This window comes from Streptomyces sp. ID05-26A (genome assembly GCF_033794685.1).
Taxonomy (GTDB): domain Bacteria; phylum Actinomycetota; class Actinomycetes; order Mycobacteriales; family Pseudonocardiaceae; genus Lentzea.
Window position 1 is genome coordinate 1 of the sequence record NZ_JARAYZ010000004.1, and the last position, 57671, is coordinate 57671.

Genomic DNA, 57671 nt, shown 5'->3' on the forward strand with positions numbered 1-57671 from the left:
CCCCTGATCAGATTGCCGGGGGTCTGGGGGCAGCGCCCCCAGGGGAAGCACGCAACAGCAACCCGCCACTCGCAAGGCGACCACCCGCAAGGTCGCGGAACGCAAGGCGACCACCCGCCAGGCCACGGAACACAACGCGACCACCAACCAAGATCACGACAAAGCAAAAGACCCCCAGCCAAAGCCAGGGGCCTCCGCAAAACCACCCTACTTCGAGTCATCCTCCGAAGCAGGCAACTCAACATCCTCAACAGCCTTCCCACCCTTGGCAGGAGCAGGCATGAGCGAATCCAATGCACCCCCGGCAATCCGCCGGAACGCCCGACGAGGCCGAGCCCTCTCCAACACAGCAACCTCCAACTTCGCAGCCGGAAGCAACTCAGCCGACCCAGCCCCCGTGGACAGTGACCCAGCAGACAAAGCCTTCACCGCAAGAGGAACAGCCTCAGCCAACGAAAGCCCGTCAGCAAAAGCCTCCTTCAACGCGGTGTTGGCAGCATCAACGGTGCCACCCATCACGATGAACTGGGGCTCGTCCACGATGGACCCGTCATAGGTCAACCGGTACAACGTGTCAGACCCAGCGACATCCCCGACCTCAGCCACCGCGATCTCCACCTCAAACGGCTTGATCTGCTCGGTGAAGTAGGTGCCCAACGTGGTCGCGTAAACGTTCGCCAACGACCGCGAGGTCACGTCCCGGGGATCGTTCTGATACCCCCGGACGTCAGCGAACCGGATCCCGGCCTGCCGAAGGTTCTCGAACTCGCTGTACCGCCCCACGGCGGCGAACCCGATGCGGTCGTAGATCTCCGAGACCTTGTGCAGCGTGCTGGACGGGTTCTCCGCGACGAACAGAATCCCGTCGGCGTACTTCAGCACGATGACGCTGCGACCCCTGGCGATGCCCTTGCGGGCGTACTCCGAGCGGTCGCGCATCACCTGCTCTGCCGATGCGTACAGCGGCATCGTCATGGGTGGTGCTCCTGACGTCGAACGTGTGGGGGACTCAGCCTGCGGGCCGGGCTCGGCGGCCTTCGACGACCGCGTCGGCGATCGTGGCGACCTGCGATTCCGGTACCTCGACGGCGCCGTCGACGCCGTTGATCGTGACCACGATCGGGTAGAGGCGGCGGACCGGGTCCGGGCCACCTGTCGCCGAGTCGTCGTCGGCCGCGTCGTACAGGGCCTCCACCACGGAGCGGATGGCGGCCTCGACGTCGGCGTCCGGGTCGTAGAGCTTCTTGAGGGCCGACTTCGCGAAGAGCGAGCCCGAGCCGACGGCCTGGTAGCCCTGCGACTCCTCGTAGCGGCCGCCGGTGACGTCGTAGGACACGATGCGGCCGGCGCGGTCCGAGTCGGTGGCCGAGGTGTCGTACCCGGCGAACAGGGGCACCACGGCGAGGCCGGCCATGGCCGCGTCGAGGTTGCCCCTGATCATCGCCGAGAGGCGGTTCGCCTTGCCGTCGAGAGACAGCGGCACGCCCTCGATCTTCTCGTAGTGGCGCAGCTCCACCGTGTACAGGCGCACGATCTCGATCGCGATGCCCGCGGTGCCCGCGATGCCGACGGCCGAGTGGTCGTCGGTGACGAAGACCTTCTTCATGTCGCGCTGCGCGATGACGTTGCCCATCGTCGCGCGCCGGTCGCCGGCGATCACGACACCACCCTTGTAGGTGGCCGCGACGATCGTCGTCCCGTGCGGGGCCTGGATGGTCCCCTCCGGGAGCTTCCGGCCACTAGGCAGCATGTCGGGTGCCTGTGCCCGCAGGAAGTCCGTGAACGACGACGAGCCCGGCGTGAGGTACGCCGAGGGCAACGCCGCGGCCGGGTAACGCCCGGTCGAGCTGTGGTCCATGTGTTGGTTGTTCTCCCGTCCCCGGAGTGGTCGGCAGGCCCCCGAAGGCCTACTGACCGCCCTTCTGCACGTATGCGCGGACGAAGTCCTCCGCGTTCTCCTCGAGCACGTCGTCGATCTCGTCGAGGATCGCGTCCACGTCCTCGCCGAGCTTCTCGCGGCGTTCCTGACCTGCTCCGGCAGCGTCGTCCGCGCCGTCGTCGCCGTCGCCACCACCCTGGCGCTGCTTCTGTTCCTGGGACATCTCGGCCTCCCACTGACTCGCCTGACAAGAACACTACCCAGCGGCACCGACAAAAACCCTGAGCCACTCGGGTAGACGATCACCCGCGAGTCAGCGCGTCCACCAGTTGCTCGGCGGTGTCCGAAGCCTCCAAAAGGGCTCCGACGTGCGCTTTCGTCCCGCGAAGCGGTTCGAGCGTCGGAATTCGCACGAGGGATTCTCGACCGAGATCAAAGATCACCGAGTCCCACGAGGCGGCCGCGACCGAGGTCGGGTAGCGCTCCAGGCACCGGCCGCGGAAGTACGCACGCGTGTCCTCGGGCGGCGTGGTGATGGCCGCGCGGACCTCTTCCTCGCTCACGAGGCGCTTCATCGAGCCGCGCGCGACGAGGCGGTTGTAGAGGCCCTTGTCCAGGCGGACGTCGGAGTACTGCAGGTCGACCAGGTTGAGCCGGGCCGCACCCCACTCCAGGCCGTCGCGCTGCCGGTAGCCCTCGAGCAGCCGCAGCTTCGCGACCCAGTCGAGCCGGTCGGCGCACTCCGCCGGGTCACGGGCGAGCGCCTCGAGCACCTCGCCCCAGATCCGCAGGACCTCGCGGTCGCCGACGCCCTCCTTCTCGACGAACGCCAGTGCGCGCTCGTGGTAGGCGAACTGCACGTCGAGGCCGGTGAACTTGCGCCCGCCGGTCATCTCGACCTTGGTCTTGAGCGTCGGGTCGTGGCTGATCTGGTGCACCGCGCGCACCGGGTCGACCATCCGCAGGTCGTCGAACCGCTGCCCGGCCTCGATCATGTCGAGGACCAGGGACGCGGTGCCGACCTTGAGGAACGTGGAGTACTCGGCCAGGTTCGCGTCGCCGATGATGACGTGCAGGCGGCGGTACTTGTCCGCGTCCGCGTGCGGCTCGTCGCGCGTGTTGATGATCCCGCGCTTGAGCGTCGTCTCGAGGCCGACCTCGACCTCGATGTAGTCGGAGCGCTGCGAGAGCTGGAAGCCGGCCTCCTCGCCGGACTGCCCGATGCCCACGCGGCCGGACCCCGTGATGACCTGGCGCGACGCGAAGAACGGCGTGAGGCCCGCGATGACGGCCGTGAACGGCGTCGACCGCTGCATCAGGTAGTTCTCGTGCGTGCCGTACGACGCGCCCTTGCCGTCGACGTTGTTCTTGTACAGCTGCAGGCGGGGCTGGCCGGGCACGGAGGCGGCCTTGATCGCGGCCTCCTCCATGATCCGCTCCCCGGCCTTGTCCCAGATCACCGCGTCGCGCGCGTTGGTGACCTCGGGTGCCGAGTACTCGGGGTGCGCGTGGTCGACGTAGAGCCGCGCGCCGTTGGTGAGGATGACGTTCGCCGCGCCCAGGTCCTCGACGTCGGAGTCGGCGGGGTGCCCACCGGGCGAGCCCAGGTCGAACCCGCGCGCGTCGCGCAGTGGTGACTCCACCTCGTAGTCCCAGCGCGCCCGCCGGGCGCGCGGTATGTCCGCCGCCGCCGCGTACGCAAGAACCACCTGTGTCGAAGTGAGCACCGGGTTCGCGGTCGCGTCGCCCGGCACTGAGATGCCGTACTCGACCTCGGTTCCCATGATCCGCCGCATACGCAACACCTTATGACCTGACCCCGACTGAAGCGTGAGGGGAGCTTCGCGGTGAAGCTCCCCTCACCCTATTCACCCGGATGCCAGTCCGGCTGCAGGCCGGATCCTCGAAGCGCCGCGAGAAGGCCCGAAAGCGGCGGCCACGGCGAGCACGACCACGATCGCCGCGCCTGTGACCAGCGGCAACACGACCTTGAGGCCGGGAAGGGTCAGCGGGACGCCGATCGAGAGAAACGCGACCTCCGCGTAGGCGAACCCGAGCGCGCCTCCACCGATGACGCCGACCAGGGCCAACATGACCGCTTCGGCGATGACCCCGCCCTGCAGCCCGCCCTGGGTGACGCCCAGGGCGCGCCGGAGCGCGAGCTCCTTGCGGCGTTCCTGCACGGAGATGGTCAGCGCGGTGCCGATACCGGTCACGGCGACCGCCACGGACAGTCCGAGGAGCACCATCATCAGCACGGTGCCCAGGTGCATGTACCGAGCGGCCTCGGCCCGTTCGTCCGCGTCGGTCCGCACGATCACGGTCGGGTTGTTCGGCAGCGCGGACTGCAGCTCGGAGCGGAACTGGGCGGGGTCGACGCCGGGCTTCAGCGCGACCAGCACCTTGTCCGCCGGTCCGGACGTGGCGCCGGCGATGATCGGCGTGTAGCCCGTGATGCTGCCCGGAACCGTGCCGACCACCTTGTACTGCTTGCCGTCGGCCTCGACGAACGGCCGGTCCTCCCAGTGCGGCGGCACGATCGCGGTGCCGGCGACGAGCTGCTCGGCGCCGGACACGTTCTGCGCCTTGAGCCAGGTCCGGAACTGGTCGGGGTCCACGCTCGCGGCGCCGTCCCCGGTCTTGTGCAGCACGACGCTCGCGGCCACGCCCGCCTGGGCCGGGATCTCCGGCAGCGGCCGGTCGCCCGCGTCCACCACGGTCGCGTCGGGGCGCTCCTCGTTGGCGTACTGGAACGTCAGCTCCTCCGCCCCGCCGAGCACGACCAGGAAGAAGGTGACCATCGAGCTGGCCAGCAGCAGCGGCAGTGCCACCGAGGCCGACCGCTGGGGCATCCGGCGCACCTCGGCACCGGCGAGCTTCCATTGGGTACCGCCGATCCGGCCGAACAGCCGCGCGATGAGCGGGACCGTAACCGGGCCGAGGATCCAGAACAGGCCGGTCACCGCGGCGATGGCGGAGAACGTGACGGCGAGCGGGGCGGCGGAGGTGCCCTTGGCGGCGATGGCCGCCATCGCGAGCAACGCGGCGCCACCAGTGAACAGAACGCCGAACACCAGCCGAAGGCGACGCACGGACCGAGGGGGAACCTCGTTCTCCGCGTCACGCAGGGCGGCCAACGGCGAGACGCGCGCGGCGTTGATCGCGGGACGGACAGCCGCCATGACGCTCAGGACCGCGGCGACGACGACTCCGAGGATCACGTACCCGAGCGACGGCAGCAGGTCGGGGCTGAGCTCCACCGCGCCGAACAACACCGAGATGCCGGTGACGTCGAACGTCCTGGCCAGCAGCCACGCCATCGGCCCGCCGAGCAACGCACCGGCGACCCCTGCCAGCGCACCCGTCACGAGAGCCTCGAACAGACTCCTGCGCACCAACGGCCCGCGCTGGGCGCCGATGCAGCGCAGCAGCGCCGTCTGCCGCTGCCGCTGCGCGTAGACCGCGCGGAACGTGGCGGCCGCGACGAACACCGCGGTGGCCAGTGCGAGCACGCTGAAAGGCAGCAGGATGAACGTCAGTTCGTTGCCGATGCTGTCGGCGTCCGGCGCCGGGTCCCACACGACGTAGGACGCGCCCGCGGCGGCCTTGACGGCGTCCCGCGCACCGCCGATCACCCAGATCTCCTTGGTGAACGGCTCCGGGTCGAGCTTCTTCGCGAGATCGGGACCGGCGACCAGGACCGGCCGCGCGTCGAGCCCGCCCTTCTTCATGACCCCGCTGACGGTCACCTCGACGGGCTTGCCGTCCGCGGCGGCGAGCTTGATCCGGTCGCCGGGCTTCAGGCCGCGCTCGTAAGCGGTGATCTTGTCGACGGCGACCTCTCCGTCGGAGGCCGGCGCCTTCCCCTCGGCCAGCGGCCAGCGCACCAGGTCCGGTTGCTGGACGTGCACCTCGGCCCGGTGCTCCCCCGCACGGCCGTTGGCGTCCAGCAGGTCCGCCTGCGCCAGCTGCACGGGCACGGCCCTGCCGACGCCGGAGAGCTTGGCCAGCAACGCGCCGTCCAGCTTGGCGCGGTCCGTCTCGGGTGTGCCGTACTCGGCCGGTTTGGTGTCCACCACGTGGCTCACCGACGACGGTGTGAGGGGCGCGCCCTCGTCGACCGACTTGGTGAGCGCGTCGCTCAGCACCAGGGCGGCCAGCAGGCAGGCCACGCCGACGACGAGCGCGACGCCGGGCAGCAGCGCGCGGCCCGGCCGGGCGCGGAACTCGGCGACGCCGAGCCGCAGGGAAGTGGACACGAATCCTCCTCGGTGACGTCTGACGTTCACGAAGGTAGGAAGGAAGGCGATCAGCGGGCGTCGGACTGGGGTAGCAAGCTCGCGTACGACCACAGGAGGACACGGGGATGATCAACCTCTACGACGAGGCCGCGAACGTCATCGGCGAGGTGACCCGCGAGCGGATGCGGGCCGAGAACCTCTGGCACGGCTGTGTCCTGACCGTGGTGTTCTCCACCGACGGCGAGCGGGTCTACGTGCACCGCCGCACCGACACCAAGGACATCTTCCCCGGCCTGTACGACTTCTCGGCGGGCGGCGTGATCGACGCGGGCGAGACCCCGGACGTGGCGGCGGTTCGCGAACTGCGCGAGGAACTCGGCGTCGAGACCCCGCTGACACCGCTCTTCCGGACCACCTACGTCGACGAGCAGACGCGCTACCACGCGTGGATCTACGAGACGCGCAGCGACGGCCCGTTCACCCACCAGCCCGAGGAGGTCGCCTGGGGCGGGTGGATGGACGCGACGGAGCTGCGCGGCAGGATCGAGGACCCGGGCTGGCCGCTCGTGCCGGACGGCCGCGCGATCGGCCGGGAGTGGCTCGCTAGGAACGCGTGAACCCGTGGCTGCGCTCCACCTTCGCGATGTGCAGGGTGTAGCTCTCGTACCAGTGGTCCCGGCCGCGTTTCTGCGCGACCTGGTGCTCGGCGTCGGTCCGCCACCGCGTGAGGGCCTCGGCGTCGCGGAAGTAGCCGACGGTGATGCCGAGCCCGCCGGGGTTCTGCGCGTGATCCATCCCGAGGTAGCCGGGGATGTCGCGCACCAGCTCCTCCATGCGCGCGTTGGTCTCGGCGTAGCCGTGCTGGTCCTGGGTCCGCACGGTCGTGAAGATCGCCGCGTAGTAGGGAGGGTCGAAAGCCGGGAGGGGTGCGTCGCTCACGGCGTCACGGTAACTAGTGGTGTGGCCCGGAACGTTGCCGGGGGAATTCGCGGTCAGACGGGCGCATCGTGGTGTCGCCCCCACGTCCTCGTACTGGTTGCACGTGGGCGTGGGGGCGGCGCCGCGAGGCGCCCTGCTGAGCGTGGATCACCTCGCCGACGTTCTGGGTCGCACCACTAGTTCCAGGTGAGGCCGGAACGGATTTTCCAGTACTGCTCGGCGGGCTCGGCCAGGTCGGGCAGGTCGACGTCGATCCGCAGCGCGTCCACATTGGATCGCAGCTGCTCCGGGCTCGCCGCACCGGACAGCACCACGTCCACGAACGGCTGCCGCAGGATCGCCGCCAGCGCGACCGCGTCCGGCCCGGTGCCCAGTGCCTTCGCCTGTGCCGCAACCGCTTGCGGCGGCTCGACGACGAGCCGTCCGTTCGCCACGCCCTCCTTGACGATCACCCGGAGCCCGGCGTCGTGCGCCTCCCGCAGGGCCTCCCCCGCCGAGGTCTCGAGCAGGTTCCAAGTGGACTGGACGGACTGGAAGATGCCGAGGTCGAGCGCCTTGCGGATGGCGTCGGTCTGGCGCGGCCCGGACGTCGAGAAGCCGAGCGGCACCCCGATCCCGGCCATCGCGTCCCGCAGCGCGCGGTCGGCGAAGAGCGGGCTGTCGGCCGTCAGCGAGTGCACCTGGTAGAGGTCGACGCGCGGCAGCAGCGCCGTGGTCTCCTGCCACTGCCGCGTGAACCGGGCGAGCGAGTGCTCCTTGACCTCGTGCACCTTTGCGTCGGGCCGCCAGTCCGCGGTGTAGGCGTAGCCCCACTTGCTGGAGATCGTCACGTCGTCGTGGCCGGGCAGCCACGACGACAGGAAGTCCTCCGACAGCCCGTACGACCGAGCCGCGTCGACCCACCGGATGCCCAGTTCGTACGCGGTGTCGAGCACGAGGTGGCACTGCGCGCGCATGGACTCCACGTCGCGCACCGCCGGCAACGCGCCCTCACGGCCGAGGTTGATGTAAGCCGGACGACCGAGGGACGCGAGACCGAGAGCGAGTTGAGCCATGCCGACAAAGGTAGGTCACCACTGGTCGGGCGCGCGCACGATGTCACGCATCCAGACTCCCGCCGGCTTCAGCTTGCTCGTGCCGCTGAACGACGTCCCCGAGCACGTGCCCTGCTTGAACACCGCGCCGGACCGCTTGTCGTCGGAGAAGTTCCAGTTCGCCCAGGAGATCTTCTTGCGGGCCATCAGGTCGACGTACTTCTGCGACATGGTGAAGTCGTTCGGGCCGTCACCGGACGCCTCCTGCGTGCCGAACTCCGTGACGAAGACGGGCACCTTGCTCGACACCTGGTCCAGGACGGCGAGGTGCGAGTCCCGGTGCTCGTTGGCGTAGAAGTGGAACGAGTACATGAAGTTCGTCGCGTTGACCTTGTTGTTCAGCACGACCGCCGGGTCCTGCTTCTCGGAGTGCCCGAACGTCGACCAGCTGTTCGTGCCGGAGATGATCAGGCTGTCCGGGTCCTCCGCGCGGATGACCGGGACCATCTGCTCCGCATAGGACTTGATCCTCGCCCACGACACGTTGTTCGGCTCGTTGGCGATGTCGTAGATGATGTTCGTCTTGTCCTTGTGCCGCTGCGCGATCTCCTTGAAGAACGTCTTCGCCTTGGCCGTGTAGACGTTCGGGTCGCCGGGGTCGAGTTGGTGCCAGTCGACCAGCACGTAGAGGCCGCGCCTGGTCGCCTCCTCGATGTAGCTGTGCATCAGGTCCGTGAACTTGCGCGGGTTCGTCTCGTACCCGCCCTCCTCCGCGGCGACGTACATCGCGACGCGGACGAAGTCGGCCTTCCAGTCGTTCTGCAGCGCGTCCCACCACTGGGACTTGTTGCAGCCGTTGAACCACTGGATGCCGTGCGTGCTCATGCCACGCAACTGGATGGCCTTGCCACTGCTGTTGCACAGCTGGACGCCGCAGACCTTGAGCTGACCGTTGACCGCCGCGGGCGAACCAGGCGGCAACGCGGCCGCGGCGGTGCTCGCCGCGAGACCGCTCAACGGGAGCACGACCGCCGCGGCGAGTGCCAGGACAGACTTCTGCCAAACCATTCGCGCATCTCCTCTAGACCATCGCGGCGGCGGTACACGCAAGTTCCCGCACGACAGGGAGATGGTCAACGAACGAAGCCCGAACTGCACCAAAGGGCAAGCGGCACAACGAAGAGCGGCGGCCCCGAAGGACCGCCGCTCGTCTGACCCGCCGGGGTCGGTCGCTCGGGGAGATCAGAAGTCGTCAGCCGTGCGGATGTGGTTGCGCACCCACTTGCCGGACTCCTTCAGCACACCCTCACCGGCGAAGTTGCTGCCGGAGCAGGTGCCGCCGTTGAACACCGCACCCGTGCGGTGGTCGTCGGAGAAGTTCCAGTTCGTCCAGGAGATCTTCGCCTCCTTCATGAACGAGATGAACTTGTTCGCCATGGTGAAGTCGTTCGGACCGTCACCGGAGGCCTCCTGCGAACCGAACTCGGTGACGAAGACCGGCACCTGGCTCGAGACCGTGCGCAACGCGTTGAGGTACGAGTCGCGGTGGTCCTTCGCGTAGAAGTGGAACGTGTACATCAGGTTCGAGGCGTTGACCTTGTTCTGGCTGACCTCGTTGATGTTGCGGCCGTCGGACAGGCCGAACGTCGACCAGCCGTGCGTGCCGACGAGCACGAGGCTGTCCGGGTCCTCCGCGCGGATCGTCGGGATGACGGCCTCCGCGTAGGTCTTGACCCGCGCCCACGTCACGCCGTTCGGCTCGTTGGCGATGTCGTAGATGATGTTCGTCTTGTCCTTGTGCCGCTGCGCGATCTCCTTGAAGAAGGTCTTGGCGCGCGCGGTGTTGTGGTTCGGGTCGCCCGGCGAGAGCTGGTGCCAGTCGACGAGCGCGTACAGACCGCGCTTCGTGGCCTCCTCGATGTAGCCGTGCACCATGTCGGTGAACTTACGAGGGTTCGACTCGTAGCCACCTTCCTGGATGTACATCGAGATGCGGAGGACGTCGGCCTTCCAGTCGTTCGCGAGCGCGTCCAGGGACGCGGTCTTCACGCACTGGGAGTACCACTGGATGCCGTGCGTGCTCATGCCGCGCAACTGGATCTGCTTGCCGTTCTTGTTGCACAGCTTGACGCCGCACACCTTGAGCTGACCGTTGACCGCCGCGGGCGAACCCGGCGGCAGCGCGGCGGCGGCGAAGGTGCCCCGGGGAGCGTCGGCGACCGAACTGCCCGCCATCACACCGGTCAACGGGAGCACGAGTGCCGCGGCGAGCGCCACCACAGACTTCTGCCAGGACATACAGCGTCTCCTCTCGGACTGCCGGCGGCGGATTTGTTAGGTAAGTTTCCTTACCGATTAAAGGTATAGATGACCATAGGTCGGCCCCCAGAGCGAGTCAAGCGTCTCGTCGCAGAAGAGTCACAGTTCCGGTACCCAGCGTCACCAGTACGTAAAGCCCCAAAACTGCAACGGCGGCCGATGGACTCAGCGGCGGGTCGTTGACAACACCCGCGACCTCCCACACCAGGTACGGCACCATCACCGCGGAAGCGTCCGTGTTCCAGGGCTCCGGCAGCATCGGCGTGACGGCGGGCAATCCCCACAGCAGGACGCCCATGATCACGACCGTGACCGCGGTCGACCGGACCGCCAGCCCGAGGCCGAGGCCGAACAGGCCCGTCACCAGGATCGACAGCACCGCCGCGCCCGCCCACGGCAGCGCGTCGCCGAGGCCCTCCCAGGGTGCGATCGGCGCGGGCCGGTCCCCCATGATCAGCCGGCTGATGCCGACGCTCAGCGCGAGCGTCACGCCGCCGACCACCACGGCCACGACGGCGGCGAGCGCGGTCTTGGCCGCCAGCAGGCGTTTGCGGTCCGGCACGGCGGTCAGCGCGGTGAGCCTCGGGTCGGAGGTCGCGATCAACGCGCCGAGCGCGGCGACGAGGAACTGGACGACCGGCGTGATCACCACGCTGAAGTCGGCCGAGGCGAACCTGGCCTGCTCGGCGGCCGGCGACGTGTCGTAGTCCCGCACCATCAGGAACGAGATCATCGCGCCGAACACGATCATCAGGCCGACGGCGGCGAGCAGCCCGTACGGCGCCCGGACGGTCCGGAGCTTCAGCCACTCCGCGGCCAGCGCGTTCTTCACAGTCCCCTCCCGGAGGTGAGTTCGAGGTAGGCGTCCTCCAGCGAACCGTTGCGGGTCAACGCCTCCATCGGCGTCTCCTTGACCAGCTGTCCTCTTGCGACGATCACGACGTGGTCGGCGGTCAGCGCCATCTCGCTCATCAGGTGGCTGGAGACGAAGACCGTCCGCCCCTCCTTCGCGAGCCCGCGCATGAGATCCCGGATCCACCGCACGCCCTCGGGGTCGAGCCCGTTGACCGGCTCGTCGAACATCAGCACCCGCGGGTCCCCCAGCAACGCCGCCGCGACGCCCAGCCGTTGCTTCATGCCGAGCGACAACGCCCTGATCCGCTTGTGCCGCACACCTCCCAGCCCGACCTGCTCCAGCAGCTCGACCGCACGTTCGTGGCTGATGCCGTTGCTGGCGGCGATCCAGCGCAGGTGGTCAAGCGCCCTGCGGCCCCGGTGCACGGCTGCGGGGTCGAGCAACGCGCCGACGTGTCGCAACGGCTGGTCCAGGTCCTGGTAGCGCTTGCCGTCGATCAGCGCCTCGCCGCTGGTGGGCCGGTCCAGGCCGAGGATCATCCGCATCGTCGTGGACTTGCCGGCCCCGTTCGGGCCGAGGAAGCCCGTCACCAGTCCGGGGTGGACGGTGAACGACAGGTCCTCGACCGCTGTCGTGTCCCCGTATCTCTTCGTCAGGTTCCGCACCTCGATCATGCCGAAGACGTTCGCGCGTCCGGGCTCGCGGCGGATCGGCCGCAGGTCCGAGTTCCGGAATCGGACCCAGGTCCGAGGCAGCCGGGCACCGCACTCGTTACCGTCGACGCCGTGATCGCGAGACTGCACCTCTACCTGGTCGACCTGGCCGCCGCCGTGGTGATCGGCATCCTCGTCGGCTACGCCATGGTGGAGAACCAGGACAAGCCGTGGTGGCTGGTGCTGCCGGGCGCCGCACTGGTCGCGCTGCCCGTCGCGGTGCGCCGCCTGTGGCCGGTGACCACGCTGGTGATCACCACGCTCGCGACGGTGGCCGTGGTGATCGGCCAGTTGCTCCCGGTCCAGGCGCTCGGTGCCCCGGTCGGCGCGATCTGCTTCGCGCTCTACACCGTGTCGGTGGAACGCCCCCAAGCGTGGTCACTCGCCGGCCTGGTCGCCTCCGTCATCGCCACCTCCGGCGTCTCCGGAGGCGAACCGGAGACCCTGCTGGTCGGTTTCGCGGTGCTCGGCGCGGTGTGGGTGATCGGCTACACCACCCGGCTGCGCCGGTCGATGCTCGAGCGGGAGACGACCCAGCAGGCCGAGCAGGCGCTGGCCGACGAACGCCTGCGCATCGCCCGTGAACTGCACGACGTGGTGGCGCACAACCTGTCGTTGATCGCCGTGCAGGCAGGCAACGCCGCACACGTGCGGTCACCCGAGCACGCCTACGAGGCGTTGCAGGTCATCTCGGAAACGAGCCGTGCGGCACTCACGGAGATGCGCGGCCTTCTGGGCGTGCTGCGCGCCGACGCCGACCTCCGTCCCTCCCCCGGCCTCGACGGGCTGCCCGAACTGGCCGACCGAGCCTCGCTGGCGGGCGTGCGCGTGACCCTGGAGGTGCGCGGCGACACCGCCGTACCGGAGGGCATCGGACTCTCGGCGTACCGGATCGTGCAGGAGGCGCTGACGAACGTCGTGAAGCACGCAGCCCCCGCGTCGTGCACCGTCCTGGTAGACGTGACACCGGAAGCCGTCCGCGTCGACGTGGCGGACGACGGGCCTGGGGTGAGGGAGCTCGGAGTGGGACACGGCTTGATCGGCATGCGCGAACGCGTGGCCGTCTACGGCGGCACGTTCACCGCGGGCCCCGGTCCCGACGGTGGTTTCCGGGTCGTCGCGGAACTGCCGCACCGATGACCCGCGTGCTGATCGCCGACGACCAGGCGTTGCTGCGCGCCAGCTTCCGGTTGCTGGTCGACAACGAACCGGACCTCACCGTGGTGGGCGAGGCGGGCACCGGCGCCGAGGCGGTCGCGCTGGCCGCCTCCCTGGAGCCCGACGTCGTGCTGATGGACATCCGCATGCCCGAGATGGACGGCATCGAGGCCACCAGGCTGCTGGACGGCCCGCGTGTGCTGGTGCTGACGACGTTCGACCTCGACGAGTACGTCTTCGGGGCGTTGCGGGCCGGTGCGTCGGGTTTCCTGCTGAAGGACACGCCGCCCGCCGAGTTGCTGGCAGCGATCCGCGTGGTGGCGTCGGGTGAGTCGCTGCTGTCGCCGACCGTCACACGGCGGCTGATCTCGGAGTTCGTCCGGCAGCCTGCCGCGCCGGTGGTGCGCGGGCTGGAACGGGTGACGGAGCGGGAGAGGGAGGTCCTGCTGCTGATCGCGCGGGGGCTGTCCAATGCCGAGATCATGGCCGAGCTGCACGTCAGTCCCGGCACGGTGAAGACGCACATCGGGAACCTGCTGGCGAAGCTGCACGCCCGCGACCGGGCGCAGCTGGTGATCGCGGCCTACGAGTCCGGCCTGGTGCGCTGATGCCCGGCCCGACGCTGGTGGTCGAACTGGCGGAACCCCTGTCCGAGACCGCGCTGCGCGAGTTGGAGGCGTTCGTGCGCCGGCACACCACGCGCTTCGAGCGGCCGCGCGCCTGGTTCTTCGACGTCAGCATCTCCCTGGGGCACGACGAAGCGCGCCCGTTCCTGATCCACCTCCTTCGGCAGGGCGACGACGTCTTCGAGGCGGAGCACGCCGACGAGCACGAGGTCGAGGAGGTGCTCGGCTTCAAGCCGGTCCAGGCCGTGAACATCAGCGCGGGCTGCAACGCCCACTCCGACCACATCGCCGCAGCGCTGCTCACCGCAGCGATCATGGACGTCGTCGGCGGCGTGGCCAGCGCAGAACTCCTGGCTGGGCAGGTGGTCACCGGGTTGCCGGGCGTTCTCGGTGTCACTGCGGGCACGTACCCGACGGCGCTCGGGACGGCGGAGTTCCTCAGGGCGTGGGTCGCGCAGCCCGGCTTCCGGCTGCTCAAGTAGCCGGGAACGCGAACCGCCCCGGCCGCGAGAAGCGACCGGGGCGGTTCGGTGAAACAGCCTTACAGGTACGTGCCGGTGTTCGTGGCCGTGTCGATCGCGCGGCCGGCGTCCTGGTTCTTCCCGGTGACGAGCGTGCGGATGTAGACGATCCGCTCGCCCTTCTTGCCCGAGATGCGAGCCCAGTCGTCCGGGTTCGTCGTGTTCGGCAGGTCCTCGTTCTCGGCGAACTCGTCGAGGATGGCGGCCTGCAGGTGCCGGACGGAGAGTCCGGGCTGCTTGGTGTCCAGCAGCGACTTGATCGCTGCCTTCTTCGCCCTGTCGACGATGTTCTGGATCATGGCGCCGGAGTTGAAGTCCCGGAAGTACAGGACCTCCTTGTCACCGTTCGCGTAGGTGACCTCCAGGAACCGGTTGTCCTCGGACTCCTCGTACATGCGCTCCACGGTGTGCTGCACCATGCCCTCGATGCAGGCCTTCGGGTCCCCGCCGAACTCGGCGAGGTCGTCGGCGTGCAGCGGGAGGTTGGGCGTCAGGTACTTGTTGAAGATGTCCTTCGCGCCCTCGGCGTCGGGCCGCTCGATCTTGATCTTCACGTCGAGCCGGCCCGGGCGGAGGATCGCCGGGTCGATCATGTCCTCGCGGTTGGAGGCGCCGATGACGATGACGTTCTCCAGGCCCTCGACGCCGTCGATCTCGGCGAGGAGCTGGGGCACGATCGTCGTCTCGACGTCGGACGACACACCCGAACCACGGGTGCGGAAGATCGAGTCCATCTCGTCGAAGAACACGATCACGGGGGTGCCGTCGGACGCCTTCTCACGAGCCCGCTGGAAGATCAGGCGGATGTGCCGCTCGGTCTCACCGACGAACTTGTTGAGGAGCTCGGGGCCCTTGATGTTGAGGAAGTAGGACTTGGCCTGCTTGTCGGTCTCGCCGCGGATCTCCCGCACCTTCTTGGCCAGGGAGTTCGCCACCGCCTTGGCGATGAGCGTCTTGCCGCAACCGGGAGGGCCGTAGAGCAGCACGCCCTTGGGCGGGCGCAGCTCGTACTCGCGGAACAGGTCGGCGTGCAGGAACGGCAGCTCCACGGCGTCGCGGATCTGCTCGATCTGCCGGGAGAGGCCACCGATGTCGCTGTAGTCGATGTCCGGGACCTCCTCGAGCACGAGGTCCTCGACCTCGGCCTTGGGGACCCGTTCGTAGGCGAAACCCGCCTTCGAGTCGACCAGCAGCGAGTCGCCGGGCTTCAGCGGCGAGTCGAGCAGCGGCTGGGCGAGCCAAACCACCCTCTCCTCGTCCGCGTGGCCGACGACCAGCGCACGCGAGATGGTGTCCAGACCGTCGTCGTCGGTCAGCACCTCCCGCAGAGAGCAGACCTCACCGGAACGCTCGAACCCGCCGGCCTCGACGACCGTGAGCGCCTCGTTCAGACGGACGGACTGGCCGTAGGCGATCTTCTCCGGCTCGACCGCGGGGGACACGGCTACGCGCATCCTGCGGCCGGACGTGAAGACGTCGACGGTTCCGTCGTCGAAACGTGCCATGAAGACGCCGTACCCGCTGGGCGGTTGCGCCAGCCGGTCGACTTCCTCACGTAGCGCGAGCAGCTGGCTTCGTGCTTCGCGGAGGGTGTCTATGAGCTTCGTGTTTCGCTCGGTCAGCTGGCTGACGCGCTCTGTCGCCTCAGCCAAGCGCTGCTCGAGCAACCGCGTGTGCCGCGGGGACTCGGTCAGCTTGCGACGCAACGACGCGATCTCGTCCTCGAGGAACCTGATCTGCGCAGTCAGCTCAGCAGAATTGTTGCCCTGGTTCAGCTCGCCACCCTCATCGGGTTGGCTGCCGGGATGACCGTGCTGCATGTCGGCACCCTCCTCCCGTGTTCGTACCGATTACGGTACCGGCGATCACCGACAAAATGGGGTACTCACAACATCATCTTCGCTCGTGTGGTGCAACGGTGAACCCTCCAACAGAGGTCAACTGCTCCATCTCGGTGTCCGGTCCGGCCGCCCACCCGCTACGGTGCGTCTCAGAAACCACGACCGGCGAGTCGCGTCGCGACACGCCAAGCGACCTGCGAGAAGTCCGAGGAGAGGGCCATGGGAGCACCTGTGCGGGCACCCGGCCCCCACGCTCCGCGACCACCCTCGGGCGACGGTGGACACGCCTGGTACGGCTCACGGCCCGGCGACGGGCGGCGATCCGCCGTCGTCCCACCAGGTGGACCAGCGCTTGGTCCGTTCGGCGGTCACGCACCGCAACCCACCCCGTTCGTGTCCGTCGGAGGGTCTGCGCGAGCAGGCCTCCGGGCCGACCGGACGGCGTGCGGCCAACCGGGTGGTTCCGCCGACGCGACCGGCGCACCACCCCGACAGCGCAGAGCATCGCACTCGATTTCCGGTCGAGTTGCCACAATCGTTATCAGACACGGCCTTCGCGCGACCGGAACGCAACTCCAGCGCGACTTCAGACCGTGTGCATAACCACTCGTGCGTGTCGATAGACATCATTCGCCCGCGAGTCGCCAGGCGAAGCACCACAATGTCCAGAGAAAGATCACCTAGTCCGAATCGGGGAGTTTCGATGACCTACCCGCCGCAGCAGCCCGGGCCCTACGGGCAGCAGCCGCAGCCCGGTGGACCGTACGGGCAGCAGCCGCCGCAGCAGCCGGGTCACGGCCAGCAGCCCCAGCCCGGCTACGGCCAGCAGCCGCCTCCCAGCTACGGCCAGCAGCCCGGCCAGTACGGCCAGCCGCAGCAGGACCCGTTCGGCCAGCAGGGACCGCAGAGCGGCGGCTTCCAGCAGCAGGGCCAGTACGGCCAGCCCGGCCCCTACGGCCAGCCGCAGGGCCAGCCCGGTCAGTACGGTCAGCAGCCGTTCGGCCAGCCCGGCGGGTTCGGCGGTCCCCCGCCCAAGAAGAGCAACACCGGCCTCATCGTCGGTGTCCTCGTCGGCGTCCTGGTGCTCGTCGGCGGTGGCGCGACTGCTGTGTTCCTGACCTCGGGTGACAGCTCGAACAGCTCCAGCAGCTCGTCGTCGGACTCCGGCGCCGGCGGTGGCGACGCCGCCGAGGTCAAGAACGTCGCGAAGGAGTACTTCGCGATCAACAACGACATCGACAAGGCCTCGAAGCTCGCCTGCAAGGAGGTCATCGACGAGGCCAAGGCGATGCAGGAGAAGTTCAAGGACCTCCCCGCCGAGCAGCGCAAGGCGGCCGAGGAGCTGGCCAAGTCGCTCAAGCCCAAGGTGACGGTCGGCGACGCGACCGTGTCCGGTGACCAGGCGACCGTGAAGGTCAAGATCGAGATGTCCTTCGGCGGCGAGAGCAAGACCACGGACACCGAGGTCAAGTTCAAGAAGATCTCCGGCGACTGGAAGTACTGCACGCTCGCCGCGGAGGCAGGCCAGGTCCAGCCGCCCAAGTGACCTGCAGCCGGATTCGCACACCTTCTTCGGGGGAACTTCGATGACCTACCCGCCACAGCAACCGGGGCCCTACGGCCAGCAGCCGCCCCAGCAACCCGGCTACGGCCAGCAGCCGCCGCCGGGGTACGGGCAGCAGCCCGGCCAGCCCCCACAGCCGGGGTACGGCCAGCAGCCCGGCCAGTACGGCCAGCCCCAGCAGGACCCGTTCGGTCAGCAGGGACCGCAGAGCGGCGGCTTCCAGCAGCAAGGCCAGCAGGGTCAGTACGGCCAGCCCGGCCCTTACGGCCAGCAGCAGGGCCAGTACGGCCAGCAGCCCTACGGTCAGCAGCCGTTCGGCCAGCCCGGCGGGTTCGGCGGCCCTCCGCCGAAGAAGAGCAACACCGGCCTCATCATCGGCGTCGTCGTCGGTGTGCTGGTGCTCGTCGGCGGCGGCATCACGGCCGTGGTCCTGCTCTCCGGCGACAAGTCGGACAGCACCACCGCCGCGCCGACGGCCGCCAGTTCGGACCCGACGGGCGGCAGCTCGAAGCCCGCCGCGCCGTCGTCGAAGAGCTCGTCGAGCGGCGGCGACAGCGACGCGGAAGACGTCGCCAAGGACTTCACCGAGCGGATCCTGAAGGGCGTCCACGCGGGCAACAGCACCCCGGACGACGTCAAGGACATCGTGTGCTCGGCTGAGTTCCCCAAGCTCAAGAAGCAGTCCGCCCCGGCGAACCCGAGCATCAAGGCCACCGTCACGGAGGTCAAGACGTCGGGCAGCACCGGCACGTTCAAGCAGACCCTCACCGGCCTGCAGGACCCGGCCAACCCGGGCAAGGTCGCGTCCGGCGCGATCATCTACAAGCTGACCAAAGAAGGCGGCGACTGGAAGGTCTGCGGCATCGACAAGCTCGAAGGCAACTGACCTGACGCCGAGGGGCCCGCACTTCACTGAAGTGCGGGCCCCTCGGCGTTGGCGGATCAGCCCTTGCTGGGACGGCGCTGCGGCCGGGGCGCCGTCACGCCCTCCGCGAGCCTGCGCGTGGTCAGCAGGAACGCGGTGTGCCCGATCATCCGGTGCTCCGGACGCACGGCGAGACCGACGACGTGCCACGGGCGCACGAGCGTCTCCCACGCGTGCGGCTCGGTGAAGCACGTCATCTCCCGCAGCGCCTCGGTGACCACGGAGAGCTGCGTGGTGGTGGCGACGTAGACGACGAGGACGCCGCCCGGGATGAGGTTCTTCGCGATCGTGGGAAGGACCTCCCACGGCGAGAGCATGTCGAGGATGACCCGGTCGACCTCGCCCTCGTGGTTCTTCACGTCGTCGACGGTGATCGACCAGTTGCCGGGGCGCTCGCCGAAGAACGTCTCCACGTTGCGGATCGCGTGGACCGCGTGGTCGTCACGCACCTCGTAGGACTGGACGCTGCCCTTCTCCCCCACCGCGCGCAGCAGCGAGCACGACAACGCACCGGAGCCCGCGCCCGCCTCCAGCACGCGCGCGCCCGGGAAGATGTCGCCGTACATGCAGATCTGCGCGGCGTCCTTCGGGTAGATCACCTGCGCGCCACGCGGCATCGACAGCACGTAGTCCGGCAGCAGCGGGCGCAGCGCCAGGAAGTTCGTGCCGCCCACCGACGCCACGACCGAGCCCTCGGGCTGACCGATCAGCTTGTCGTGCGGGATGGCGCCGCGGTGGGTGTGGTACTCCTTGCCGGGCTCCAGAACGACGGTGTAGTGCCGTCCCTTGGGGTCGGTGAGCTGAACCCGGTCACCCGGCTGGAACGGTCCACTTGCGCTAATCACCGCGCAATGGTGTCAAACGCCCTTCTCGATGGCCGCACGCAGGTCCTCCCTGCGCAGCACACCCGCCGGGCGGCCCTCCAGGTCGACGACGAGGAACTGCCACGCGGCGGTGCCCTGGACGCGTTCGACGATCTCCTCGCCGGGCTCGTCGGAGAGCAGCACGGTCTCGGGCAGGATCGGCTCGGCGGCCTGTTCCGCGGGCGCGAACGGGCTCGACGCGGCGAGCTTCTCGGCCGCCTCGGTGTCGAGCAGCCCGGCCGCGACGCCGTCCGCGCGCACCAGCACCACTCCACGTCCGGCCGAGGTGCTCAGCGCGTCCGCGACGGGGCTCTCCGCCGGCAGCTGGAGCACCGGGCGGATCAGGTCGGCGAGCGTCAGACCGGCAGGCCACGTACGACGCTTCTCGCTCGCCAGTTCGCTCCTGGCGCCGGCGACGACTCCCCACGCCGTGATGACGCACACGCCGAAGCGCAGCCAACGGTCCTGGGCACCTTCCGCGACGCCGTACAGCGCCCACGCCACCAGTGCGATGGCCACGGCGATACCGCCTACCACGGCGACACGCGTGCCCATCGCCCGTTGGCCTGTCACGGCCCACACGCCGGCCCTGACGATCCGGCCGCCGTCGAGCGGCAGGCCGGGCAGGAGGTTGAAGATCGCGACGGCGGCGTTCGCGGCGGCGAGCTGGAAGACCAGCACCCACACGACGCCGTCCTGCCGCATGACCATCGCGCCGAGGCCGAACACGATCGCCAGCCCGACGGACACGACCGGCCCGGCACCGGCGACGGCACCCTCGTGGCCGGGTTTGGTGGGGGTGCGCATGATCTCGGTCGACCCGCCCAGCAGGAACAGGTGCAGTCTCCTGACCGGCAGGCCCAGCCGCAGTGCCGCGACGCAGTGGCCGAGCTCGTGCGCGAGCACCGACAACCCCAGGAAGAGGGCGAGCAGCACGGCCATCAGCAGTCCGACGCCCGGCGGCGTGCCGGGGGCCAGGTCGTCGACGAACGGCGCGTAGAACGCCACCACGATCGCCGAGCCGATCCACCACGACGGCGCGAGCAACACCGGGATGCCCGCCACCCGGAACAGCAGCAGGCCGCCCACTCGATCACTGATCCGCGCGGCCACGGAAGCACTGTAGAGCCGGTGGTGTGATCTCGCGGTCTGGTGCGGGTCCGGGAATGTCAGACCCCTGTCCTATGGTGCGAACCATGAGCACCACGTTGCGCAGGCCCGCGCTCTCGCCTTCCCGGGCAGGGGACTTCAAGCAGTGCCCGCTGCTCTACCGGTTCCGCGCGGTCGACCGGCTGCCGGAGAAGCCGACGAAGGCGCAGGTGCGCGGCACGGTGGTGCACGCGGTGCTGGAGGACCTGTTCGCGCTGCCCGCCGCCGAGCGCGTGCCCGACCGCGCGCGCTCGATGATCGAGCCGGCCTGGGAGCGCGTGAAGGCCGAGCGCCCGGAGTTCGCGTCCCTGTTCGAGGTTCCGGGCAGCGCCGAGGAGGTGGAGTGGCTCGCGTCCGCCACGAAACTGCTCGACGGCTACTTCGGCCTGGAGGACCCGACGCGCTTCGAGCCCGAGTCGCGCGAACTCCTGGTGGAGTCCGAACTGCCGTCCGGCGTGCTGCTGCGCGGCTACATCGACCGGGTGGACGTGGCCCCGACGGGTGAGATCCGCGTCGTGGACTACAAGACCGGCGCCGCGCCCCGCGAGGTGGGCGAGGCGAAGGCGTTGTTCCAGATGAAGTTCTACGCGCTGGTGCTGTGGAAGCTGCGCGGCGTCGTCCCCCGCCAGCTGCGCCTGATGTACCTGGCCGACCAGCAGGCCCTCGCCTACACCCCGGACGAGGGCGAACTGGCCCGCTTCGAGCGCACGCTCGACGCGATCTGGCAAGCCATCATGCGCGCCGCGCCGACGGGCGACTTCCGCCCCAACCCCGGCCGCCTGTGCGACTACTGCGACCACAAGGCGTTCTGCCCGGCGTTCGACGGCACCCCGCCGCCCTACCCCGGCTGGCCGGAGCCCGACGACACCGAACCCCTCCAGGACCGCGACTGATGGAGGCCTTCTACCTGCCCCTGGGCGCCGACAAGTTCCGCTCCACGCCGCACACCGTCGGCCCGTGGGGCCCGGACAGCCAGCACCTGGGCCCGCCCTCCGCACTGCTGGTGCGCACCCTGCTGGCCCTGGGCACCCCGTCGTCCGCATTGGCGCGCGTCACGTTCGACGTGCTGGGCCCAGTACCGGTGGCCGACCTGACGGTGTCCACTTCGGTCGAACGCCCCGGCCGCTCGGTGGAACTGCTCGCGGCTTCCCTGTCCTGCGAAGGCCGCACCGTGCTGACGGCGCGGGCGTGGCGCATCGCCGGCTCGGACACGACGTCCGTGGCAGGCGGCGAGGTCCCCGCCCTGGCACCACCGTCCTCGGCCGCGCCGATGGAGATCCCGGAGCACTGGGGCGGCGGCTACCTCGCCGCGGTCGAATGGCTTTCCCTGTCAGGCGGCATCTTCACGCCGGGCGACGCCCGGGTGTGGGCCCGCCCGCGCGTGGCCGTCGTCGAGGGCTCCGAACCGTCACCGGAGGAACGCCTGTTCGCCGTCGTCGACTCGGCGAGCGGCGTCTCGTCCCGTGTGGACATTCGCAAGTGGTACGCCATAAACACCGACCTGACCGTCCACCTGCACCGCCGCCCCGTCGGCGAGTGGGTGGGGATGGACGCGCGGACGACCATCGGGCCGGACGGGGTGGGGCTCGCGACCAGCGTGGTGCACGACGTGGAGGGGCCGGTGGGCGCGACGGCGCAGGCGCTGTTCGTGCGCGAACGCTGACCCCGGGAGTCGGGTGGACGGTGCCGCGTGGTCCAAGCGGTCAAACGACGGCACCACCCGTCTTCCGTCTCGCGCCCGCGGACGAGGTGCGCGTAGCGTCAACGGGACTGTGAAGAGGTTCGCGAACCGGCAGGAAGCGGGCCGCGCCCTCGCCGCGCGACTCGCAGACCTCCCCTGGCACGACCCATTGGTCCTGGGCCTCCCCCGAGGCGGCGTCCCGGTGGCCAGGGAGGTGGCGAACCACCTCAACGCCGAACTCGACGTGGTCGTCGCACGCAAGATCGGCGCCCCGGGCCACCCCGAGTACGGCGTCGGCGCCGTCACCGCGGACAGCGAGCCCATCTACGACCCGAGAGTGCTCAAAGCCCTGGACCTCACCGAGGAACAGCTGGGCCGCGCCTGCGACGCAGAACGCGAAGAAGCCCGAAGGCGCACCACCCTCTACCGCGGCGACAAACCGCTGAGCCTCCAGGACCGCGACGTGATCCTGGTGGACGACGGCCTGGCGACCGGCGTCACCGCCAGAGCGGCACTCCACTGGATCGCCCAGCGCGAACCGCGCAGCGTCACCCTGGCCGTCCCGGTGGCGGCGAGGGAGTCGCTCAGGACCTTCAGGACGCGGGTGATCGCCGTCCTCACGCCGAAGCACTTCGGCGCGGTCAGCCGCTGGTACGAGAGCTTCGATCAGACCACGGACGAAGAGGTGCTCAGCGCGCTCTCGTAGTGCGACACCACCGGGAACGGTGAGTAGAAGCGGTGCAGCAGCGAAGACCACCGCTCGTACGTCGGTCCCTGCCGGAAGCCGACGGTGTGCGCCTCCAGCGAGTCCCAGCGCACCAGCAGCAGGTAGCGCGCCGGCGTCTCCAGGCACCGCAGCAGTTCGAGACCGCGGAAGCCCGGCGAGGCGGAGATCAGCTCCCGCGCCTCGCCGAACGCCCACTCGAACTCTTCTTCGGAACCCGGCAGCACGTCCAGCAGGGCGTGCTCGGTTATCACAGCCGGCAGAACCTGATGTCCGAGGCCAGCACGGCCTTGGCACCGATCGCGGCCAGCTCGTCCATCACCTTGTTCGCCTCCTTGCGCGACACCATCGCCCGCACGGCCGCCCAGTCCGGGTTGGCCAGCGGCGCGACGGTCGGCGACTCCAGGCCCGGAGTGAGCGCGATCGCGGCGTCGAGGATCGAACGCGGGCAGTCGTAGTCGAGCATCAGGTACTGCTGCGCGAACACGACACCCTGCAGACGGGCCGTCAGCTGCTTCTTGGCCGCGGTGACCTCGGAGCCGTTGCGGTGGATCAGGATCGCCTCGGAGTCGCAGATCGGGTCGCCGAACGGCACCAGGTCGTGCTGCTTGAGCGTCCGGCCCGAGCCCACCACGTCGGCGATCAGGTCGGCCACGCCCAGCTGGATCGAGATCTCCACGGCACCGTCGAGGCGGATCACCTTCGCGGTGATGCCCCTGGCCTTGAGGTCGCGGCCCACGAGCTTCGGGTACGCGGTGGCGAGGCGCTTGCCCTCGAGGTCCGAGACCTTCCAGTCCGTGCCGCGAGGCCCGGCGTAGCGGAAGGTCGACCCGCCGAAGCCGAGCGCCAGCAACTCCTCGACGGAGGAGCCGTTGTCGTCGGCACCGGAGTCGGCCGCGAGGTCACGGCCGGTGATGCCGAGGTCGAGGTCGCCGGACGCCACGTAGATCGCGATGTCCTTGGGGCGCAGGAAGAAGAACTCGACCTCGTTGTTCGGGTCGAGCACGGTCAGGTCGCGGGGCTCGTGCCGCTGCCGGTACCCGGCCTCGGTGAGCATGGCGGAGGCGCGTTCGGCGAGCGCGCCCTTGTTCGGGACTGCTACGCGCAGCATGTGGAAGTCTTTTCGTCAGAGGTACTTGTAGACGTCTTCGAGGGTGAGCCCACGGCCCAGCATGAGCACCTGGAGGCGGTAGAGCAGCTGCGAGATCTCTTCGGAGAGCTTCTCGTCGGACTCGTACTCGGCGGCGATCCATACCTCGCCCGCCTCCTCCAGGACCTTCTTCCCCTGCGCATGGACCCCGGCCTCGAGCGCGGCGACGGTGCCGGATCCCTCCGGCTTGGTGGCGGCTCGTTCGGTCAGTTCAGCGAACAGGGAATCGAAGGTCTTCACGGCTCCACATCCTCCCATCCCGGCGCCCCCCGTCCACACCGCGGTCACATCTGTCCCGGCCCGTGGACGTGATCTGTCCTGCATGGACCCGGTAGCTTGACTGTCCCCTACCTCAGAAGAGTGAAGACGGGGTTCCTGCTTCACAGCTGACTGCGGAAGGGCGGGCCCTCGCCGTCTGACATCAGCTCCACAGGCTTCACCCGAGTCGCCTCGGGCTACGACTCGACCAGCCGCAAGGATGTTCTTCGCCGCGTTCAGGTCCCGATCGTGCCGGGTGCGACATTCTGGGCACGTCCAGTGCCGAGCCGACAACGTCAACTCAACAAGCAAATGCCCGCACTCTGAGCAGGTCTTGCTACTGGGGTACCAGCGATCGACGACTCTGATCGAACGACCAGCGCGTTGCGCCTTGTACTCCAGCATCATGCGGAACTCACCCCACGCCACATCGTTGATGGAGCGAGCCCTGATCGGGCCTTCTCGTCCTCCGCCGGAAGATCCACCCGGTAGCGTGAACTTCCGTGTCTGAGTTCGCCGAGGTCCTCGAAGCCCTGCGCAGGGTGCGTGGAATCAACCCGTTCTTCGCTCTCGACGTGGGCCGTCCGGACGAGTCCTGGCTACCGGGAACAGCACTCCTGGAGGGCCCGGCGCTCAAGAACACCATCGACGCCATCGCGATTCGGTACAAAGCGGAGGAACCACGCGTCGCCGCCAGCCTGTTCTTCCTGAGCTACACGGCCCGGCTGCTCAGTCCGCTCACGGCCGCGAACATCCCGATCGACGTGCGGCCGGAGAACCTGTGGTGGCGGCACGACGCCACGAACGGCCTGAGCGTCCGCATCGACCAGCCACGACTGGGCCCGCCCGCCGCCGAGGCGCTCGCCCCCGTGGTGGAGGCGGTCCAAGCGGTCACCCCGGTCGCGAGCGGACTGCTGTGGGGCAACGCGATGTCGAACGTCGCGGGTGCCCTCAAAATGGTTGTCCGCGCACGCATGCTGACCGCCGAGGAAGCGGAAGAACGCGGCGAACGGCTCATGAGCGCACCGCCGTTCGAACAGGCGGGAGAATTCCTGACTTTTCCCGGCGAGGTCACGTTCCGGCGTCGGTCGTGTTGTCTCTATTACCGCGTCGCCCCAGGTGGGAAGTGTGGTGACTGTCCACTCGTGAAGTGAGGAACGCAACAACTCTTATGGCCGGTTGTGCTTAACGTGCCGCTCAACTTACGGTGCACCCGCCGCAGTGACGGGAAGCCGGTGAGAATCCGGCGCGGTCCTCGCCACTGTGACCGGGAAGCGATCCCCGCCGAGCACGTCACTGGTCCCCGCCGGGACTGGGAAGACGCGGGGGCAGCGTTGATCCGGGAGTCAGGAGACCGGCTGCGGCGCCGCAAGGAGAGTTGACCTTCCACGAGGTATGGAGGAGCCCGTCATGACGAGCCCCGCAGCAAGCCTGTCCGCCGTCCGCGTGCCCAAATGGGCCTTCGCCGTCTCTGTGCTCGGCCTGATCGTCACGTACCTGGTCCTGCAGGAGAACGGTCTCGCGCTCGGCGCGGGTTCCGAATTGCTGCACGAGTTCTTCCACGACGGCCGCCACGCCCTCGGCGTTCCCTGCCACTGATCCGATTCCGCAGATCAAGCAGATGACGACGACGTACAAGTCGCTTGCCCTGCGCGGGATCGCGGCCGGCGGTATCGCCGGTGTCGCGTCCGCGCTGGTGCAGCTCCTGGTGACCGAGATCCCGATTCGCGCCGCGCTCGCGGTCGAAGAGGCTCGCGCACCCGCCGGTGAGGAAGCCGGCCATTCCCACGGTGGCGAGGACGAACTCGTCAGCCGCGGCGCCCAGATCATCGGCGGCATGCTCGGCGTGGTGATCGTCGGCATCGCCGTGGGCCTGGTGTTCGCCACGGCCTACGCGCTGTCGAAGCGCTGGTTCGCCGGCAGCACGCCGTTCAGCCGCAGCTTCACGTTCGGTGCCGCGGTGTTCGGCGCCGTGGCGCTGCTGCCGTGGCTCAAGTACCCGGCCAACCCGCCCGCCGTGGGCGACCCCGAGACGGTGAACTACCGGACCGCGCTCTACCTCGGTGTGGTGGTGGCCGGCCTGGTGATCGTGTGGGCCGCGAGCTGGCTCGCCGAGCAGCTGCGCGCGCAGTCGCAGCCGGTGCGGACGACGGCCGTGCTGCTCGCGGTGGCCGCGGCCACCGCGGTGGTGCTGCTGGCGTTCCCCGCGCCGCCGGACACGATCCCCGCGGACATGCCGGTGAACGTGCTGTGGCAGTTCCGCCTCAGCTCGCTCGCCCAGCTCGCCACGCTCTACGTCGGCATCGGCGTGGTGTTCGGTCTGCTGGTGGATCCGGCCACGCGCAAGGCGAAAGCCCCCGAGAAGGCGGCCGTCGCGTGATGGTGTGGGGTGGCCGCGAGGCCACCCCGCCCACCCGACCGTGGGAACGCATCCACAACTGGTTGCGCGTCAACGCGTCCCGCACCTTCGACCAGATCACGGCCGCTCCCGGGGCGACTGATCTCTGGCGCCTCACCGGCGCCGAGAACCTGATCCCGGCGCGGTACACCCCGTTGTCCCCAGAGGATTCCCAGCGGGAACGAAAGAGGAAGCGGACACACCTCGAAGTCGAGGCGGAACCGGCGGGCACGACGTCGGGAACATTCCTCGAGGAGTTCGTCCCGATCGCCGCGGACGGCATGGGCGACTACCTGTTCATCGACGAACGCCCGGGTCCGGAGTCCGGGTGCGTCCGCGAGTGGGACGTGGACGAGGGCAGCCGGCTGCCCTCGCTCTGGCCGAGCCTGTCCGCGATGCTCACGGACATCGCGGACTCCCTCGACACCGGCGAACCGGCTCTCCGCGGGCACGCGGCCAGGGCAGGGTTCTTCACGGTCTCCGTGTACGTGCCCGAGGTGCACGACGCCAGACTCAGCTGGCAGCGAGTCCGGCCCTAGAGCGCACGCAGGACCTCGACGTCCACCCCGACGAGCGACTCGCGGAACACCCGCCGCTCTCCTGTCGGCACCTCGACGTCGCAGGGCACCACGAGCACGGTGCACCCGGCGGCCACCGCGGCGGCGACACCGGTGGGCGAGTCCTCGATCGCCACACACCGAGCGGCGTCCACGTCCAGCAGCCGGGCGGCCTTCAGGTACGGCTCGGGCAGCGGCTTGTTCAGCCCGTCCACCTCGTCCCCGCACACGGTCACGTCGAACAGGTCCCGCCCGATCGTGTCCAGCGCGACCTCGGTCAGCGACCGCTCGGTGGACGTCACCAACGCCATCGGCACACCCGACGCACGCACCGCGCGAAGAGCCTCCTGCGCGCCCGGACGCCACGGCAGCCCGGCGCGGAAGACCTCCTCGGTGCGGCGGGAGATCCACGCGGCGCCGTCGGCCATGTCCGCCTCGGTGGGCTCGATGCCGACGTCGGCGAACAGCAGGCGCATCGTGGTGGGCACGTTGCTGCCGACCATCTGCTCACGGGTGTGGAGCGTCAGCACCCCGCCGAGCTTCTCCGCGTACTCGTAGAGCGGGATGTCCCACAGCTTCTCGGAGTCCAGCAGCGTTCCGTCCATGTCCCACAAAACAGCGTGCAGGTCAGACATTGAAGTACTTCGCCTCCGGATGGTGCGCCACGAAGGCGTCGGTGGACTGTTCCGGGTGGAGCTGGAGTTCCTCGGACAGGGTGACCCCGATGCGTGCCGGGTCGAGGAGTTCGACGACACGCCTGCGGTCTTCCATCTCGGGGCAGGCGCCGTAGCCGAACGAGTAACGGGCGCCGCGGTAGCCGAGCTTGAAGTACTCCTCGACGGTGGCGGGGTCTTCGGCGGCGACGGTGCCGCCGGTCGGCCAGACGAGCTCCTCGCGAACCCGCTTGTGCCAGTACTCGGCCAGCGCTTCGGTGAGCTGGACCCCCAGTCCGTGGACTTCCAGGTACTCACGATACGCGTTCTTGGCGAACAGTTCGTTCGCGTGGTCGGCGATCGGCTGGCCCATGGTCACGAGGTGGAACGCGATCACGTCGACCTCGCCGGCCTCCTTCGCCCGCCAGAAGTCGGCCAGACACAGCCGCCGATCCCTTTTCTGGCGCGGAAAAGTGAACCGGAAGCGCTCGGCCGCGTCCACCGAGGGCTCTTCCAGAACGATCAGATCATCGCCGTCGGAGACGCACGGGAAGTAGCCGTGGACGACGGCGGCGTGGGCAAGAACACCTTCCGTGGCAAGGCGTTCCATCCAGTAGCGCAGCCGCGGCCTGCCCTCGGTCTCGACCAGCTCGTCGTAGGTCGGGCCGCCACCGCGCGTGCCCTTCAGCCCCCACTGGCCCATGAACGTCGCGCGCTCGTCCAGCAACGCGCTGTAGTCCGCGACCGGGATGCCCTTCACCACGCGGCTGCCCCAGAACGGCGGCACCGGGATCGGGTTGTCCCGCGCCACGTCGGAGCGGCCGGTCACGACTTCTTCTTCTCCCGCAACGGCTTTGCGCGCCGCCGCGATGCGCAGCGACCGTTCGCGACGGGCCTTGCGCTCCAGCACCCTCGCCTGGGCCTCGGAATCCACCAGCGGGGTCTCGCCGCGCTTGGCCGCCATGATCGCGTCCATCAAACGCAGGCCCTCGAAGGCATCGCGGGCGTAGCGGACGTCGCCGAAGTACATCTCCGTCAGGTCGTTCTCGACGTACGCGCGCGTCAGTGCCGCACCGCCCAGCAGCACCGGCCACCGCGCGGCGACACCCCGGGAGTTCATCTCCTCGAGGTTCTCCTTCATGATCACGGTCGACTTGACCAGCAGTCCGGACATGCCGATCGCGTCCGCGCGATGTTCCTCGGCGGCCTCCAGGATCGTGGTGATCGGCTGCTTGATGCCGATGTTCACGACCTCGTAACCGTTGTTGGACAGGATGATGTCGACGAGGTTCTTGCCGATGTCGTGGACGTCGCCCTTCACGGTGGCGAGCACGATCCGGCCCTTGCCGCCGTCGTCAGACCGTTCCATGTGCGGTTCGAGGTGCGCGACGGCGGTCTTCATCACCTCGGCGGACTGCAGCACGAACGGCAGCTGCATCTGGCCGGAGCCGAAGAGCTCGCCGACCGTCTTCATGCCCGCGAGCAGCGTGTCGTTGATGATCTGCAACGCCGGGCGCTCGTCCAGAGCGGCGTCCAGGTCGGCTTCCAGGCCGGTGCGCTCGCCGTCGACGATGCGGCGCTGGAGGCGTTCGAACAACGGCAGCGCGGCCAGTTCCTGGGCACGCGTGGCGGAGTTCGACTTCGTCGTGACGCCCTCGAACAGCTCCATCAGCCTCTGCAACGGGTCGTAGCCCTCGCGTCGGCGGTCGTGGACCAGGTCCAGCGCGACGGCGCGTTGTTCGTCGGGGATGCGCGCCATCGGCACGATCTTGGACGCGTGCACGATCGCGGTGTCGAGTCCCGCCTGCACGCATTCGTGCAGGAACACGGAGTTCAGCACCTGGCGCGCGGCCGGGTTGAGTCCGAAGGAGACGTTCGACAGACCCAGAGTCGTTTGCACGGAGGGAAAACGACGCTTGAGCTCGCGGATCGCCTCGATCGTCTCGATGGCGTCGCGGCGCACCTCCTCCTGGCCGGTGGAGATCGGGAACGTCAGGCAGTCGACGATGATGTCGCCGACGCGCATGCCCCAGTTCGTCGTCAGGTCCTCGATCAGCCGGGTGGCGACGCGGACCTTCCACTCGGCCGTGCGGGCCTGACCCTCCTCATCGATGCACAGCGCCACGACCGCCGCGCCGTGCTCGGAGACGAGCCGCATGATCTTCTGGAACCGGGAGTCCGGGCCGTCGCCGTCCTCGTAGTTGACGGAGTTGACCGCGCACCGGCCGCCGAGGCACTCCAGACCGGCCTGGAGCACGCCCGGTTCGGTGGAGTCGAGCATGATCGGCAGCGTCGACGCGGTGGCCAGGCGGGCGGCCAGCGCGCGCATGTCCGCCTCGCCGTCGCGGCCCACGTAGTCGACGCACAGGTCGATCAGGTGGGCTCCCTCGCGCGTCTGGTCCCGCGCGATCTCGATGCAGTCCTCCCACTTCTCCGCCAGCATCGCCTCGCGGAACGCCTTGGAACCGTTGGCGTTCGTGCGTTCGCCGATCATCAGCACCGAGGCGTCCTGCTTGAACGGGACGGCCTGGTACAAAGAGGACACTCCGGGTTCCGGCCTCGGCCGCCGCGACGACGGACCCAGGTCTCGCACCGCCTCGGCCACCTGGCGCAGGTGCTCGGACGTCGTGCCGCAGCAGCCACCGACGAGCCGCGCGCCGAACTCGCGAACGAACCCGGCCAGCGCCTGGGCCAGTTCCTCCGGTGACAACGGGTAGACCGCGCCGTGCGGCCCCAGTTCGGGCAGACCGGCGTTCGGCATCACCGACAACGGGATGCGCGCGTGCTTCGAGAGCGTCCGCAGGTGCTCGCTCATCTCGGCCGGGCCGGTGGCGCAGTTCAGGCCGATGAGGTCGATGCCGAGCGGCTCCAGCGCGGTCAGCGCGGCGCCGATCTCCGAACCCAGCAGCATCGTGCCGGTCGTCTCGACGGTCACCTGGGCGATGATCGGGACGAACCGGCCCTCCGCCGCCATCGCCCGTTTCGCGCCGACGACGGACGCCTTGGTCTGCAGCAGGTCCTGCGAGGTCTCGACGACGACCGCGTCCACACCACCGACGAGCAGGCCCTTGCACTGCTCCTGGTAGGCGTCGCGCAACGTCGCATAAGGAGCGTGGCCGAGCGTCGGCAGCTTGGTCCCGGGGCCGACCGACCCGAGGACGAACCGGGGCTGTCCGGGAGTGCTGAACTCGTCCGCGACCTCGCGTGCGAGCGCCGCACCGCGTTCGGACAGGTGGAAGATCTGGTCCGGAATGTCGTACTCGGCCAGGTTCGCGAGGTTCGCGCCGAACGTGTTCGTCTCCACGGCGTCGCAACCGACTTCGAGGTAACCGCGGTGCACGGCCTTCACGACGTCCGGACGGGTGACGTTCAGGATCTCGTTGCAGCCCTCCAGACCGGTGAAGTCGTCGAGGGAGAGGTCGGCGGCCTGGAGCATGGTGCCCATGGCTCCGTCAGCGACCACGACCCGGTTCACCAGCGCTTCCAGCAACGGCGACTCTCCGCGATCCCGCATGGGCCAAGCCTACGATGAGTTGACTGGCCGAACCCGTAGTCTGGCGCCGTGAACGATCCGTCCCAGGAATCCCCGACCCCCTCGAACCCGCGCATCCCGCTCACGGCTCCGATCATGGTCTGTGCGTTCGAAGGCTGGAACGACGCCGGCGACGCCGCCAGCACCGCGATCGAGCACCTGCAACTCACCTGGGACGCCACCCCGCTCGCCGAGATCGACCCGGACGACTACTACGACTTCCAGGTGACGCGCCCGAGCGTGCGCCTGGTCGACGGGGTCACCCGCAGGGTCGACTGGCCGACGACGCGGCTGTCGGTGTGCCGGCCTCCCGGTTCTGACGTGGACGTGATCCTCGTGCACGGCATCGAGCCGAACATGCGGTGGCGCAAGTTCGCCGCCGAACTGCTGGGCCACATCGACGCCCTCGGGGTGACGACCGTGGTGACGCTGGGCGCGTTGCTCATGGACACGCCCCACACGCGCCCGGTCCCGGTGACCGGCACGGCCTACGACGCGGACGCCGCCGAGAAGTTCGGCCTGGAGCACTCGAAGTACGAGGGCCCGACCGGCATCGTCGGCGTGTTCCAGGACGCGTGCGTGCAGGCGGGCATCCCGGCGATCTCGTTCTGGGCCGCCGTGCCGCACTACGTCTCGCAGCCGCCCTCCCCCAAGGCCACGCTGGCCCTGCTGCACCGGGTCGAGGAGGTCCTCGACATCGAGGTCCCGCTCGGCGCGCTGCCGGAGCAGGCCGAGGAGTGGGAGCGCACGGTCTCCGAGATGGCCGACGAGGACGAGGACGTGCGCAACTACGTGCGTGCCCTCGAGGAGCGCGGCGACGCGGCCATGCAGATCACCGAGGCGTCGGGCGACGACATCGCCGCGGAGTTCGAGCGCTACCTGCGCCGTCGCGGGCGTGGTCCGGGCTGGCCGTCCGCCGGTCCGCGCTAGCGGCCACCTTCACGCAGGTCAGGAGCCGTCTCGGTCATTTCGACCGGGACGGCTTTTTCACGCTTCCGAGTGATCGAGCCCAGGTTTCCAGATGCCGAGGAATGGGTACCAAGATCCTCTTCAAGACAGGAACCACCGTGTCTCTCGTGCGCAAGATCGCTGTCGGTCTCGCTGCGGGTGGCGGCGTGCTGTTGGCCGTGTCTCCCGCCAGTGCAGCTCCCCTCTCCTCCGTCGACTCCCTCGGGGAGAACGGGCCTCACACGACCGTCAGCGACGTCAGGGAGTCGTTCCAGGGCAACTTCTCGGGGCTGCAGGAGAAGGCGCAGGACCTCACCGCCGGCGTCCGCGGGTAGAAAGTTAGCGACAACAACCACTTTTCGGCGTTCTCCGCCGCTCACCGCCCTAGGGTGAGCGGCGGAGGTGCCCGTTGGGACGGTTGGCACGCGCCGGTTTGTACGCGGGCGCTTTGATCGGGCCGTTCGGCGGCGCCGTGACCACCTCGATCCTGCCCGAGATCGGCGACAGCTTCGGCCGGTCCGCGGGATCCGCCGCCTCGACGCTGACGTACTACCTCGTGCCGTTCGCGGTGCTGATGCTGGCCTCCGGCACCCTCGCGCAACGCTGGGGTCCACAACGGACTGTCCGGATCGCCTACGTCGCCTACGCGCTGACGTCCGTGCTCGCCGCCTGCTCCTGGACGTTCGAGCTGCTGCTGGCCTCGCGTGCGTTGCAGGGCGCGGCGAACTCGTTCACGACGCCGGTGCTGCTGGCCGTGATCGCCGCGTCGACGCCGAAGGAGAAGCTCGGCCGGGCGCTGGGGTTGTTCGGGTCGATGCAGGCCGCCGGGCAGACGTCCGCGCCGCTCGTCGGCGGGCTGACCGCCGAGATCGACTGGCGGCTCGCGTTCGTGGTGATCGCCGTGGTGGCCGCCGGGCTCGCGATCCTCGGCGTGCCGGAGACGGAGGGTGAACCGGAGCGGGACGCGAGCCTGCGCAGCGCGTTCGTGCCGAGCACCTTGCGGCCCGCGCTCATCGCCTTCGTCTGCTGGGGGTGCCTCGGCGGGTTGTCGTTCCTCGTGGCGTTCCGGCTGGACGACGTGTTCGGCCTCGGCGCCGGGCAACGCGGGCTGCTGCTCACCGGCTTCGGCATCGTCGGCTTCCTGACCGCGCGGCAGATCGGCAAGGCCATCGACAGGTTCGGTGCCACCACCACCGTCGTCGTCGGCGCCACGCTGGGCGCGGGCCTCGTCGCGGCGGTGGGCACGACGCCGATCGCGGCGGTCGCGGTCCTCGCGTGGGCGCTGACCGGGGCCGCCGCGCAGGGCGTGCTGGTGAGCCTCAACGCGCTGGTGCTGCAGAGCGGCGGCGCCAACAGGGGCGGCAGCGTCAGTGTCGTGCAGTCACTGCGCTTCATGGGCGCCGCCGCGGCCCCGCTGGCGTTCGTGCCGCTCTACCAGTCGCATCCGCTGCCGGCCTTCCTCGTCCCGGCGGCGTTGCTGGTCACCGTGCCCGCGATCGTCATGTGGTCAGGTCGCGCCGGCGGAACCCGGCGAACCCCGCCACCAGGAGCACCACCGCCACCCCGGTGAGCCACGCGAGCGGCCCGAAGGTGATGTCCGGGTACTTCGGGACGTGCGTGAACGGCGAAAGGTCGATCATCCACTGGTCGAGCTGCAGCGCCGGGCCGAGCAGCGTGAGCACCAGCGCCACCGACACCACCGCCCAGCTCACCCCCGTGAGCTGCGGGAACAGCCCGAACAGGACCAGCGCGACACCCGCGATCACCCACGCGGCGGGGAGCTGGACCAGTGCCGCGCCGAGCATCTTCGGCAGGACCGTGCCCACGTCGCCGATCTGCAGGCCGTAGACCAGGCCCAGCCCTAGACCGGACGCCGCCAGCACGACCGCGCCGCCGACCAGGGCGAACACCGCGTGCGACGCGACCCAGCCCCAGCGCGAGACCGGCGTGGCGAGGATCGGCTCCGCGCGGAACGACGTCTCCTCCGAACGCAGCCGCAGGATCGCCTGCACCAGGTAGATCGACGTGATCAGGCCCAGCAACTGCGTGATGGTCGCGAAGAACGCGTCGACCATCGCGTCCGCTCCGCCGATCTTGCTGACGATCTGCCCGAGCGTCGGGTTGTCCTGCACCATCTGCCCGACGGCCTGCGCGACGCTGCCGTAGATCACGCCCACCGCGAGCAGCGCGACGGACCAGCCGATCAGCGAGCCCTTCTGCAACCGCCACGCGAGCCCGAACGGACTGCTGATCGTGCCCCGCGGCGGGCCGAGCCGGGCGGCGAGCAGGCCGAGGCCCACGTCGCGACGGCTCACGATGGCCGACGAGACGCCCACGAGCAGGACGAACGCCGCGAGCGGGAGCAGCAGCACCCAGAACCTGTTGTCGGCGAACGACCGCACGTGCTCGGTCCAGCCGATCGGCGAGAACCAGGTCAGCCACTGCGGCCCCGACTCCCCCGCCGCGTCGCCCGCCGCGCGCAGCAGGTAGACGACGCCGAGGAAGCCGCCCGCGAGCGCGTTGGACACGCGCGAGTTCTCCGAGAGCTGCGCGGTGAGCGCGCTGACACCGGTGAACACGAGTCCGACCGACGCCGTGGACAGGCCGAACGCGAACGAGCCTCCCGCGTCCAGGCCCTTCCCGATCAACGCGAGCGCCTGGAGGAGGCCGATCAGCAGGCTCGTGCCGCCCGCGACGATCACCGCGGCGGTGAGCGGCGCGTGCCGTCCGACGACCGTGGCCGCGATCAGTTCCGTGCGGCCCGCTTCTTCTTCCGCGCGTGTGTGCCGGGTGACGACCAGCATGGCCATGATCGCGATGAACAGGCCGGAGAAGACGCCCCAGCGCCACACCACCAGGCCGCCGAGCGACGACCAGTCGTGCAGCGGGCCGAGCATCGCGAGGAAGGCGGAGTTCGCGTTCGCGGTGACACCGAGCAGTGCCCGCGACTCGGCTGTCGCGTACAGCTCCTCGAGCGCGGTCGTCGTCGAGTACGTGATGCCGACCAGGAACAGGACCCAGACGGGGAGCAGGATCCGGTCACGGCGCAGGGCCAGCCGCACGAGGTTCCCGGTGCCGATCATTTCGCGTCCTCGTAGTGGCGCAGGAACAGCTCTTCCAGCGTGGGCGGCTGCGAGGTCAGCGTGCGCACGCCGGTCGCCACGAGCTGTTTGAGGACGGGGTCGAGCTTGTCGGAGTCGACCTCGAACTTGACCCGGTTGCCCTCGGCGACCAGGTCGTGCACGCCGGCGAGGTCCGCGAGGCCGTTGGGCGGGCCCGCGAGCTCGGCGGAGATGGACGTGCGGGTGAGGTGCCGCAGGTCGGCGAGCGTGCCGGTCTCGACGATGTGGCCGCTCCGGATGATGCTCACCCGATCGCACAGGGCCTCGACCTCGGCGAGGATGTGGCTGGAGAGCAGCACGGTGCGGCCGCGCTCCCGTTCGTCGTTGATGCAGTCCTGGAAGACGGCCTCCATCAGCGGGTCGAGGCCCGAGGTCGGCTCGTCGAGGATCAGCAGCTCGACGTCGCTCGACAGGGCGGCGACCAGCGCGACCTTCTGCCGGTTGCCCTTGGAGTAGGTGCGGCCCTTCTTGCGCGGGTCCAGTTCGAAGCGCTCCAGGAGCTCGGCGCGACGGGCCTTGTTCAGGCCGCCGCGGAGCCGTCCGAGCAGGTCGATGACCTCGCCACCGGTCAGGTTGGGCCAGAGGTTGACGTCGCCGGGGACGTAGGCGAGGCGGCGGTGGAGGGCTGCGGTGTCCTTCCACGGGTCGCCGCCGAGCAGCCGCGCGGTGCCGGAGTCGGCACGCAGCAGGCCGAGGAGGATCCGGATCGTCGTCGACTTGCCCGAGCCGTTGGGGCCGAGGAAGCCGTGCACCTCACCGGTCTGGACGTCCAGGTTGAGATCGTCCAGTGCACGCGTCGGGCCGAAGGTCTTCACCAGGCCCGACACGGATATCGCGGATGTCATGGCCGGTAAGCTACACTTCTTTCATAACTTCGTGAAGCGTGTAAATTTTGCCCGATCGGCTGACGAAAGGGATGATGCCGCCGTGACGAGTGCTACGGAGCGTGACACGCAGGCGGTGAGCCAGTTCGTCGAACGGTTCGGCGGCATCCTGGCCGACACCGGCGTACCGCGCATGCCGGCTCGCATCCTCGCGGCCCTGCTGACGACGGACTCCGGACGGCTCACCGCGGCCGAGATCGCCGACCTGCTGCAGATCTCCCCGGCGGCGGTGTCGGGGGCGGTGCGCTACCTGACGACCGTGCAGATCGTGAGCCGCGAGCGCGAGCCCGGATCACGCCGCGACGTCTACCGGATGCGCGACAACGTCTGGTACGAGGCGACGTTCCGCAAGGACCAGATGCTGGTGATGATCGACGAGGTGCTCGGCGAGGGCGTCGCGGCGCTCGGGTCCGGCTCCGAGGCGGGGACGCGGCTGGACGAGACCCGCGAGTTCTTCCGGTTCGCGCACAGCGAGCTCGGCTCGATGCTGGACCGCTGGCGCGTGCACCGCGAGAAGTGGCTGGAAGAGCGTTCTGCCTGAACGCCGGTGAGGGGGCCTCCACGACGCGTGGAGGCCCCCTCACCGTTCAACTGCGTCAGCCCGTGGTGAGAGTCAGGCCGTAGGCCTCGAGGATCTCGTTGACCGGCTGGTAGTAGGTCGTGCCGCCGCTGGTGCAGTTGCCGGAGCCACCCGAGGTGACGCCCTGCGCCTGCGTGCCGCTGACCCACGAGCCACCCGAGTCACCGGGCTCCGCGCACACGTTCGTGCGCGTGAGGCCGCTGACCGAGCCCTCCTGGTAGTTCACGGTCTGGCTCTTGGCCTGGACCTCGCCGCAGTGCCAGCCCGTGGTCGAGCCGGAACGGCAGATCGAGGCGCCGACCGCGGACTCGGTGTGACCGGACACGACGACGTCGGCGCCGCCGTAGTGGTTCACCTTGGCCGTGGACGTCCACGACGAGTTGGTCTTGACGAACGCGTAGTCGTTGCCGGGGAAGGACGACTTGTCGAACTCGCCCATCGCCGTCTTGTCCACACCGGTCACCGCGTCACCGGGCGAACCGCAGTGACCGGCCGTGACGAAGCCGCCCTCGACCGAGAAGCCGACGGAGCACCGTCCGGCGTTGTTGATGTAGTAGGCGTCGCCACCGCGGGTGTCCTTGAACAGCCGCGGCGCCTCGTCGGTCTCGACGACCTTCGCGAGGGTGCCCGCCTTCTCCACCAGCGACTGCGCCGCCTGCGTCTGGCCGCGCTTCACGGTGATGGTGACCGCGTTCGCCTTCGTGTCGACGTACCAGCCGGTGACCTCGGCCGGAGCAGGCGACGCGTCGAGCTTCGCCTTGGCCGCGTCGAGGTCACTCGCCTTGTGCGCGACCGTGCGGGGCTCCGCGCCGAGCTTGCGGAGCCGGTCGGTCTTGGCCGCGTCGGTCACGCCCACGACGAGCTTGCCGGTCGACGCGTCGAACCACGCGCCACCGAAGCTCTCGCCGGCGAACCCTTCGGCGACCCGCTGCAGGGCAACGGCCGCGCTCTCCTGGCGCAGCCTCTCCGCCGCCTGCCGGGCGTCGAGTCCGAGGTCGCGCTGCATCGCGGCGAGCAGGTCGGCGGACGGTCCCTCGGCGGCGACGGCGGCAGGGGAGACCGTCGTCGCGAGAGCGCCAGCCAACACGGCCACAGCTGCGACAGCCATGCGCTTCATAGGCAATTCTCCTTGTTCCTTCGGTTTTGCAGGGCCGGTGTAACGCCGGACCGGGCAACCGCGATGAGGAGATCAGCTGTGCTGCAACACAGCGCGTACGACACCGGATGAATGGCGTCCCCAGGCGGCGAACTGCCCGATCAGTTCGTTCCTCCGTCTGGGCGACGCTACTTCGGCGTGTCTACCGGACGGTAGGGTCGTTCGAGGGGTGGACCTCGCGGCGTTCGGGTTGATATAGGGAAACCAAATGCGTTCTCTCGGCCTATTTCCGTGACGCAGAGCGACCATTCGCTTTGACACGAAATGTCAAATCTGTCAACAGTTCGCACTCGACGGCGTATCCCTCTGACCTGCGGTTTAGGGCTAGCGTGCTGGACACCCTGTTCCCTGCACGAGGGAGAACCCTGCCATGCGAAGAGTCTTGAGTGCGGGACTCACAGCCGCTGCCGCCATGTGTCTGGCCGCCGCTGTGGTTCCGGCCGCATCTGCTCAAGAAAACGTGGGGACGATTCTCGGCGCCGACCGCGCCGATGTCGTGAAGGACAGCTACATCGTCTCGCTGAAGGCCGACACGGCGTCGAGGGCCGCCGCACCGGGCTTGGCGAGCAAGTACGGCGGCCAGGTCGGTCAGGTCTGGCAGCACGCGCTCAACGGCTTCTCGGTGAAGATGACGGCCAAGCAGGCCGCCAAGCTCGCCGCGGACCCGAAGGTCGCGTTCGTCCAGCAGGACGCCGAGGTGCACGCGCTCGACGTCCAGCAGAACCCGCCGTCCTGGGGCCAGGACCGCGTTGACCAGCGCGACCTGCCGCTGAGCAACAGCTACCAGTACGACACCACGGCGTCGAACGTGACGGCGTACGTCATCGACACCGGTGTGCGCACGACGCACTCCACGTTCGGTGGCCGTGCGACGTGGGGCACCAACACCTCCGGTGACGGCAACAACAGCGACTGCAACGGTCACGGCACGCACGTCGCCGGCACCATCGCGGGCTCGCAGTACGGCCTCGCGAAGGCCGCCAAGATCGTCGCCGTCAAGGTGCTGACCTGTGGCGGATCCGGCACGACCGCCGGCGTCGTCGGCGGCATCGACTGGGTGACGGCGAACGCGGTCAAGCCCGCTGTCGCCAACATGTCGCTCGGCGGTGGCGCGGACGCCACCCTGGACGCGGCCGTGCGCCGTTCCATCGCGTCCGGCGTGACCTACGCGATCGCGTCCGGCAACTCGAACACCGACGCCTGCAGCACCTCGCCTGCACGCGTCACCGAGGCCATCACGGTCAACTCCTCGACGAACACCGACGCGCGTTCGTCGTTCTCGAACTACGGTTCCTGCACGGACATCTACGCTCCGGGCTCCAACATCGTGTCGGCCTGGAACACCAACGACACCGCCACCAACAACATCTCCGGCACGTCGATGGCCACCCCGCACGTCGCGGGCGCGGCAGCCCTGTGGCTCGCCACGCACCCCACCGACTCCCCCGCCGCCGTGTGGAACGGCATCAACGCCGCCTCCACGCCCAACAAGATCACCAACGTCGGCGCCAACACGCCGAACAAGCTGCTGTACACGCTCTTCGGTGGCGGCCAGCCGAGCGACCCGTCTGTGACGAACCCCGGCACGCAGAACTCCACCGTCGGCACCGCGGCGTCGCTGCAACTGGCGGCCTCGGGCGGCACCGCGCCGTACTCGTGGTCCGTCTCCGGCCTCCCGGCCGGTCTGTCGGCGAACGCCTCCGGCGCCATCTCCGGCACCCCGACCACGGCGGGCACCTCCTCGGTGACCGCGACGGTGACCGACGCGGCCGGCAAGACCGGCACGGCGACGTTCTCCTGGGTGGTCAGCGCGGTCGGCGGCAGCTGTGACGCACGGACCAACTCGACCCCGGTCAGCATCCCCGACAACACGACCGTGACCAGCACGATCGTCGTCTCCGGCTGCGCGGGCAACGCGTCGGCCACGGCGTCGATCAAGGTCTCGATCACGCACACCTACAAGGGCGACCTCGTGGTCGACCTGGTCGCACCCGACGGCACGGTCGTCAACCTCCACAACCGGAGCGGCGGCTCGGCCGACAACATCAACGAGACCTACACCAAGAACCTCTCTGGTGAGGCCGCCAACGGCACGTGGACGCTGCGGGTCCGTGACGCCGCGTTCCTCGACACCGGCACGCTGAACAACTGGACGCTCGACGTCTGAGCGTCTTCTCGATGAACGAACCGCCCCCGGTGCTTCCGCCTCGGGGGCGGTTCCCTTCTCACCGGCAGCGTTCGGCGGCCGCCGCCGCGGCCCGCAGCACGACCGGAGGTAGTCCGGGCACGTCTCGCGCCCGCCGTTCCGCCTCGGCGAACACCTCGCGGGCGAGCCCGATCTCCGCCACCCCGGCCAGCAGGTACAGCTCCTCGACCAGGTCGCGGCCGGACGTGTCGAGCGCCTTCACCCTCTCCCGCAGGGCCTCCCACGCGGCCGTGTGGTCCCCGGCCCGCCGCCGCAGCCCGGCCAGGATCAGCCAGCCCTCCGCGCGGTCCCGTGCGGTCTCCGCGAACCCGAGAGCCTCTCTCTGCACCGCCGCGGCCTCGGCGAACTCCCCCAGGTCGACCAGCTCGTGACGCAGCAGGTTCAGCGTGTGGAGGTCGCGTTCGCGCCCCGCGGTCCACCGGTCCAGCTCGGCGCGGGCGAACTCCAGGTCCCCCACCATCCGCGCGCGCTCGACCCACGTCAGCGGGTCCTCCGCGGCGGGGTCGTCCGGGTACCACTCCCGCCTTCCGTCGAGCCACGTCCGCACGTCCTCGTCGTCCACCGCGCGTTCCCGCAGGAACTCGAGCAGCTCGTCCCGCTCGGGATGGTCACTCGCTCGCACCAGCTCGGCCGTTTCCTCGGCGCCACCGGCGAAGACGTGCTCCTGGTCGTACCCGCACCACGTGTCGAAGTTGGCGCGTTTGATCGCGTACTGCCGCCAGACGTCCTCGGCCAGCCCGTGCTCGGCGAGCAGGAAACCGGCCAGCTGCGTCTGCTCACCGATGCCCTGGAACGGTGCCTCGCGGCGGCACGTCCCCTCCTGCTCGGCCAGGAACCGCACCAGGGGCAGGTCCTCGGGGCGCCGGTCGTACTGCAAGGCCCACAACACTTTCGCGCGCGGTACCTCGTTCACGTCGGCGCCGTTGCCGTCGTCGCGGAACCGCAGTTCCCGCCACGCCGCCGCGGACTCCCGCATGCGCGTGAGACATCGTCTTGCCTCGTCCATCACCGGGTCATTGTGACCGTGCCGCATACTGCGCCGGTGACTTCTGGGGGCAGATGGCAGGTCGTCGTGCACGAACGCGGCCACATGTCGTGGAGCGTGATGGCCGGCACTCTGCGCGCTCAATGCGGCATGACGGAGACCGACGCGCGCGCAGCGGCGCTGAGAGTGGGGCAGACCAAGCGGGCGATCGTCGTGACGGGCCTGGACCTCGGCGAGGCCGAGACGATGGCGGCGGTGCTCCTGCGGCACGACTTCGTCACGACGCTGGAGAACGTGACATGAGCGAGGGGCACGACTACGTCGACGCCGTGGCGGTGGGTGACGGTGTGCTGGTGCGGATGTCCGACAACGCGGCCGCCGCGCTGGGCCACCTGATCGGCGAGCTGACGGGGTTCCTCGAACGGGAGGAAGTCCCCGCCGGTCATCGTCGACGGTGGCGCACACCCAGGCCGAACGTGGTGCGGCGGAAGATGTTCCCGGACGTCCACGCGTCGCGCGGCGAGTCGGACGGCTTCCGGAACAGGTTCCACGAGACGCTGACGGACACCGCACCGGCGCACCGGGTCCTGGCACGGCTGAACGAGTCGATGCCGTTCCTCGTACGGTTCGACGAGCTCGGCGACTGGCACGTGACCATGTCCCTGGTGCGCGCGCTGCAGAAGGCGCGACCCAAACCCGACCCCATGATCATCACGTGGACCTTGGGAGTGCAGGAGTACCTGTTGCTGGCCCTGGATCCCCAGGCCAACAATGCGTGGCCGCGGTGAAGCCGGTGGCCGCAGGAACGGCCACCGGCTCCCAGCCTCGTTAGAGCTCCACGCCCAGAAGCGCGTCCACAGCCGTACGGATCTGCGAAGGCCCGTGCCGATCCGCCCCACCGTGCGCCAGCGCCTCATCGGCCCACGCGTCGACGGCGGCCAACGCCTTCGGCGTGTCGAGGTCGTTGCCCAGGTGGTCGCGCAGCCTCGTCACGGTGTCCACAGCGGACGGTCCCGTGTCGAGCGAGGCGGCCCGGCGCCACTTGTCGACGCGGACCAGCGCCTCCTCGAGCAGTGCCTGCGTCCACGGGCGGTCCGCGCGGTAATGACCCGCGAGCAGCGCCAGCCGGACGGCGTTCGGGTCCACCTTCTCGGCGCGCAGCTTCGAGACGAAGACCAGGTTGCCGCGCGACTTCGACATCTTCTCGCCGTCGAGGCCGATCATGCCCGCGTGCACGTAGTGACGTGCGAACGGGTGCTGGCCGGTCTGGGCCTCGGCGTGCGCCGCGGAGTACTCGTGGTGCGGGAAGATCAGGTCGGAGCCGCCGCCCTGGACGTCGAAGCCCATGCCGAGGCGGTTGTGGGCGATGGCGCTGCACTCGATGTGCCAGCCGGGGCGGCCGTCGCCCAGTTCGGACGGCCACGACGGCTCACCGGGGCGCCTCACGCGCCACAGCAGCGCGTCCAGCGGGTGGCGCTTGCCCGGTCGATCCGGGTCGCCGCCGCGTTCGGCGAACAGCCGGAGCATCTCCTCGGAGGAGTAGTTCGACTCGTAGCCGAAACGGCCCGTGGCGTCGTGCGAGTAGTAGATGTCGGGGTACTCGGAGTCGTCCGCACGGTAGGCATGGCCGTCGGCGACCAGCTTCGCGACGACCTCGACGATCTCCGGGATCGCCTCCACGATGCCGACGAAGTCCTGCGGCGGCAGGACCCTCAGGGCCGCCATGTCCTCGCGGAACAGGGCCGTTTCGCGCATGGCGAGCACCACCCAGTCGTCCTTGTCGCGCAGAGCCCGCTCCAGCAGCGGGTCGTCGACGTCGGTGACGTTCTGGACGTAGTGCACGTTGTGGCCGTTGTCGAGCCACACGCGGTGCACGAGGTCGAACGCGAGGTAGGTCGCGGCGTGGCCGAGGTGAGTCGCGTCGTACGGCGTGATCCCGCAGACGTACAACCTGGCGGTGTCTCCTGGAGCCGTCGGACGCACTTCGCCCGTAGCCGTGTCGAACAGCCGCAGCGGGCGGGGGTCCCCCGGAACCCGCGGCACAGGAATCGATGACCAGGTCTGCATGTATCCGACACTAACGCGTGCCGCCAGGTGGAGCGTGATTTCCGGCTGTTGGGACGGCCACGCCCGATTCGTTCGGACAGAAAGGCAGGACATCCGTTGACGGCGTCACGGCGCCGCCCCTAGCTTCCGAAGGCATGCTTCGTGTCGTCGTAGCCACGGTGGTAGCGCTCTCACTCTCCCCGGCAACCGCACCCGCCGAACCTCTGGACGCCTTGGCGTATCTGGAGAATCCCAGGATGACCGGCGAGCACCAGGAACCTCCGCACCCGGATCTGGCACCCGAACGCCGCCTGAGCCTGAACGGCGAGTGGCGCCTCCGGATGTTCGACAGGCCACAGGACGTCAGGGAGACCCCGGACGGGTGGCGCACGGTCAAGGTCCCCCACACGTGGCAGACCGACTTCCTCGACCACCCGATGTTCCGCAACATCCCCACCGAGATGTACCCGGACGACCCGCCCCGGATCCCGCACGACGTCAACCCCACCGGCGTCTACGAGAAGACGTTCGACCTTCCTGCGGACTGGGACCGCACGCTGGTCCGTTTCGAGGGCGTGACCAGCGGATACTTCGTGTGGGTCAACGGCACGTACGTCGGCTACGACCAGGGCGGCTACACGCCGGCGGAGTTCGACATCACCTCGAAGCTCAAGTCCGGCCGCAACACGCTGAAGGTCCAGGTCCACCGCTGGGGCTCCGGCTCGCACCTGGAGGACTTCGACCAGTGGCGGTTCTCCGGCATCTTCCGCGAGGTCTGGCTCTACACGACGCCGAAGACCTACCTCGCCGACGTGACGATCAAGACCGACCTCGACGCCCAGTACCGCGACGCCACGATCACCGCGGACGTCAAGATCGGCGGCCCTGCCGAGGGCCACACCGTCCGGACCAGGCTCTTCGACCCGCAAGGCCGCGAGGTCACCGTGCAGGACGGCCGAGTCACGAATCCGCTCAAGTGGACGGACGAGACCCCGGACGTCTACGAGCTCGAGATCGAACTGGTCCGGGACGGCCGGGTGATCCAGACCGGCAGGCAGCCCGTCGGGTTCCGCGAGATCGAGATCGCCGACAAGCAGCTGAAGATCAACGGCAAGCGCGTCCTGTTCCGCGGCACGAACCGGGCCGAGACGTCCGTGCGCGGCAGCCGCCACGTCACCCGCGCCGACCAGGAACAAGACGTCCAGCTGATGAAGCGGTTCAACATCAACGCCGTCCGCACCTCGCACTACCCGAGCGACCCGTACTTCTACGAACTCGCGGACCGCAACGGCCTGATGATCGCCGACGAGGTCGACGTCGAGACCCACCACCACGACGGCTGCCCGAGCAACTGCCTCGCTGAACGCCCAGAGTGGCAGGACGCGTTCCAGGACAGGTTCGTCGCGATGATGCAGCGTGACAAGAACCACCCGAGCGTCGTCATGTGGGACACGGGCAACGAAGCGGGCCTCGGCAAGGCGCACCACACGATGGCCGAGTACGCGCGGAAGAACGACACCCGCCCGCTCTACCACCAGCCGAACGTGCCGGACGGTGACGCGCCGTTCGCGGACGTGGCCGGCCCGCGCTACCCGTCGCCCGCGAGCCTCGAAGCCAAGGCGAAGACCACGACCAAGCCGATCATCATGGGCGAGTACGCGCACGCCATGGGCAACAGCCTCGGCAACTTCAAGGAGTTCTGGGACGTCGTGCGCGCCTACCCGCAGGTGCAGGGCGGTTTCATCTGGGACTGGGCCGAGCAGAACATCGCCCTACCGCTCTACACCACGCCCGACGACGCCAATGGCATCCTCTCGTACCTGTCGGGCAAACCGTCCCAGGTGGACGGACCGCACGGCAAGGCGTTGCGGCTCAGCGGACTCGACGACTTCGTGGAGGTCTACCGCGACCGCAAGCTCGACGAGGTCACGAACGGCCTCACCCTGGACGCCTGGGTCAAGCCCGACACGTGGACCGGCGACTTCACCGTCATCTCCAAGGGCGACCACCAGTACGCGTTGAAGATGTCCAACGCCACCACGCTGGAGTTCTTCGTCCACAGCGGTACCTGGCGCACGGTCCGTGCGACGGTCCCGGCGGACTTCCAGGGCAACTGGCACCGCGTCACCGGCACGTTCGACGGCACGAAGCTGCGGTTGCTGATCGACGGCCGCGAGGTCGCGACGACGGACTTCAGCGGCACGATCGACTGGTCGCACTGGCCGGTCAACATCGGCCGCAACGCCGAGACCATGCAGGAGAACGTCGGCACCCGCATGGCCCACGGCGCGATCGACCAGGTCCGGATCTACCACCGCGCGCTGACCGAGTCCGAACTCGCCGCCGATCCCCAGCGGACCGCCGTGCTGGCACTCGACTTCGAGAAGCTGGAGGACAAGGGGCGCAAGCAGTCCTACGGCGCCGGCACGGGTGGTGTCGACGGCGTGGTGTGGGCGGATCGCAGGCCGCAGCCGGAGGCCACCGAGCTGATGGCCGTCCACTCCCCCATCCGCTTCTCCTTCTCGGGCAACGAGCTCACGACCGTCAGCGAACGCCAGTTCACCGGCACCGACGACCTCGAACTGCGCTGGCAGGTCCAGGACAACGGCCGCACCATCGCCCAGCACCGCGGCAGGCTCCAACCGGGCACGACCACGTTGCCGGACTTCACCGCCGAGACAGACCGCCACCTGACCGTCCGCGCGGTCGACCGGCGGGGCAACGACGTCGGCATCGCCCAGTTCCCGCTGGGCGGCACGCAGATCGCCGGACTGCACACGCCGTCCGCTCCGGGCAAGCTCACGACCACCGAGACCGGTGACGAGGTCGTGTTGTCCGGCAAGGACTTCCGCTATGTCGTGAGCAAGAGGTCCGGCACGCTGACCTCCATGCGCGTGCGGGGCACCGAACTCCTCAAGGCCGGTCCGGAACTCGACGCGTGGCGCGCACCGCTGTCCAACGAGTCCATGAGCGAGGACGGTTCCTGGTACCGCAACGGCCTCGACCGGCTCAAGACCACGGCGTCGAGCGTCACGGTCACGCAAGGAACGGACACGGTCGTCACGGCCGAATCCACCGCTCAAGCCGTGCAGAACGCGTCGTTCGACCAGACCTTCACCTACCGGATCACCGGCGACGGTGAGATCAGGGTCGGGCACCGGGTCGCCGCCCAGGGCCGCATGCGCGACCTGAGCTACCTGCCCGGCATCGGTTTCACGCTGAAGGTTCCGTCGGACCACCGGAAGTTCACCTGGTACGGCCGCGGTCCGGGCGAGAACTACGACGACCGCAAGTCCGGCGACCCGATCGGTGTCTATCAGTCCACAGTGGACCGCGAGTTCAACGACTACTACAAGCCGCAGGACCACGGCAACCACGCCGACACGCGCTGGGCGACGCTGTCCAACGGCCGCGCGGGCCTGCTCGTCGCGGGTGATCTCGACGTCCGGGTCTCGCAGTACGACGACCTCGACCGTGCCGCGTACCCGTTCGCACTGAAGAAGAACGACGGCTGGACGACCCTGCACGCGGCGCACCGCGTGACAGGCGTCAGCGAGACGTTCCACGAGCCGTTGCCGCAGTACCAGGTGGAGGCGGGCAACGAGTACGCGTACTCCGTGCTGCTGCGTCCGCTCACGCCCGTGGAGGCCGCAACGGGCAAGCTCGGCAACCGGGTGGACTGCGCGCCCACCGCCGAACTGCGTGCCGCCGACACCGTCCTCGAGCCGGGCGAGCAGGTCGAGGCCGAACTGGTGGTGACGAAGCCCTGCCCGGGCACGACCACGGCCAGGCTGACCGCGCCCGAGCACTGGTCCGTCACGCCGGGCACGGCCGACCTGTCCGGAGGCAGCGCGAAGGTGACGATCAGGCGCGACGGCGGGGACACCGGCACCCGTCCGGTCTTCGCGGAGATCAGCACGGGCAAGGCGACGTCCAGCCTGACCGCGGACTTCACCGCCACCCCGCGCCCTCCGCAGGGCGAAGCCCCGGTCTCCGCGCTGGAGTTCCTCGGTGAACGCAACGGCTGGGGCCCGGTCGAACGCGACCGCAGCAACGGCGAGGACCAGGCCGGCGACGGCAACCCGATGAGCATCCGGGGCGCCCGGTTCGACCGGGGCGTCGGCGTGCACGCCGACTCGGAGTTCCAGGTCTACACCGGCGGCGGGTGCGGCACCCTGACCGCCACCATCGGCGTCGACGACGAGACGAACGGCGGCGGCAGCGTCCGGTTCGAAATCCTGAAGGACAACCGTTCGGTCTACCGAAGCCCTGTGCTGACAGGACAGAGCGCAGCCGTCTCCATCACCGTGGACACGAGTGGAGCAACGGTGCTGACGTTCCGGGTGACGGACGGAGGTGACGGCAACCCGCACGACCACGCCGACTGGGCGTCTCCCGTCCTGCACTGCTGAAAATTGTCGGACCCCGGGCGTACCGTTGGAGATCAAGGGCATTCGCCGCTGAAAGGCGGGGTCTCATGGTCTTCTTCGAAATCCTCGGCGGGCTGGTGGCGCTCGGAGGCCTCGGTCTCGTGATGAGCGCCAGAGTGATCAAGCAGTACGAGCAGGGCCTGGTGTTCCGGTTCGGCAAGCTGCAGCAGGGCGTGCGCGGGCCAGGGCTGACGATGCTGGTTCCCGGGGTCGACCAACTCCGGAAGGTGAACCTGCAGATCGTCACCCTGCCCGTGCCGGCACAGGACGGCATCACGCGCGACAACGTCACCGTGCGCGTGGACGCCGTCGTGTACTTCAAGGTGCAGGACCCGGCGAAAGCCGTCATCAACGTCGAGGACTACCGGTTCGCGATGTTGCAGGTGGCGCAGACGTCGCTGCGGTCGATCATCGGCAAGAGCGAGCTCGACGACCTCCTGTCCAACCGCGAGCGCCTCAACCAGGGCCTGGAGCTGATGATCGACACCCCCGCGCTGGAGTGGGGCATCGACATAGACCGCGTGGAGATCAAGGACGTGGCGTTGCCGGAGAGCATGAAGCGCTCGATGTCGCGCCAGGCCGAGGCCGAACGCGAACGCCGCGCCCGCATCATCACCGCGGACGGCGAGCTGCAGGCGTCGAAGAAGCTCTCCGAGGCCGCCGGGACCATGGAGTCCACGCCCGGCGCCCTCCAGCTGCGGCTGCTGCAGACCATCGTGGAGGTGGCGGCGGAGAAGAACTCGACGCTGGTGCTGCCGTTCCCGGTGGAGCTGCTGAGGTTCCTGGAGAAGAACACGAACCTGGAGCTGCCGAAGGAGCCGGCCGAGTCGCCGAAGGAGTCGCCGGAGCCGAAGGACCAGACGTGAGTCCCGAGGCGCCGCACGTCCGGCAACCCGGTCCGCCGCCACCTCGTCCACCGCGACTACGCCATGTGAGTTAAGCGCCGTAACACCCCCTGTTCGCGGGCGACGTCTGGACAGGGGGTAGTGACGCATGCAGGAGAGGGTCAGAGGCAGGTTCGTCGGCATCGGCGTCGGCTCCTACGAGCTGGTGCAGCCGCTTCAGCACGCCGTGAGCGACGTGCGGGAGCTGCGTGCCCTGCTCAAGGGCTACGACGGCGACCCCCTGGCCGACCCCACCGAGGCCGACATCCGCGCGCACATGAAGGAGCTGCGCCGGCAGCCGCAGGACGGCGGCGCGCTGGTGGCGTTGTGGAGCGGGCACGCGATCCCCGTCGCCGGCAACCTCAGGCTCCTGGCCAGGGACAACGACGGCACGGTCGACGGCATCATGCTGCACGAGTTCGCGCTCTGGTGCGCGGCTTCGGGCGCGCACCAGGTGCTCATCATCATCGACGCCTGCTACTCGGGCGCCCAGCTCGACGAGGCCGTCCGCACGGTCGCCGCCGTCCAGGAGGAGCTGCTGGCGGGCCAGGTGCACTGGGCGGGCGTGCTGGTGTCGTGTTCGAGCATCGAAACGGCCCGTGACGGCTTGTTCGGCGGGAAGCTGCGCAAGCTGCTGCGTGCGGGTCCCACGGCGGCTGAGGACGCACGGCGGTGGAGCGACCGCATCGCGTTGGTCGACGGCGGAGCGGTCGGCACGGCGTTGCTGAACACGTGGGACAGCGACGTCCAACGGCCGCGCTTCATGCAGTACGGGTCCGCGCAGCCGATGCTGCCGAACCCCCTCTACGCCGCGAACACGGTCGTGAAGCACCTTCTGCTCGCGGCCCGCGGTGGTGACTCCACGGACAACAGGTCGTGGTTCACCGGTCGCACCGCCCAGGTCGACAAGGTCGTGAGCTGGGTGAGGTCCGGGGTGGCCGGCCTGCGGGTGGTCACCGGGTCGCCGGGCACCGGCAAGTCCGCGGTCGTCGGCCGAGTTGTCAGCCTGTCCAACTCGGCCGAGCGCGACCTGCTGCTGACCGCCGGGCCGTCGTTCCGCCACGCCGACCCCGGTCCCGGCTCGGTCGACGCGGCCGTGCACGCCCGCGCGATGGACGCGGACCGCGTGGCCGACCTGCTGAGCCGCCAGCTCGTCGCCGCCGGGCTCCTCCGCGAACCCGACGGCCCGCGGCGGGGCGCGGCCGAGCTGGTGGGCGTGGTCAGCGCGTTGGCGGAGCCTCCCGTGCTGGTCGTCGACGGTCTGGACGAGGCGCGCGGTGAGTCGTTCTCGATCGCCACGTCGCTGCTGACCAAGCTGGCGAGCTACGCGATCGTGATCGTCTCGACCCGCCAGGCGCACCGGGTCGCGGGCGGCGCTCCCCTGCTGACCGAGCTGTCACCGGTCGAGGTGCTGAACCTCGACGACGCGAACAGCGAGTCCGACGTCCGCGAGTACGTGATGGCACGCCTGGGACCCACGGCGAAGCAGTCCACCGTGGACGAACTGGCGAGGCTGCCGTTCCTGACCGCGTGGATGATCACGGACCAGGTGCTGGCCGATGGCGGCGCGGACCTCAAGCTGTCGTTGGACGCGGCGTTCGACCGTGAACTCGCGAAGGTGCCTTCTGCCCGTGCGCTGCTGACGGCGTTGACGTGGAGCTACGGCGCGGGATTCCCCGAGGCCGAGTGGATGGCTGTGGCGCAGGCGTTGTCCGGTGAGGAGTTCACCCGTGACGACATCACGGCCGTGCTCACCGAACTGGGCCGTCACGTCGTGCAGGACGGTGAGGAGGGCACGGCGGTCTTCAAGCTGACGCACCAGACGTTCGCGGACCACCTGCGGCTGCCGTTCGCGCCGAGCCGGGACGAGGTGTTCGCGCCGGACGCCGAGAAGGTCGCGTGCGCGCTCATCGGGCTGTACCGGCAGCGCATGGAGGCCGGTGTGCCGCCGAACGTGCCGGGCTACCTGTGGAAGTACGCGTGGCGGCACTGCGGGCACGCGGGTACGCGGGCGTTGGACGGGCTGCGCGCGCTCGCCGTGATGAACCCGATGTTGTTGCCGGACATCGCACTCGCGGCCACGACGGCCGCCGGCGAACTGATGCACTGGGGTCGTGGCGACGAGGCCATCGCACCGCTCGAAGAGGCCGCCGAGCACTTCCGCGCTCTCGTGCCGAAGCTGCGGATGTACCTGGCGGACCTGGCGTTCGTGCTGAACAAGCTCGGCCGGCGGTTCCGTGAGGCCGGACGCCTCCAGCAGGCGGTGGCACCCGCCGAAGAGGCCGCCGTGCGGTACCGCGAGCTGGTGGCGTCGACTCCGACGACGGCGGAAAGCCTGACGCACAAACGGCTTGCGCAACGCATCGCAAAAACGACGACGCACGGCGGCGACAACCCGACGTACGCGGCGCACCTCAGCGGCGCGTTGGTGGATCTCAGCGAGGTCTACGCGATGTTGGGGCGTAGGCAGGACGCACTGTCCACGGCCCGTGACGCCGTTGCGGCCGTCGACACCGACGCACCGCTTGCGCGCGCGATCACCTGTCTCGCCGCACGGTGCAGCGACTCGGGTCTGCGCTACGAGGCCATGCAACGGTCGAAGCTGGCGGTCGAGCTGTACTACTCGCTCGCGCAGACGAACCCGGTGTTCCTCGCGGATCTCGTGAGCGCGCTGGTGGAACTGAGCCGCGACTACCTGGCGCTGGGCCGGCTCTCCGACGCCGACAGCATGACCCGGCAGGCCGCGGAGATCAGCGGCACACTCGGCCGGCACGCCGCGTTCCGGCCGCAGCTCGCCGACGCGGCGCTGAGCCTGAGCGTCGCGTACAGCATGGTCAGCCGCACGGACGCGGCTCTGAACGCCGCCCGGCAGGCCGCCGACCTCGCCGACGGGCTGCCGGTGCACGGTCAGGCACTGCACAACCTGATGCGGCGCCAGCGCGACGCGGACAAGCCCCGCGAGGCGCTCGCCACCGGCCTGCGGACCGTCGAGGTGTGCCTGCTGCCGGAGAACACGGACCGCCTGTCGACGCTCGCGGCGGCGTTGTTCACGCTCGACACGCTCTGCGCGGGGCTCAAGCAGCCCGAGATCGTCGACGAGACCTGGGAACGGGTGACCGCGCGGTTCAACGGCCCGCACCTCGCGACACTGCTGATGCTGCGGGCGGCGGCCACCAGGGCGGGTGATCCGGCGGCGGCGAAGTGGCTGTGCCAGGCGCTCACGCACGTCGGCCAGTCGCGGCAGGCGATTCACGACGTGCACGACATCGCGCGCCGCCACTACGACTCGGGCCCGTGGCCGTGGGACACCACGCCGGACTGGCTGTCGGTCGACCGTGCGTTGCTGCGGACCGCACGCTCATGGGTGTTCGCACGCTCCTATGCCGAGGAACGCACGATCCTGCTCGCACACCCCGAGTTGTTGTCCACGGACGCGGATGTCGCTGTCACGGAGGCGTTGTACGGCACGAGCCTGATCGAGGCACAGGTCATCCAGGCGCGCAGGGCGACCGCGCAGCAGCAAGGCGTCATGCTCGCCTATCGGCCGTGGCTGCTCGCGAGTCTCGCGGACGAGTTCGTGGACGCCACGCCCGCACGTCGTCGCGAACTGCTCGCCACGCGCCGGGAGGAGTTGCTGGACAAGGAAGTGCTGAAGAACGTCCGCGACAACCGGCCCGTGCACGCGTTGCTGTTGCTGGCCGGCGAAGACGCCGACGTGCTCGACCTCGTGCTCGACGCCGTCGACGACCCCGCGCGCGTGACCGAGATCCTGCGCGGACTAGCTGCCGGTGCGTCACCTCAAGCGCTGACACAGGCCGTGACGGCGTTGGAGCCGCACGCGTTGGCGGCGCTGTACAAGGTGGTCGCGCGCGCTCGGGCCGGTGACCAACGTCTGGCGTTGCCCGCGGCCGGTCAACGGCTGGCGTGGATCCACGAACTGACCTATCTGGTGCCCGCGAACCTCGCGCTGCTCTCCCTCATCCGCAAGCTCGCCGAGGAGTCCTAGATGAGCGATCTGGTCGTCGTCCTGCCCGGCATTCTCGGCAGCACGCTGCGCAACTCGGACGGCATGGTGTGGGAGGTGTCCGGCAAGGCCGCGTTGCGCGCGGTGCTGACGCTCGGCCGCAGCCTGCACAAGTTGAAGCTCCCGGCCGGTATCGGCGACGAACACCCTGGCGACGGCGTCGAGCCCGTCGGGCTGATGGCGGACCTGCACGTCATCCCGGGCATCTGGACGCCGCTGAAGGGCTACGACCGGGTGACGCGCAGGATGAACTCGCTCGGCTACAGCGTCGAGAAAGGCACCCTGCTGCTCTTCGCCTACGACTGGCGGCTGTCGAACCGCTACAACGGCGCGTTGCTGGCGCGGCGGGTGGACGAGATGCTCGACCGCATCGGACCGGACGCCAAGGTCAGCTTCGTGTGCCACTCGATGGGCGGGCTGGTCGCGCGGTGGTGCATCGAGCAGTGCGGGATGGCCGAGCGGACGGCGAAGCTGATCACGATGGGCACGCCGTACCGCGGGGCCGCGGCGGCGTTGGACCAGCTGGTCAACGGCGTGCGCAAGGGGCTCGGGCCGTTGGCGATCGATCTGACGGAGTTCGCGCGGTCGATGCCGTCGCTGCACCAGTTGCTGCCCGAGTACGCGTGCATCGAGTCTCCTGCTGGTCTGCTCAAGACCACTGAGGTGTCGTTGCCCGAGCTCGACACGAAGATGGTCTTGGACGCGATGGCGTTCCACGGCGCGTTGACCGACTCGTTCGCCGACAAGACGTACGCGATCCTCGGCGGTAAGCAGCCCACGGCGACCACGGCACGTGTCGCCGACGGCAAAGTCACCTGTTACCGGACATATGAGGGCGACGACCTGTACGGCGATGCGACCGTGCCGATGCTCGGTGCCGCGCGCCGTGGCCTGGCGTTGGACTCGAACACGCTGCACCGCGTGACGGAGCAGCACACGTCGTTGCAGGACAACGCCGCCGTGCTGGACGCCGTGGAGTCGTTCCTGACCGCGAAACCCATCGTCCCGCGCAACGTGGTCACGACCGAGCCGCAGCTCAGCGTGCCGGACCTGGTGCTGACCGGGGAGACCCTGGAGGTCACCGTCGAACTGAAGGACACACCCGCGCGGGCGTTGAAGGTGGCCTTGGTCGACGAGAACGGCAAACAGGTCGAATCGCGCAGTCCGGCGATCTCCGAGAGGATGTCGATCAGATTCGGTGAATTGGCCCCCGGCGCCTACTACGTGCAGGTCAGCGGCATAGCCGTAGGCGCTCCGGTGGCTCCGGTGACCAGTGCGGTGCTCGTCGTGGATTGCCCCTCGGTCTGACCGGGAGGACGATTCACCTCTGGCACGGAGGAGGCGCGATGACCACGATCAAGCCAACGCCCGTAGTGCCCCATCCGGGGGCGGCGCGCGCACGGCCGAAGGGCTCGTACTTCCTCCAGCTGTTCAAGACGACGGATCCCAAGCAGATCGGGATCATGTACCTGACCACGTCGTTCGTGTTCTTCATGATCGGCGGCCTGATGGCGCTGCTGATGCGCGGCGAGCTGGCGCGGCCGGGTCTGCAGTTCCTCTCCAACGAGCAGTACAACCAGCTGTTCACCATGCACGGCACGATCATGCTGCTGCTGTACGCGACGCCGATCCTGTTCGGGTTCGCGAACTACGTCCTGCCGCTGCAGATCGGCTCGCCGGACGTCGCTTTCCCGCGTCTCAACGCCTTCTCGTACTGGCTGTACCTGTTCGGCGGCATCATCGTGGTCGCGGGGTTCGTGACGCCCGGCGGCGCGGCGGACTTCGGCTGGTTCGCCTACACGCCGCTGTCCTCGGCCGTGCACTCGCCGGGTGTCGGCGCGGACATGTGGATCATGGGTCTGGCGATCTCCGGCCTGGGCACGATCCTCGGCGCGGTCAACATGACGACGACGGTGGTGTGCCTGCGCGCGCCCGGCATGACGATGTTCCGGATGCCGGTGTTCACCTGGAACATCCTGGTGACGTCCGTGCTGATCCTGCTGGCGTTCCCGATCCTGACCGCGGCGCTGATGGGCCTGGCGGCCGACCGGCACCTCGGTGCTCACGTGTTCGACCCGGCCAACGGCGGCGTGATCCTCTGGCAACACCTGTTCTGGTTCTTCGGCCATCCCGAGGTGTACATCGTCGCGTTGCCGTTCTTCGGGATCGTGACGGAGATCTTCCCCGTGTTCAGCCGTAAGCCGTTGTTCGGCTACAAGGGTTTGGTGTTCGCCACACTCGCGATCGCCATGCTGTCCGTGGCCGTGTGGGCGCACCACATGTACGCGACCGGCGCAGTGCTGCTGCCGTTCTTCGCGCTGATGACGTTCCTCATCGCGGTGCCGACGGGCATCAAGTTCTTCAACTGGATCGGCACGATGTGGAAGGGCCAGCTGACGTTCGAGACGCCGATGCTGTTCTCGATCGGCTTCCTCGTGACGTTCCTCTTCGGTGGCCTGACGGGCATCCTGCTGGCCTCACCGGCCGTCGACTTCCACGTGTCGGACACGTACTTCGTGGTGGCGCACTTCCACTACGTGCTGTTCGGCACGATCGTGTTCGCCACCTACGCCGGCATCTACTTCTGGTTCCCGAAGATGACCGGGCGGATGCTCAACGAGCCGTTGGGCAAGCTGCACTTCTGGACGACGTTCTTCGGGTTCCACGGCACGTTCCTGGTGCAGCACTGGCTGGGCAACGAGGGCATGCCGCGCCGTTACGCCGACTACCTGCCCTCCGACGGCTTCACGTTCCTCAACACGTTGTCGACCATCGGCGCGTTCCTGCTCGGCGCGTCCGTGCTTCCGTTCGTGTGGAACGTCTTCCGCTCCTACCGCTACGGCGACCCGGCCCCGCAGGACGACCCGTGGGGCTACGGCAACTCGCTGGAGTGGGCCACGACCTCGCCCCCGCCGCGGCACAACTTCAAGGAACTGCCTCGCATCCGCTCGGAGCGTCCGGCGTTCGAGCTGCACTACCCGCACATGGTGGAGCGGATGCGCGACGAGGCGCACTTCTCGCTGACCCATCCCGGCAAGCACCGGGCGGGCAAGGACGAGGTCACCGAGAAGGCGCTCGCGTCGACCGAACGGGACGGGGCGGACTAGGGCCGAGCCCTAGCGGCGGCCGGGGATCATCCCGGCCTCGACCACGGCCTTGCTCAACGGCGCGGCCAGCTCGACGAACCGCTGCTTCTCCTGGTCGGACAGGACGTCGTAGGCCGGCGCGGCCATGTGGTCCGTGTCGTCCTCGATGCCCTGCCGCAACTCGCGCCCCTTCTCCGTGAGCAACTGGTCCTCGCCCACGAGCCCACGCGCCTGCAGGTCCTGGACAGTCGCCGCCCACTGCTCCTCAGACCACGCACGCGTCTTGCGCAGCACATCAGCCGGATAGTCACCCGTAGCGACGTGCAGCACCAACGCCTCGATACCAGTCACGTTGTGCCGCAGGAGCGCCGCGAGGTGCCCGTCGCCACGGAACTCACGCAACAACGTCTGCGCGTGGAACAACTGCAGCCGGGGCTCGTCCGGCCACGGCAACGCGGCGTGCGCGGCGAACAACGGACGGCCGTGCAACATGTCCTTGGACCGCTCGGCCGCGCGCCGAGCCAGCTCGTTGATCTCCTTGAGGTCGTCCGGCAAGACCTTCGCGAGCGCCTCGTCCGCCGCCTCCCAGCGCAACTCCAACATGCGCTCCGGCGACACCTTCTCCCAGGCCTGCGGGATGCGCGCCCGCACGATCGCGGGGTTGAAGTTGTAGAACGTCGCGATCACGACCTCGGCCCCGACCGCCCCCAGCGCAGCGGCCCGTGACGCGAAGTAGCCGCCGGGCCGGTCCAGCCCGGCACTCGCGTACCGCTGCTCCGCCTCGGGAGAGAAGTAGATCATTCCGTGCACGGCCTCGAGCGAGCGAAACAGAGTCCTGATCATGTCTACAACCTAGAACGTCCAGGCTCGTAAGTCAGCCGCCGATCTCGCTTTCGGCGGCGCACCCTGCTCTCCGCCAGTTCCTCCCCCTTCACACCTAGCCTGCCTGCACACCCCTCCCTCCCTCCCTCCCTCCCTCCTGCTCGCCTCGGCCTGCCCGCCCGCAACGCTCACCGTCTGCCCTCATCTCGTACCGCCTCGGACTCCCCACCGCCGCTTCCTCTCGCCAGCCCGCTCCCCCGCCGGCCCGCTCCCCCGCCGGCCCGCTCCCCCGCCGGCCCGCTCCCCCGCCGGCCCGCTCCCCCGCCGGCCCGCTCCCCGCCAGCCAGCCTTCTCTCGCCTCTCGCCTCTCGCCTCCCGCCTCCCGCCTCCCGCCTCCCGCCTCCCGCCTCCCGCCTCCCGCCTCCCGCCTCCCGCCTCCCGCCTCCCGCCTCCCGCCAAAAATTGTCAGACCCCTCTGCCAAGCTTCGACCTGTGGACCCGAACACCTTCTGGAAGCTCATCTCCGACGCCCGAGCGAGCGTCCCCGACCCGACCGACGGCTACGCCGTGGCGGCCGCCGCCACCACACTGCTCGCCGAGCGTCCGCCCGCCGAGATCGTGGCGACCCAACAGGTCCTGTGGGACCTGCTGACGGCCTCGTACCAGAACCCGTTGTGGGCAGCGGCATACCTGATCAACGGCGGCTGCTCGGACGACGGCTTCGACTACTTCCGCGGCTGGCTCGTGACCCAGGGCGAGGAGACCTACACGGCCACCCTCGCCGCCCCGGACTCACTGGCGGCCTTACCCGCGGTGGTGGCGGCCGCGGAGTCCGGCATGGAGTTCGAGTGCGAGGACGCGCTGTCGATCGCCTGGAACGCCCACATCAAGGCGACGGGCATGCAGTTACCGCAGGA

At 69.2% G+C, this 57671-nt stretch carries 50 protein-coding genes, 2 pseudogenes and 1 riboswitch (1 of these 53 running past the window's edge); of the genes and pseudogenes, 26 read left to right on the forward strand and 26 right to left on the reverse strand.

Going from position 1 to position 57671, the window contains the following annotated elements; translation table 11 throughout:
- Positions 1 to 207 precede the first annotated feature (207 nt).
- From prcA to PV646_RS31195, 5 genes are all read right to left on the reverse strand, one after another.
- On the reverse strand, positions 208 to 975 hold the full coding sequence (prcA, locus tag PV646_RS31175; protein WP_500345884.1) for a proteasome subunit alpha: 768 nt from the start codon (positions 973 to 975) through the stop codon (positions 208 to 210).
- A 34-nt stretch (positions 976 to 1009) separates the two neighbouring features.
- Positions 1010 to 1858 carry a proteasome subunit beta gene (prcB, locus tag PV646_RS31180; protein ID WP_500345885.1) on the reverse strand — a complete coding sequence of 283 codons (849 nt, stop codon included), beginning with the start codon at positions 1856 to 1858 and terminating at the stop codon, positions 1010 to 1012.
- Between the two features lie 49 nt (positions 1859 to 1907).
- Entirely contained in the window at positions 1908 to 2102 is a 195-nt protein-coding gene (locus PV646_RS31185) for a ubiquitin-like protein Pup (RefSeq protein WP_030471529.1), read from the reverse strand.
- Between the two features lie 79 nt (positions 2103 to 2181).
- On the reverse strand, positions 2182 to 3681 hold the full coding sequence (dop, locus tag PV646_RS31190; protein WP_500346503.1) for a depupylase/deamidase Dop: 1500 nt from the start codon (positions 3679 to 3681) through the stop codon (positions 2182 to 2184).
- A gap of 66 nt (positions 3682 to 3747) precedes the next feature.
- Positions 3748 to 6138 carry an FtsX-like permease family protein gene (locus PV646_RS31195; RefSeq protein ID WP_500345886.1) on the reverse strand — a complete coding sequence of 797 codons (2391 nt, stop codon included), beginning with the start codon at positions 6136 to 6138 and terminating at the stop codon, positions 3748 to 3750.
- A 107-nt stretch (positions 6139 to 6245) separates the two neighbouring features.
- Here PV646_RS31195 and PV646_RS31200 point away from each other — a divergent pair, with 107 nt between their 5' ends.
- Complete coding sequence (locus PV646_RS31200) at positions 6246 to 6737, forward strand: NUDIX hydrolase (RefSeq protein ID WP_500345887.1); 492 nt, start codon at positions 6246 to 6248, stop codon at positions 6735 to 6737.
- Here the strand turns inward: PV646_RS31200 and PV646_RS31205 are convergent.
- From PV646_RS31205 to PV646_RS31230, 6 genes and pseudogenes are all read right to left on the reverse strand, one after another.
- Positions 6724 to 7059: an antibiotic biosynthesis monooxygenase family protein gene (locus PV646_RS31205; protein WP_500345888.1), complete on the reverse strand. Its 336-nt coding sequence runs from the start codon at positions 7057 to 7059 to the stop codon at positions 6724 to 6726. The genes PV646_RS31200 and PV646_RS31205 overlap by 14 nt on opposite strands.
- A gap of 176 nt (positions 7060 to 7235) precedes the next feature.
- Positions 7236 to 8114 (reverse strand): aldo/keto reductase, encoded by an 879-nt coding sequence (locus PV646_RS31210; RefSeq protein WP_500345889.1) that lies wholly within the window; start codon positions 8112 to 8114, stop codon positions 7236 to 7238.
- Between the two features lie 15 nt (positions 8115 to 8129).
- On the reverse strand, positions 8130 to 9161 hold the full coding sequence (locus tag PV646_RS31215) for a glycoside hydrolase family 5 protein (RefSeq protein WP_500345890.1): 1032 nt from the start codon (positions 9159 to 9161) through the stop codon (positions 8130 to 8132).
- 174 nt (positions 9162 to 9335) lie between these two features.
- Complete coding sequence (locus PV646_RS31220) at positions 9336 to 10391, reverse strand: glycoside hydrolase family 5 protein (protein WP_500345891.1); 1056 nt, start codon at positions 10389 to 10391, stop codon at positions 9336 to 9338.
- A 97-nt stretch (positions 10392 to 10488) separates the two neighbouring features.
- Entirely contained in the window at positions 10489 to 11244 is a 756-nt protein-coding gene (locus PV646_RS31225; RefSeq protein WP_500345892.1) for a hypothetical protein, read from the reverse strand.
- Between the two features lie 41 nt (positions 11245 to 11285).
- Positions 11286 to 11942 (reverse strand): annotated as a pseudogene (locus tag PV646_RS31230) (ABC transporter ATP-binding protein); the annotation flags it as partial.
- A gap of 111 nt (positions 11943 to 12053) precedes the next feature.
- On the opposite strand from PV646_RS31230, the gene PV646_RS31235 reads away from it, so the two are divergent.
- The 3 genes from PV646_RS31235 to PV646_RS31245 are packed head-to-tail and all read left to right on the forward strand — an operon-like array spanning position 12054 to position 14247.
- A complete protein-coding gene (locus PV646_RS31235; protein WP_500345893.1) occupies positions 12054 to 13121 on the forward strand; it encodes a sensor histidine kinase in 1068 nt (355 codons plus the stop codon).
- Positions 13118 to 13747, forward strand: a complete 630-nt coding sequence (locus PV646_RS31240; protein WP_500345894.1) for a response regulator — start codon at positions 13118 to 13120, stop codon at positions 13745 to 13747. Before PV646_RS31235 ends, PV646_RS31240 begins: the two co-directional genes overlap by 4 nt.
- A complete protein-coding gene (locus PV646_RS31245; protein WP_500345895.1) occupies positions 13747 to 14247 on the forward strand; it encodes a DUF6368 family protein in 501 nt (166 codons plus the stop codon). Before PV646_RS31240 ends, PV646_RS31245 begins: the two co-directional genes overlap by 1 nt.
- Positions 14248 to 14306: 59 nt before the next feature.
- Here PV646_RS31245 and arc read toward each other — a convergent pair whose 3' ends face one another.
- On the reverse strand, positions 14307 to 16106 hold the full coding sequence (gene arc, locus PV646_RS31250) for a proteasome ATPase (protein WP_093587965.1): 1800 nt from the start codon (positions 16104 to 16106) through the stop codon (positions 14307 to 14309).
- Positions 16107 to 16830: 724 nt separating this feature from the next.
- On the opposite strand from arc, the gene PV646_RS31255 reads away from it, so the two are divergent.
- Together PV646_RS31255 and PV646_RS31260 are read left to right on the forward strand one after the other, a co-directional pair.
- The gene (locus PV646_RS31255; RefSeq protein ID WP_500345896.1) at positions 16831 to 17673 is read left to right on the forward strand and encodes an Rv0361 family membrane protein; all 843 of its coding nucleotides are present in this window, start codon (positions 16831 to 16833) and stop codon (positions 17671 to 17673) included.
- 40 nt (positions 17674 to 17713) lie between these two features.
- Positions 17714 to 18577 (forward strand): hypothetical protein, encoded by an 864-nt coding sequence (locus PV646_RS31260; RefSeq protein ID WP_500345897.1) that lies wholly within the window; start codon positions 17714 to 17716, stop codon positions 18575 to 18577.
- A gap of 56 nt (positions 18578 to 18633) precedes the next feature.
- Here PV646_RS31260 and PV646_RS31265 read toward each other — a convergent pair whose 3' ends face one another.
- Both PV646_RS31265 and PV646_RS31270 read right to left on the reverse strand, forming a co-directional pair.
- On the reverse strand, positions 18634 to 19461 hold the full coding sequence (locus tag PV646_RS31265; RefSeq protein WP_500345898.1) for a tRNA (adenine-N1)-methyltransferase: 828 nt from the start codon (positions 19459 to 19461) through the stop codon (positions 18634 to 18636).
- A gap of 12 nt (positions 19462 to 19473) precedes the next feature.
- A complete protein-coding gene (locus tag PV646_RS31270) occupies positions 19474 to 20592 on the reverse strand; it encodes a site-2 protease family protein (RefSeq protein ID WP_500345899.1) in 1119 nt (372 codons plus the stop codon).
- A gap of 83 nt (positions 20593 to 20675) precedes the next feature.
- Here PV646_RS31270 and PV646_RS31275 point away from each other — a divergent pair, with 83 nt between their 5' ends.
- The 3 genes from PV646_RS31275 to PV646_RS31285 all read left to right on the forward strand — a co-directional run bounded on the left by PV646_RS31275 (position 20676) and on the right by PV646_RS31285 (position 23015).
- Positions 20676 to 21521 carry a RecB family exonuclease gene (locus tag PV646_RS31275; RefSeq protein WP_500345900.1) on the forward strand — a complete coding sequence of 282 codons (846 nt, stop codon included), beginning with the start codon at positions 20676 to 20678 and terminating at the stop codon, positions 21519 to 21521.
- Positions 21521 to 22291 (forward strand): thioesterase family protein, encoded by a 771-nt coding sequence (locus PV646_RS31280; RefSeq protein ID WP_500345901.1) that lies wholly within the window; start codon positions 21521 to 21523, stop codon positions 22289 to 22291. Before PV646_RS31275 ends, PV646_RS31280 begins: the two co-directional genes overlap by 1 nt.
- 109 nt (positions 22292 to 22400) lie before the next feature.
- On the forward strand, positions 22401 to 23015 hold the full coding sequence (locus PV646_RS31285) for a phosphoribosyltransferase (RefSeq protein WP_500345902.1): 615 nt from the start codon (positions 22401 to 22403) through the stop codon (positions 23013 to 23015).
- Here PV646_RS31285 and PV646_RS31290 read toward each other — a convergent pair.
- The 4 genes and pseudogenes from PV646_RS31290 to PV646_RS31305 form a co-directional block, all read right to left on the reverse strand.
- Positions 22976 to 23287, reverse strand: a complete 312-nt coding sequence (locus tag PV646_RS31290; protein ID WP_500345903.1) for an antibiotic biosynthesis monooxygenase family protein — start codon at positions 23285 to 23287, stop codon at positions 22976 to 22978. The genes PV646_RS31285 and PV646_RS31290 overlap by 40 nt on opposite strands.
- Positions 23284 to 24144, reverse strand: coding sequence for an ATP phosphoribosyltransferase (gene hisG / locus PV646_RS31295; RefSeq protein WP_500345904.1), 861 nt, complete (start codon positions 24142 to 24144; stop codon positions 23284 to 23286). Before hisG ends, PV646_RS31290 begins: the two co-directional genes overlap by 4 nt.
- Before the next feature lie 15 nt (positions 24145 to 24159).
- Entirely contained in the window at positions 24160 to 24441 is a 282-nt protein-coding gene (locus tag PV646_RS31300) for a phosphoribosyl-ATP diphosphatase (protein WP_500345905.1), read from the reverse strand.
- A gap of 225 nt (positions 24442 to 24666) precedes the next feature.
- Positions 24667 to 24894: pseudogene (locus PV646_RS31305) on the reverse strand (zinc ribbon domain-containing protein); the annotation flags it as partial.
- Positions 24895 to 24944: 50 nt separating this feature from the next.
- Between PV646_RS31305 and PV646_RS31310 the strand changes: the two are divergent.
- The 4 genes from PV646_RS31310 (at position 24945) to PV646_RS31325 (ending at position 27378) form a co-directional block, all read left to right on the forward strand.
- Complete coding sequence (locus PV646_RS31310) at positions 24945 to 25595, forward strand: (2Fe-2S)-binding protein (protein WP_500345906.1); 651 nt, start codon at positions 24945 to 24947, stop codon at positions 25593 to 25595.
- A 48-nt stretch (positions 25596 to 25643) separates the two neighbouring features.
- Positions 25644 to 25818: riboswitch (cobalamin riboswitch) on the forward strand.
- Between the two features lie 33 nt (positions 25819 to 25851).
- Positions 25852 to 26040, forward strand: a complete 189-nt coding sequence (locus PV646_RS31315; RefSeq protein ID WP_093588538.1) for a CbtB domain-containing protein — start codon at positions 25852 to 25854, stop codon at positions 26038 to 26040.
- 22 nt (positions 26041 to 26062) lie between these two features.
- Entirely contained in the window at positions 26063 to 26821 is a 759-nt protein-coding gene (locus PV646_RS31320; protein ID WP_500345907.1) for a CbtA family protein, read from the forward strand.
- Positions 26821 to 27378, forward strand: coding sequence for an SMI1/KNR4 family protein (locus PV646_RS31325; protein ID WP_500346504.1), 558 nt, complete (start codon positions 26821 to 26823; stop codon positions 27376 to 27378). The genes PV646_RS31320 and PV646_RS31325 overlap by 1 nt, the downstream gene beginning before the upstream one ends.
- Here the strand turns inward: PV646_RS31325 and PV646_RS31330 are convergent.
- Entirely contained in the window at positions 27375 to 28031 is a 657-nt protein-coding gene (locus PV646_RS31330) for an HAD family hydrolase (protein ID WP_500345908.1), read from the reverse strand. The two genes, PV646_RS31325 and PV646_RS31330, sit on opposite strands and share 4 nt — an antisense overlap.
- Positions 28024 to 31563, reverse strand: coding sequence for a methionine synthase (gene metH / locus PV646_RS31335; protein WP_500345909.1), 3540 nt, complete (start codon positions 31561 to 31563; stop codon positions 28024 to 28026). The genes PV646_RS31330 and metH overlap by 8 nt, the downstream gene beginning before the upstream one ends.
- Positions 31564 to 31611: 48 nt before the next feature.
- Between metH and PV646_RS31340 the strand changes: the two genes are divergently transcribed.
- From PV646_RS31340 to PV646_RS31350, 3 genes are all read left to right on the forward strand, one after another.
- The gene (locus tag PV646_RS31340; RefSeq protein WP_500345910.1) at positions 31612 to 32511 is read left to right on the forward strand and encodes a PAC2 family protein; all 900 of its coding nucleotides are present in this window, start codon (positions 31612 to 31614) and stop codon (positions 32509 to 32511) included.
- Positions 32512 to 32657: 146 nt separating this feature from the next.
- Entirely contained in the window at positions 32658 to 32864 is a 207-nt protein-coding gene (locus PV646_RS31345; RefSeq protein WP_500345911.1) for a hypothetical protein, read from the forward strand.
- Between the two features lie 74 nt (positions 32865 to 32938).
- Positions 32939 to 34099 carry an MFS transporter gene (locus PV646_RS31350; RefSeq protein ID WP_500345912.1) on the forward strand — a complete coding sequence of 387 codons (1161 nt, stop codon included), beginning with the start codon at positions 32939 to 32941 and terminating at the stop codon, positions 34097 to 34099.
- Here PV646_RS31350 and PV646_RS31355 read toward each other — a convergent pair.
- Positions 34029 to 35612, reverse strand: a complete 1584-nt coding sequence (locus PV646_RS31355; RefSeq protein WP_500345913.1) for an ABC transporter permease — start codon at positions 35610 to 35612, stop codon at positions 34029 to 34031. The genes PV646_RS31350 and PV646_RS31355 overlap by 71 nt on opposite strands.
- Complete coding sequence (locus PV646_RS31360; protein WP_500345914.1) at positions 35609 to 36496, reverse strand: ABC transporter ATP-binding protein; 888 nt, start codon at positions 36494 to 36496, stop codon at positions 35609 to 35611. The genes PV646_RS31355 and PV646_RS31360 overlap by 4 nt, the downstream gene beginning before the upstream one ends.
- 82 nt (positions 36497 to 36578) lie before the next feature.
- Between PV646_RS31360 and PV646_RS31365 the strand changes: the two genes are divergently transcribed.
- Positions 36579 to 37076, forward strand: a complete 498-nt coding sequence (locus tag PV646_RS31365; RefSeq protein WP_500345915.1) for a GbsR/MarR family transcriptional regulator — start codon at positions 36579 to 36581, stop codon at positions 37074 to 37076.
- 55 nt (positions 37077 to 37131) lie between these two features.
- On the opposite strand, the gene PV646_RS31370 is transcribed toward PV646_RS31365, so the two are convergent.
- On the reverse strand, positions 37132 to 38232 hold the full coding sequence (locus tag PV646_RS31370; RefSeq protein WP_500345916.1) for a S1 family peptidase: 1101 nt from the start codon (positions 38230 to 38232) through the stop codon (positions 37132 to 37134).
- A 499-nt stretch (positions 38233 to 38731) separates the two neighbouring features.
- On the opposite strand from PV646_RS31370, the gene PV646_RS31375 reads away from it, so the two are divergent.
- The gene (locus PV646_RS31375; RefSeq protein WP_500345917.1) at positions 38732 to 40438 is read left to right on the forward strand and encodes a S8 family peptidase; all 1707 of its coding nucleotides are present in this window, start codon (positions 38732 to 38734) and stop codon (positions 40436 to 40438) included.
- Positions 40439 to 40496: 58 nt separating this feature from the next.
- Here PV646_RS31375 and PV646_RS31380 read toward each other — a convergent pair whose 3' ends face one another.
- Positions 40497 to 41486, reverse strand: coding sequence for a hypothetical protein (locus PV646_RS31380; protein WP_500345918.1), 990 nt, complete (start codon positions 41484 to 41486; stop codon positions 40497 to 40499).
- A gap of 33 nt (positions 41487 to 41519) precedes the next feature.
- On the opposite strand from PV646_RS31380, the gene PV646_RS31385 reads away from it, so the two are divergent.
- A complete protein-coding gene (locus PV646_RS31385; protein ID WP_500345919.1) occupies positions 41520 to 41765 on the forward strand; it encodes a hypothetical protein in 246 nt (81 codons plus the stop codon).
- Complete coding sequence (locus tag PV646_RS31390) at positions 41762 to 42250, forward strand: DUF2017 family protein (RefSeq protein WP_500345920.1); 489 nt, start codon at positions 41762 to 41764, stop codon at positions 42248 to 42250. The genes PV646_RS31385 and PV646_RS31390 overlap by 4 nt, the downstream gene beginning before the upstream one ends.
- A gap of 40 nt (positions 42251 to 42290) precedes the next feature.
- Here PV646_RS31390 and mshC read toward each other — a convergent pair whose 3' ends face one another.
- Positions 42291 to 43529, reverse strand: a complete 1239-nt coding sequence (gene mshC / locus PV646_RS31395; RefSeq protein ID WP_500345921.1) for a cysteine--1-D-myo-inosityl 2-amino-2-deoxy-alpha-D-glucopyranoside ligase — start codon at positions 43527 to 43529, stop codon at positions 42291 to 42293.
- A gap of 236 nt (positions 43530 to 43765) precedes the next feature.
- On the opposite strand from mshC, the gene PV646_RS31400 reads away from it, so the two are divergent.
- The 5 genes from PV646_RS31400 (at position 43766) to ctaD (ending at position 55953) form a co-directional block, all read left to right on the forward strand.
- Positions 43766 to 47920: a glycoside hydrolase family 2 TIM barrel-domain containing protein gene (locus tag PV646_RS31400; RefSeq protein ID WP_500345922.1), complete on the forward strand. Its 4155-nt coding sequence runs from the start codon at positions 43766 to 43768 to the stop codon at positions 47918 to 47920.
- Positions 47921 to 47985: 65 nt separating this feature from the next.
- Positions 47986 to 48804, forward strand: coding sequence for a slipin family protein (locus PV646_RS31405; protein ID WP_500345923.1), 819 nt, complete (start codon positions 47986 to 47988; stop codon positions 48802 to 48804).
- 127 nt (positions 48805 to 48931) lie between these two features.
- Positions 48932 to 52828, forward strand: coding sequence for an AAA family ATPase (locus tag PV646_RS31410; RefSeq protein ID WP_500345924.1), 3897 nt, complete (start codon positions 48932 to 48934; stop codon positions 52826 to 52828).
- Positions 52829 to 54154 (forward strand): esterase/lipase family protein, encoded by a 1326-nt coding sequence (locus PV646_RS31415; RefSeq protein WP_500345925.1) that lies wholly within the window; start codon positions 52829 to 52831, stop codon positions 54152 to 54154. It abuts the gene before it with no gap.
- Positions 54155 to 54192: 38 nt separating this feature from the next.
- On the forward strand, positions 54193 to 55953 hold the full coding sequence (gene ctaD / locus PV646_RS31420) for an aa3-type cytochrome oxidase subunit I (RefSeq protein WP_500345926.1): 1761 nt from the start codon (positions 54193 to 54195) through the stop codon (positions 55951 to 55953).
- Between the two features lie 9 nt (positions 55954 to 55962).
- On the opposite strand, the gene PV646_RS31425 is transcribed toward ctaD, so the two are convergent.
- Positions 55963 to 56775, reverse strand: coding sequence for an SCO6745 family protein (locus PV646_RS31425; protein WP_500345927.1), 813 nt, complete (start codon positions 56773 to 56775; stop codon positions 55963 to 55965).
- Positions 56776 to 57246: 471 nt separating this feature from the next.
- On the opposite strand from PV646_RS31425, the gene PV646_RS31430 reads away from it, so the two are divergent.
- Positions 57247 to 57671: the 5' portion of a DUF4240 domain-containing protein gene (locus PV646_RS31430; protein ID WP_500345928.1), read on the forward strand. 112 nt of this gene lie beyond the right edge of the window; only the first 425 of its 537 coding nucleotides appear in the window; its start codon is at positions 57247 to 57249; its stop codon lies off the right edge, out of view.

Coding starts and splice junctions, on each gene's coding strand:
- prcA (WP_500345884.1), bottom strand. CDS start 975: ATGACGATGCCGCTGTACGCATCGGCAGAGCAGGTGATGCGCGACCGC.
- prcB (WP_500345885.1), bottom strand. CDS start 1,858: ATGGACCACAGCTCGACCGGGCGTTACCCGGCCGCGGCGTTGCCCTCG.
- PV646_RS31185 (WP_030471529.1), bottom strand. CDS start 2,102: ATGTCCCAGGAACAGAAGCAGCGCCAGGGTGGTGGCGACGGCGACGAC.
- PV646_RS31200 (WP_500345887.1), top strand. CDS start 6,246: ATGATCAACCTCTACGACGAGGCCGCGAACGTCATCGGCGAGGTGACC.
- PV646_RS31210 (WP_500345889.1), bottom strand. CDS start 8,114: ATGGCTCAACTCGCTCTCGGTCTCGCGTCCCTCGGTCGTCCGGCTTAC.
- PV646_RS31215 (WP_500345890.1), bottom strand. CDS start 9,161: ATGGTTTGGCAGAAGTCTGTCCTGGCACTCGCCGCGGCGGTCGTGCTC.
- PV646_RS31220 (WP_500345891.1), bottom strand. CDS start 10,391: ATGTCCTGGCAGAAGTCTGTGGTGGCGCTCGCCGCGGCACTCGTGCTC.
- PV646_RS31240 (WP_500345894.1), top strand. CDS start 13,118: ATGACCCGCGTGCTGATCGCCGACGACCAGGCGTTGCTGCGCGCCAGC.
- PV646_RS31245 (WP_500345895.1), top strand. CDS start 13,747: ATGCCCGGCCCGACGCTGGTGGTCGAACTGGCGGAACCCCTGTCCGAG.
- arc (WP_093587965.1), bottom strand. CDS start 16,106: ATGCAGCACGGTCATCCCGGCAGCCAACCCGATGAGGGTGGCGAGCTG.
- PV646_RS31255 (WP_500345896.1), top strand. CDS start 16,831: ATGACCTACCCGCCGCAGCAGCCCGGGCCCTACGGGCAGCAGCCGCAG.
- PV646_RS31260 (WP_500345897.1), top strand. CDS start 17,714: ATGACCTACCCGCCACAGCAACCGGGGCCCTACGGCCAGCAGCCGCCC.
- PV646_RS31275 (WP_500345900.1), top strand. CDS start 20,676: ATGAGCACCACGTTGCGCAGGCCCGCGCTCTCGCCTTCCCGGGCAGGG.
- PV646_RS31280 (WP_500345901.1), top strand. CDS start 21,521: ATGGAGGCCTTCTACCTGCCCCTGGGCGCCGACAAGTTCCGCTCCACG.
- hisG (WP_500345904.1), bottom strand. CDS start 24,144: ATGCTGCGCGTAGCAGTCCCGAACAAGGGCGCGCTCGCCGAACGCGCC.
- PV646_RS31300 (WP_500345905.1), bottom strand. CDS start 24,441: ATGGGAGGATGTGGAGCCGTGAAGACCTTCGATTCCCTGTTCGCTGAA.
- PV646_RS31315 (WP_093588538.1), top strand. CDS start 25,852: ATGACGAGCCCCGCAGCAAGCCTGTCCGCCGTCCGCGTGCCCAAATGG.
- PV646_RS31320 (WP_500345907.1), top strand. CDS start 26,063: ATGACGACGACGTACAAGTCGCTTGCCCTGCGCGGGATCGCGGCCGGC.
- PV646_RS31325 (WP_500346504.1), top strand. CDS start 26,821: ATGGTGTGGGGTGGCCGCGAGGCCACCCCGCCCACCCGACCGTGGGAA.
- PV646_RS31330 (WP_500345908.1), bottom strand. CDS start 28,031: ATGTCTGACCTGCACGCTGTTTTGTGGGACATGGACGGAACGCTGCTG.
- metH (WP_500345909.1), bottom strand. CDS start 31,563: ATGCGGGATCGCGGAGAGTCGCCGTTGCTGGAAGCGCTGGTGAACCGG.
- PV646_RS31355 (WP_500345913.1), bottom strand. CDS start 35,612: ATGATCGGCACCGGGAACCTCGTGCGGCTGGCCCTGCGCCGTGACCGG.
- PV646_RS31360 (WP_500345914.1), bottom strand. CDS start 36,496: ATGACATCCGCGATATCCGTGTCGGGCCTGGTGAAGACCTTCGGCCCG.
- PV646_RS31370 (WP_500345916.1), bottom strand. CDS start 38,232: ATGAAGCGCATGGCTGTCGCAGCTGTGGCCGTGTTGGCTGGCGCTCTC.
- PV646_RS31390 (WP_500345920.1), top strand. CDS start 41,762: ATGAGCGAGGGGCACGACTACGTCGACGCCGTGGCGGTGGGTGACGGT.
- mshC (WP_500345921.1), bottom strand. CDS start 43,529: ATGCAGACCTGGTCATCGATTCCTGTGCCGCGGGTTCCGGGGGACCCC.
- PV646_RS31400 (WP_500345922.1), top strand. CDS start 43,766: ATGACCGGCGAGCACCAGGAACCTCCGCACCCGGATCTGGCACCCGAA.
- PV646_RS31405 (WP_500345923.1), top strand. CDS start 47,986: ATGGTCTTCTTCGAAATCCTCGGCGGGCTGGTGGCGCTCGGAGGCCTC.
- PV646_RS31410 (WP_500345924.1), top strand. CDS start 48,932: ATGCAGGAGAGGGTCAGAGGCAGGTTCGTCGGCATCGGCGTCGGCTCC.
- PV646_RS31415 (WP_500345925.1), top strand. CDS start 52,829: ATGAGCGATCTGGTCGTCGTCCTGCCCGGCATTCTCGGCAGCACGCTG.
- ctaD (WP_500345926.1), top strand. CDS start 54,193: ATGACCACGATCAAGCCAACGCCCGTAGTGCCCCATCCGGGGGCGGCG.
- PV646_RS31425 (WP_500345927.1), bottom strand. CDS start 56,775: ATGATCAGGACTCTGTTTCGCTCGCTCGAGGCCGTGCACGGAATGATC.